The organism is Hwanghaeella sp. LZ110, assembly GCF_048892525.1.
Lineage (GTDB): Bacteria > Pseudomonadota > Alphaproteobacteria > UBA8366 > Aestuariispiraceae > Pacificispira.
Genome location: NZ_JBLZHT010000002.1, coordinates 169,011 through 225,936 on the forward strand (window position 1 = coordinate 169,011; position 56,926 = coordinate 225,936).

Sequence of the window (56,926 nt, forward strand, 5' to 3'; positions counted from 1 at the left end):
ATCGAGGCGGCGTCAGATCTGAAAGAACTGGATGATGTTCGGGTTGAGGCGCTGGGCAAGAAGGGCCGCATCACCGAACAGATGAAAGGGTTGGGTGCCCTGGACCCTGAGGCCCGCAAGGCCGCCGGTCAGGCACTGAATGTGCTGAAGGAAACCATCGCGACCGCCATTGAGGCCCGCAAATTCGGTCTGGAACGCGACGCGCTGAACGCAAAACTGGTCGATGATCAGGTTGATGTTTCCCTGCCCGCGCGGCCTGAAACCATGGGCCGCCTGCACCCGATCAGCCAGACCCTGGACGAGATCATCGCGATCTTTGGTGAAATGGGCTTTGCCGTTGCCGAAGGGCCGGATATCGAAAGCGATTATTATAACTTCACGGCATTGAATATGCCCGCCGAACATCCGGCGCGGCAGATGCACGATACTTTCTATATGGCCGATGATCAGGGTGGCGTGGATATGACCACCGTGCTGCGCACCCATACCTCTCCCGTGCAGGTGCGCACGATGGAAAGCCAGAAACCGCCGATCCGCATCATCGCGCCGGGGCGTACCTATCGCTCTGACAGCGATATGACCCATACACCGATGTTTCATCAGGTCGAAGGTCTGGTGATCGATAAAAAGACCCATTTCGGTCATTTGAAAGGCGTGTTGCAGGATTTCTGCTCTGCCTATTTTGAAATCGACGATATCCCGCTGCAATTCCGCCCCAGCTATTTCCCCTTCACCGAACCCTCAGCAGAGGTGGATATCGGCTGTTCCCGCAAGGGCGGCGAATTGACCATCGGCCCTGGCGACAGCTGGCTTGAAATTCTCGGCTGCGGCATGGTGAACCCCAAGGTTCTGGCGATGTCTGGCATCGACCCCGATGAATATCAGGGCTTCGCCTTCGGCATGGGGATTGAGCGCATCGCGATGCTGAAATACGGCATTCCCGACCTGCGCACCTTCTTCGACGCCGATTTACGCTGGTTAAAACATTACGGCTTCGTGCCATTGGAAGCAGCCTCTTTGGTGCGGGGATTGACGCCATGAAATTCACATTGTCCTGGTTGAAAGACCATCTTGAGACGGATGCGTCGTTGACGGAGATCACCGATGCCCTGACCTCTTTGGGTCTGGAGCTTGAAGGGGTCGATGATCCGGCTGCGAAGCTGGGGCCGTTCACCATTGCCTATGTGCGTGAAGCGAAACAGCATCCCAATGCGGATCGGCTGCGCGTCTGTATGGTAGAGACGGGCACTGGTGAGGTGGTTCAGGTCGTCTGTGGCGCGCCCAATGCGCGAACCGGGATGAAGGGCGTTTTTGCGCCCGCAGGCAGCCATATTCCGGGCACCGGCGTGGATTTGAAACCTGGCGTGATCCGGGGCGAAGAATCCAATGGCATGCTGTGTTCCGAGCGGGAAATGGGTCTGAGTGATGACCATGATGGCATTATCGACCTGCCCGAAGATGCGCCAATCGGCATGTCCTTTGCGGAATATCGTGGCCTGAATGATCCGGTGATTGATATTGCGATCACGCCGGATCGGGGCGATTGTCTGGGCGTGCGTGGTGTTGCGCGCGATCTGGCGGCAAAGGGCCTGGGGACATTGAAGCCCCTGGACCTGTCCCCCGTTGAGGGCACCTATGACTCCCCCATCCAATGGGCGCGGTCGTCGGATATCGGAAGTGATGTTCCCTATGTTGCCGGGCGGCATTTCAGGGGCGTCAAGAATGGCCCCTCCCCGGCCTGGATGCAGCGGCGGTTGATTGCCATCGGTCTGCGCCCGATTTCCGCGCTGGTCGATATCACCAACTATGTCAGCTTCGATCTGGGCCGCCCTTTGCATGTCTTTGATGCGGCTAAGCTTCAGGGTGACACCCTGACCATGCGCCGGGCACAGGCGGGAGAAACCATCCTGGCACTGGACGAGAAGACCTATACCCTGGAAGACGGCATGCCGGTGATTGGCGATGCGGCAGGACCACAGGGGATTGGCGGCGTCATGGGTGGGGAACTGTCCGGCTGTACCGATGACACGACTGAAGTTTTCTTGGAAGTCGCCTTGTTCGACGCAATCCGCGTGGCGGAAACCGGCCGTCGCCTGAACATTGATTCCGATGCGCGCTATCGGTTTGAGCGTGGGCTGGATACGCAAGGTCTCGTCTGGGGGCCCGATGTAGCCGCACGCCTGGTTCAGAAATTATGTGGTGGGGAGGTTTCACGCCCGACCTCCGCTGGCGAAATTCCTGATAATCGCAAGACCTTAACCCTGCGCACCGATAGGCTGGAAAGCTTTGGCGGTCTGGCGGTTCCAGCAGAAGAGTGTCAGGCGATCTTGGATCGTCTGGGCTTTGAGACAACGCGCGATGGCGATGTCATCACGGCGATAACGCCAACCTGGCGCAATGATGTTGAGCATGAGCAATGCCTGATCGAAGAAGTGCTGCGGGTGAAGGGCTTTGATGCCATCCCTGCGGTCTCTCTGGAACGGGAAACCGCCCTGCCCCAGCCGATCCTGACCCTGGGTCAGCGCCGCGTCGCCTTTGCCAAGAAGCAATTGGCCCAGCGTGGCATGTTTGAGGCCGTGACCTGGTCCTTCCTGGCGAAGGCTGATGCCGTGACCTTTGGTGGCGATCCGCAGGTCCTGGCCTTGGCCAACCCGATCAGCGCCGATCTGGACGCAATGCGCCCGTCGATCCTGCCCAATCTGCTGGCCGCGGCACAGCGCAATACCGGGCGCGGCTATCCCGACCTGGCCTTGTTTGAGGTTGGCCCGGTCTTCCGGGGGCGTGGCCCGAAAGATCAGGATATGGTGGCGACCGGCATCCGGGCGGGCAAACAGATCCCGCGTCATTGGATGGAAACCAGCCGCAGCCCCGATGTCTTTGACGCGAAGGCGGATGTCATGGCCGTTTTGGAAGCCTGTGGCGCGCCGATAGACCGCTTGCAGGTCGGCGATGATGTGGCACCCGACTGGTATCATCCAGGTCGTTTCGGCACCCTGCGCTTGGGCCCGATGCTTTTGGCGCGATTTGGGGAGATTCACCCGGCCATCGCCAAACACTATGATCTGCGCGGTCGTGTTGCGGCGTTTGAAATTTTCATGGATGTCATCCCCCAGCCCAAGGCAAAGAAGGGCGGCGGCAAGACCCGACCCTTGCTGAAGGCCTCCCCGCTGCAACCGGTTGGCCGTGACTTCGCCTTCCTGGTCGATGCGGATGTCTCTGCCGAAAAGGTGGTGCGGGCCGTGCTTGGGGCGGATAAGGCGCTGATCACCGATGTATCGGTGTTTGACGTCTATCAGGGGGCCGATATGGCGGGTAAGAAATCCATTGCCCTGGCTGTCACGCTGCAGCCGGTTGATGCGACCCTGACCGACAAGGACCTGGATGCTCTGGCGGAAAAGGTCGTCACCAGCGTCCACAAAGCGACCGGCGGCGTGTTGCGCGGATAGGGATCAGTCTGTAATCGAGGCCGCATCCGGCGCGATGATGGAAAACCGGTCTGACAGGCCGGTTAAGGCCGCGATATGCAGGTCTGCGGCAGACAGGATGCCCCCGCCCGGCTTGGGTAAGTCCCGCGTGGCGCAGGCCTGGTCCACCACAGTGGTGCGATATCCCAGATCCAGGGCGACCCGGGCGGTGGAACTGACGCACATATGGGTCATGAAGCCGACAATGATCAGCGATGTCGCCCCCTGTGCCGTCAGGACGTCGTGTAAACGGGTCTTGGCAAAGCTGTTGGGCAGCCCCTTATCGACAACTGGTTCACCATCCTGCGGCGCGACTTCCATCATGATCTGTCCGCCTGTGCCGGTAATGTCAAAGGCCCCGCCAGGCTTTCCAACATGGCGCACATGCACGATGGGGCGTTGCAGGCCACGGGCGCGGTTTAACAGCGTCTGACATTGCGCCAGAGCCGCATCGACGTCGGGCAGAGGCAGAAATCCGCTGCGGTATTCCTCCTGGCAATCAATCAGAAGCAGGGTTGAGGTAGATAACGTCGCTGGGGTCAGATCAGCGCCGGACATAGCCAGCAGGGTCTTTGGGGCGGACATCTTGTTTCCTCTCACGGGATATTTTTTGAAACAGGCAATTGTGCCCATTCAGTATGACACGCTTTCGCCTCAGCGATAGGTCTGATCCTCCGTTGGGAAGCGCCTGTCTTTCACAGATTGGGCATAGCGTTCCACGGCGGTGTCGATCTGTGATCCGATATCTGCAAAGACCTTCACAAATTTCGGGGGGTTCCGGGTTATGCCCAACATGTCTTCCAGAACCAGAATCTGCCCGTCACAGGCAGGCGACGCCCCGATGCCAATTGTGGGAATGGCAATTTCCTGTGTCAGCTTTGCGGCCAGTTCCTCGACCATTCCCTCCAGCACGACGGCGAAGGCCCCCGCCTGGGCAACGGCCTGGGCATCGGCCTGATGGTCGGGCCATGTGTCGCGGTCCCGCCCCTGTGTTTTGAAACCGCCCATGACATGGGTTGATTGTGGCGTCAGGCCGATATGCCCCATGACCGGAATGCCGCGTTCCACCAGAAAACGGATCGTCTCAGCACAGCGTGCGCCGCCTTCCAGTTTCACCGCGCCACAGCCGGTTTCCTTCAGGATGCGGGCAGCGTTGCGAAAGGCGGCTTCTGGGCTTTCTTCATAGCTGCCAAAAGGCATATCGACGATAATCAGCGCCTTTGATGTTCCCGAAACAACGGCACGGCCATGGGCGATCATCAGGTCCAATGAAACCGGTGTTGTGGAGTCCATCCCATGGGCAACCATGCCCAGACTGTCCCCCACCAGGATGAAATCCACATGGGGATCGACCAGGGACGCCATACAGGCGCTATAGGCGGTCAGGGACACGATGGGCACGCCCCCCTTCATCGCAGCGATCGCCGGTGCGGTGCGGCGCTTTATGCGGGTGTGACGGCTCATCAGTCCCCCTGTCTTGGTGTAATGACGCGTTGATCCAGCAACAGGACCGATCCCAGTTCCGCCGTGACCAGAATAACGGCTGGCTGTGTCAGGCTATGGAGGGGCTCCAGCGTCTTGGCATCAACCATATCAACGGTTCTGATTTGCAAAAGCGGTTGTTCCCGCAAGATGGCATACAGGCCGTCAAGGATGGTCTGTATGTCCGCAGTGTCGCGCGCGATTGTCTGGGCCTTGTCCAGGGCTTTGTTGATGATGGGCGCGATGGCGCGCTCTTTTGCTGTTAAACGCACATTGCGGGACGACATGGCCAGCCCGTCTGCCTCCCGCACGGTCGGGTGGGCGATGATTTCAATGGGCATGTCCAAATCGGCCACCATGCGGCGAATAACGGTCAGTTGCTGATAGTCCTTTTCACCAAAGACAGCGATATCCGCTTGAACGATGTTGAACAATTTCGTCACCACGGTTGCGACGCCGCGAAAATGTCCGGGGCGCTGTAGCCCCTGCAATATGCCAGACAGGCTGGGCACATCAACATGGGTATCTGCCGTTCCCCCATACATTTCTCCCGGGCTTGGGCAGAATACCGCCGAGACGCCTGCGGATCGCAACAGGGCAAAATCCCGCTCTGCATCGCGGGGATAGCTGTCTAAATCCTCATTGCGACCAAACTGCAAGGGATTGACGAAAATCGTCACCACGACATGATCGGACTGCGCCGCCGCCCGCCGCACCAATTGCAGATGTCCCTCATGCAGATAGCCCATTGTCGGCACCAGACCGATCCGTTGGCCTTTCTTGCGCAGCCCTGCGACATGGGTGCGGATTGCGTGCTTTGTTTCACAGATTTGCATCATTGGGCCTTATGAAAGGGACGCTGCCGGGAAGAAACGGGACCCTAAGGTGGGATTTGGGTCACTGCAAGTGATACGCCCGTCTTCTGCCATATGCAGCAGATGCGCCAGAACAGACCGCGCCGCCGCCGCGTGCAGCTTTTCCGGCACATCGCGATACATCGCCGGGACCATGTCGCCAATCGTCTGCAGCCCGGCATTCAGACAGGCCAGGATCTGTGCCTCGCGATCCAGACGATGGGCGATGAAATCTTTCACATGCTGTCTGGCGTTCTGGATCGGATTGCCATGGGTGGGGTAATACAGGTCTTCACCGCGCCCCAACAGTTTTCGCAGGGATTCCATATAGGCCGCCATATCCCCATCAGGCGGGGATATCACACTGGTGGACCAGCCCATGACATGGTCGCCACTGAACAGGGCGGCTTCTTCCTCCAGTGCGAAACACAGATGGTTGGACGTATGGCCGGGCGTGTGTACGGCCTGGACAGTCCAACCCTTGCCAGAAACCCTCTCGCCATCCCTTAGGATGATATCGGGGGTGAAATCGCGATCTGCCCCTTCTTCCACCTGCACCGCCTCGCCCCCGCCATGGGGTCCAAAGCCATAGGTGGGCGAACCCGTCTCCGCCTTCAGCCTCGCCGCCAGGGGGGAATGATCCAAATGGGTATGGGTGATCAGGATCGCCGTGACCGTATCACCCGCCAAGGCGGTCAACAGTGCTGAATAGTGATCATCGCGCAGGGGCCCAGGGTCAATCACGGCCACATCCTGACCCATGCCGATGATATAGGTGCCGGTGCCATAAAAGGTAAACGCGCTGGCATTGGGGGCGACGACCCGCCGAATCAGCGGCGACAGGGCCACTGCCTCGCCATAATGGGGATCAAATGTGCGGTCAAAAATCGGACGGGTCATTGCAGCGGCCTGTTTCGGGAAAAGGGGTGCTCTTGTGTGATCGGGGGTAAGAAACTATATCCACAGCACTAAATCCAACACAGAATTTTAAAAAGGGACATAAGCCATGGCGACAAAGACCAAAGGCGACACCGTTAAATCTGGTGGGGCCAATTCTGGTGGCCCAGAAAAAAATGAGCCTCAAAAAGGTGGCGCAGAAACAATGGGGTTTCAGGCAGAAGTCGGGCGATTGCTCGATATCGTTGCCAATGCCCTGTATTCAGAGCGTGAAATCTTCCTGCGCGAATTGATCTCCAACGCAGCGGATGCGTGTGACAAGCTGCGCTATCTGGCGATTGAAACGCCTGGATTGATGGATGGCGACAGCGGCTTTCGCATCACATTGCAGGCCGATCCAGACGCCAAAACCCTGACCATCACCGATAATGGCATCGGCATGACGCGCGATGATCTGATCGACAATCTGGGCACAATCGCCCGGTCCGGCACGGCCGCCTTCGTTGATAATCTGACCGGGGATAAGAAAAAAGATGTCAGCCTGATCGGTCAATTTGGCGTTGGTTTCTATTCCGGCTATATGGTCTCCACCCAGATTTCCGTTCTGTCGCGTCGCGCCGGATCGGACGAAACCTGGCGCTGGACCTCTGATGGGCGCACCGGCTTTACGATTGAACCTGCCGATGCCGCGCCGCATGGCACGTCGATCACCCTGTCGCTGAAGGACGACGCCCAGGAATATCTGGAAAAATCGACCTTACAGCGGGTGGTGAAGACCTATTCCGATCATATCCCCTTCCCGATTGAATTCATTGATCCGGCCAAGAGCGAAGAAGAGCCGGATCGGCTGAACGAAGCATCCGCCCTGTGGACGCGGCCGAAATCAGAAATCGAAGACCAACAATACACGGAATTCTATCGTCACGTATCACATGGCTTTGACGAGCCCTGGATGACGCTGCATTTCAAGGCGGAAGGCGTGATTGAATATGCCGGCCTGATCTTTATTCCGACGGAACGCCCGTTCGATCTGTTCCATCCGGACCGCATGTCCAAGCTGAAACTGTATGTGAAGCGGGTCTTCATCAGCGAGGAATGCGATGACCTTCTGCCGTCCTGGCTGCGGTTCCTGCGCGGCGTGATCGACAGCGAGGATCTGCCGCTGAACGTGTCGCGCGAAATGCTGCAAAACAATCCGGTCGTCAGTAAGATCCGTGCCGGTGTGGTCAAACGGGTCCTGTCTGAATTGGCAAAAAAAGCTGAATCCGATCCGACCGGCTATGTCAGTTTCTGGGAGAAATTCGGCCTGGTGATGAAGGAAGGCCTGTATGAGGGCACGTCTGATAAGGACTCCCTGCTGAAACTCTGTCGTTTCCACTCAACCAAGCGGGACGGCATGATTTCACTGGCCGACTATGTCGCCGATATGAAGGAAGGTCAGGACTCGATTTACTATATTTCGGGCGAAGACAAGGCGGTCTTGAAGAAAAGCCCGCAATTGGAAGGTTTCGACGCTAAGGGCGTTGAGGTTCTGATGATGTCTGATCCGGTGGATGAATTCTGGATTCCCTCGGTGGGTGAATTTGACGGTAAGACCTTTAAGTCCGTCACCCGGGGCGGGGCTGACCTGTCTAAAATCAAGGCTGAGGAAGCCAAGGATGAGGACGAGGCCGAACAGCTGGACAGCACGGTCGATGGTCTGGTGATCGCCCTGAAACTGGCCTTGGGAAATGCGGTTAAGGATATCCGCAGCACCGATCGCCTGACCAACAGTGCGGTCTGTCTGGTGGCTGATGAAAACGCCATGGATATGCATCTGGAACGGTTGCTGAAACAGCATAACCGCCTGGAAGCGGAAGCGCAGCGCATTTTGGAGATCAACCCGAAACACCCCCTGATCAAGGCACTGGCGGGCAAGGCCGGTACCGATGGCAAGGGCGATCTGGGCGCGGCTCCCTCCATGCTATTGGATCAGGCCCGCCTGCTGGAAGGCGAGGCCCTGCCCGATCCCAGCGCGTTTGCGAAACATCTGGCCGATCTGATGGCCAAGGCCTATAGCTGATCGCTGACTTGAGAATTGAAACTTGAATTCAAAAGGGTCCCAACACACGCCGTGCTGGGACCCTTTTTCTATCGGATGAGGAGAGCACAATGCCCTGGATGATTGTCAGTGAGGACAGCGCGGACGGACCCCGACTGCGCGCAGATGCGGCGCTGATGGCCGCACATTGGGACTATGAATTGTCGATAAAGGACCGGATCCTGGCGGCTGGCAGCCTGCGCAGCGATGATGGAGAAAGCAAGATTGGCAGCCTGTTGATCGTGAAGGCCGACACGCGCGCAGAAGCCCAGGCCATCATTGACGCCGACCCGGCAACACAAGCGGGCCTGCGTGGAAAGATCACCCTTCACCGCTGGAACATGGCCATTCTGGATGGGATCGTTCAAGACTGACGCAGGCGCTTGCCAGGTGCACAATCCGACCGCCAATGCGTATGAAATGTTCGTTTGCCTGCTCATAGAGAATTAGGGCTTTATGCACAGGTATGAAACAGCACCGGTGATGCAGGGAATGTCCGGGGTCGGCCAATGAAAACAATTGCGATATGGACTGTAAGCCTGGTTGTCTTTGGTGTTGTTGCCTTGACCGGGTTCAAGGTTCTGGTCGAAGCCTATGCCAAACAATCCGCATTGGACTTTGTTGGACAGGCTGAAGGCCAGATGAATCTGGACGCGCTGGCAATAGACCTGACCAAGCGCGTTTATGAGATATATTTGACCAGCGACCCTCAGGAAAAACCGCTTCTTCTAAAGCTTAGACCCTTCGTTACCCATACAGGCCTTCCCGCTTTCCTTAGGGTGGAGCCTGGCGCGATCGAGGTGATTGAACTGAGAGGGCATTGTGATGCCAGTGCGCGCACGCTGGCTTATTTAATACAAAAGCTAGGATATCACGCGGTACAGTTAAACTTGATTGGTCGGCGGGGTGGGGCCCATACAATAGTGCGGGTTTATCGCCCCGATGGGACGACTTTCCTGGTGGATCCCCATACTGGCCTTGTGCCGATGGTTAATCAGAAAGTTTTATCTGGGTCAGAGGTTTCCGCCTATCAAACAGCAGGGATGGCACCTGAGGAGATTTGGCGACCTGTTTCCCACAACGCCAAATTTCATCCAGTATTCCGTCAGTTCCCGGACTTTATTCAGGCAGAGCAGGGAAGCATGACGGTTCTGCCAGGCACGATTCCCTGGATCCCGGATACGGGGTTGCGTGTTGGGGCCCTGGATGGTTCCGCCCAGGGAACAGGCGATGCTGCTGGCGAATTGGGCCTGCCGGTTTATTGGGACTATCTGGGGCATCGCTATGATCGTGGCTGGACGCGCGAAATGTCTTTTCAGCAGGATGCGCGTGTTACCTTTGTACTGGTTGAGGACGCCCGGGCTGGCGTCATAACAACAGACACGCAGCCCAAGGTAACAGGCAACACGGTTGTCTATGAGGTTTCAGCCGGGGAAACACTGAAATTCCATGATGGGCGGGCTGATATCAACTGGCGCACGCTGAACAGCTACCAATTGATTGATTCAATATATTTTGAGGCGCGATAGGGGCCCCAATATAGCTGACCCAAAATACGACCTGCGCGGACAATTGCCAGAATACGCTAAAGTCTTCGAAAAAAATGGTGCGCCCGACAGGATTCGAACCTGTGACCTCTGCCTTCGGAGGGCAGCACTCTATCCATCTGAGCTACGGGCGCGCGAGGGGGCTTATAGACGGTTCCATCGGGGATTTCCAGCCACAATGTGCTTAAAAATTCCAATGTGGCCTTTTAAGACGTGGGTAGGGCGGGGGCTGTTCCCTCTGTGGGTTGGGGCGGGTAGGTCGTGACCGGCTGGTCGAAGCTGCGGGGGGCTTCCTGAATCATGCGCACGCCGGATGACTGTACCTCCATGATGGCAAAGCCGCGCTGGGCAATGCCATTTTCCTGAAAGCGGAACAGGCCTTCCGCACCGATAAAGCCCTGGGGATCGGTCAGCGTGGCCACGTCATATTTCGGGCCGGTTGCGCTGGGTCTGGCCAGGGCGGCAGCGACTGCGGTCACGTCATAGGACAGCGCCGACAGATCAGACGCGCCATGGCCGAACAGTTGGGCAAAGCGGGCTTCAAACTGGTCGCGATAAGCGGAACGGGCGGCGGGAAACTGGCTGCCGATCAGGCCGGGTTCCGAAGCCAGGTTCGGGAAACTGTCCCAGCGCTGTAACCCCAACAGGCGGACTGTTGGCTGATCGACGTCATAATAGGCCAATTGGGCCGATAGAATTTGCAATGTTTGCGGGTCCAAGACTGGCAGTAAAAGCGCATCAAAAGGCGGATCGCCCCAGGTATCCAGAACCTCCATCCGTTTCAGCGCTTGTTTCGAGGCCTGATCGCCTTGTGCGGATAATTCTGCGCGTTGTTGCTTCAGCGCCTGAACCCGGCTTTTGTAATCCGACAGACTTTGGATCTGTTCGCTGAAATCCAGGGCGTCTGGATTGTAGAACCCAACACGGCTGAATTCCCCGCCCCGCTTCTCTACGGAGGTCCGCAGCGCATCGACGGAGACATTTCCATATTCATTGGAGGGTGCCAGGATGGCAAACCGACGTCGCCCTTCCGCCATGGCATGGGCAACGATGGCATCCACCTGTTCTTCGGGTGTAAAACCGGCCAGAAATATGGGGCCGCCTGCAACATGGCTGGAGTTGGAGAAGGCGACAACCTTGATATTGGCCGCCTCTGCAATCGGTCTGACGGCGGTGACAGAGTCTGCCAATAGCGGACCGACAATCAGGCGTGCGCCTTTGTTAATCGCCGACCGGGCGGCTTGTTCCGCGCCAAGCGCCGTGCCCATCGTATCAAACGGCATCAACCTGAATTCGGGGTTCCCGACGTCAAACAACGCCATTTGCGCGCCTTCCAGCAGGGCCTTGCCTGGCCCGGCCAATCTGCCGCTTAACGGCACAAGAATGGCGACGGGGATTCCCTCAATTTGTCGAACAGCGTCGGGTGGGGGTGTCAAATAGCCCGAATCCCCCAGCGCCAGCGTGCTGCCGCCCATGCCGGTCAGGGCATCATTCGCGCCCGGCGTGCCTTCCGGGGCGTCGCCTCTGGTTGCAGATTGTGCCGTTGGCGTCTGGGGGGTTCCCAAACCGGGACCGCTGGGTGCATTGCCCCAGACCGAAGACCCGCCGCTGACACCGCACGCGCTGACGATCAATGTTGTCGAAAGCGCAAATATTGCGGGCAGCACGCTGCGACAGGGGCGCAGGACCGACGTGATCAGGCGCGCAGGCTGAAAGGGCAAATGCGGCGTGGCAGTATGGCTGACCATGCGGGACGTCTCCAATGTTGCGCCTGTTATATCCTGTGGCACCAGGGAACCCAAGTATTTGATAGGGTTATTTGATCTTCTAGCATTTTGGTATTTAATCAAACACGACATCAAAAACGAGTCCGATTTCATTGAATGCGTGGATTTGTAAAATTGTCGTACAGCAAACGTCAGATAAGTCTAGGGCGGGAATACGGCATTTTTTCGACAGGCAAGGCGGTGGGTCAAACAGATGAAGCTTTGGCGGCGTCGCGGCGGCGATCAGCAGGCACGGCAGGAAGCGGAAGCAGGCGGGCGACGGGCAGAGGCTTTGGCCGTGCTGTGGTTGCGCCTGAAAGGGTATCGGATCCTGGACCGCCGATTGAAAACACCGGTTGGAGAATTGGACCTGATCGCCCGCCGGGGCAAAGTGATCTGTTTTGTGGAAGTCAAGGCCCGCAGCACGATGGACGCCGCTCTGGAGGCCCTGGGACCGAAGCAGCGCCACCGGATTGAACGGGCCGCCGCCTGGTGGTGCACGCACAGGAAACAGGACCCCACTATATCGCTGCGGTTTGATCTGATCGCGGTCGCCCCGGGTCGCCGCCCCATTCATGTTGTTGATGCTTGGCGGCTTTAGGGGGCTGGTGGCATTTGATGACCCAGCTTGCCCCAGACCCCATTGCGGCGGCGGGCGACGCATCCTACCTTTGGGAACGTGATGCGCCATTGCAGGAACCGGTCGGTCGACGATATTTCCTGCCAAGTATAATGAAACGAGGATTCCATGCGCCAGTTCGCCCGTTCGATTGCCCTGTTGCTCGGTCTTCTGCTGGTTCCGGCCTGCTCTCCCCTGGGTGTTGCCACGACAGCGGGTGCAGTGGTTGGAACGGCCGCCCTTCAGGAACGTGGATTTCAACAAACGCTGGACGACAAGTCGATGGAAGTCTCGCTCCAGAAGGCATTGATCGATATCGATTTCGAAACATTTCAGCGCATTGACGTTTCTGTCGTCGAAGGGCGCATCCTGTTGACCGGGATCGTTCCCAATGCTGATGATCGGGTTAAGGCGGTGGAAACCGCCTGGCAGTCTGATGGCGTTGTTGAGGTGATCAATGAAATCCTGATTGGCAATGATGTCGGTTTCATCAATTCCGGGTTCGACCTGAAGATTGAGAAGGCGATGGATCTGGACCTGACCCTGGACAAGCAGATCAAGGGGTTGAACTATATTTCCGACTCAACAAACGGGACGCTGTTTATCATCGGGATTGCACAGAATCAGGCGGAACTGGATCGCGTTCTGGCGCATGCCCGGAATATTGAGCGGGTCCGGCGGGTTGTATCCTATGTTCAATTGAAGGATTCTCCGGAACGACAGGCCGTATTGGAACAGTTGCAGGAAATGAAAGTACAGAAAGCCGCAGAATGAGGAAAACCCCTTCAAGAGACCCATCACCGCGCGCGGATGTCCCTGTCAGCAGTGAGGCCTGGGCGGAGGAGATATTGCAGGGTCTGGCCCGTCAGGGTGATGCGCCGCTTGATATTGCAGAGGGTGCGCTGGCGCTGGCCGCCTTCGATTCCCCAACGGACCGGCTGGTCTTCTATCGCGATCATCTGTCCACGATGGAACAGGACCTGACGGCCGCAATGTCAAAGGCAGATATTGAATCTCAGGACGCGGCGTTGCGCCTGGTGGCAATCAATCACGTCCTGTTCGGTCTGCATGGCTATAGCGGTGATAGGGACACCTATGATGATTTACAGAACGCCAACATCATCCGGGTGATAGACCGCCGCCGCGGATTGCCGGTGGCCCTGGGTATCTTGATGATGCATCTGGCCCGGTCCCAGGGCTGGAATATGCAAGGGCTTGATTTCCCCGGCCATTTTTTATTGCGCTTTGAGGTTGAGGGGGAGCGGATCATTGTCGATCCTTTCGATGGCGGGGTGCCGTTGGATGCGCCCGCCCTGCGCGCGCTGTTAAAAGCAACGGCGGGCAATGACGCGGAATTACAGGCACGCCATTACGAGCCCGTGTCTGATCGCGATGTCCTGTTGCGGCTACAGAACAACATCAAACTGCGCCTGATTAAAGATCAACGGGTCGAAGAGGCAGCCCATATTGTCGAATCCATGTTGCTGCTGGCCCCGGATCGGCCAACCCTATGGCGGGAATCCGGTTTGATGAATGCCCATATCGGTAAGGTGCGTACGGCAATTGCCGCCCTGGAAACCTATCTTCAGACAGAAACCCGCGACGGCCACAGACGAGAAGTTGCGACCCTGGTGGATGAATTGCGGAGTTCCCTTCATTAGCGGGTCGTCGACCCCTTTGTTTTTAAGGATGAAATCATGAGCCTGCGCGTGGCGATCCAGATGGATCCGATACAGTCGATCAATATCAATGGGGATTCATCTTTCGCCCTGGGGCTTGAGGCACAGGCCCGGGGCCACAGCCTGTTTCATTACCTGCCCCAGGCTTTGACGTATCGTCAGGGACGGATCAGCGCGATGGGCCATCCGATGACGCTGCGCCGGGAACAGGGCAATCACTTCACGCTGGGGGAAATCCGGACTCTGGATCTGCGCGCGGATGTGGATGTGATCCTGATGCGCCAGGACCCGCCCTTTGATATGGGTTATATCACCGCAACCCATATCCTGGAGCAGGTACATCCCGAAACATTGGTGGTCAATGATCCGGCCCATGTTCGAAATGCCCCGGAAAAGCTGTTGGTGACACATTTCCCCGACCTGATGCCAGAAACCCTGATCACCCGCGACCGGGATGAGATCAAGGCCTTTCGCAAAGAGTATGGCGATATCATCATCAAGCCGTTGTTTGGCAATGGCGGGGCTGGGGTTTTCCACCTGAAACCCGATGATTCAAACATGGCCTCCCTGATGGAAATGTTTGAGGCGACCAGCCGCGAGCCGGTGATGGTACAGCGCTATATGCCCGAGGTTCGCCAGGGGGATAAGCGAATCATCCTGGTTGATGGCGTCGCTGTGGGGGCGATCAATCGCGTCCCGGCAGAGGGAGAAGCCCGCTCCAACATGCATGTTGGTGGGCGTCCTGATAAATCCGGTATAACGCCAGAAGAACACAAGATCTGTGAGGCAATCGGCCCGATGCTGAAAGAACGCGGGTTGATATTCGTTGGCATCGACGTGATTGGTAACAAGCTGACCGAAATCAACGTCACGTCGCCCACCGGCATCCAGGAAATCGACCGCTATGACGGCAGCAACCTGTCCGGCCTGATCTGGGACGCGATCGAGGCAAGGTTATAGGTTTTTGGCGCAAGCGTGATTTGAAGCTTACCCAAGATCTTCGGGTCTTTTAACTCTCCACCCGGCCGACATCCAGGACTGGCGTTGCTTCCAGGCCTTCTGCGTCCAGCAGGGAGGCGGTGCGTTCCAGACCGGCGATCAGCAGGGATTGTTCCCAGTCTTCCAGCGCGGCAAAGCGTTCGCCGAATTTTGCCTGCAATCCTTCCGGGGCGTGTGACAGGGTGGCGCGCCCAATGTCTGAAATAGACAGCCAGACCTGGCGGCGGTCGGTGTCACCGCGTTCCCGCAGGATCATCCCTTTGGCTTCCAATTTATGGATAAGGCTGGTCATGGTGGCCTGAGAAATGCCCATGCGCGTGGACACGCTGCCTGCAGAACTGGCCCCGAAATCATCCAATATCTGCAATACCAGCAATTGTGATGTCGTCAGACCGGTCTGCCGGGTCACCGCCCGGGCATAGTTTTCCGTCGCTTGCAGGATCTGGCGCAAGACTGTGACAGCATGATTGGCGCGTTGTGTCAGCATAAGTCCCCTCGGAAGCATTAACCACTGGGGAAAAGTCCACAAAATCGGGACCTTTGGCAAAATCTATTTAGTTCCATGAACGAAAGATATTTCAGAAAAACCTGTCGATAATCCGCTGAATTCTAAGGATCATGCGCCTCAGGAATGTTTTATTATTAAGGTTAAATAGTTGTTAATAATAATTTTTTCATAAATTAGCGCTTGATCGATCCTGAAATATAATTACTTTATAGTCTGAATTAAATTCTACCCATGACAGGAGGATATAATGCCCCGCGACGGAATTTTGGGCGACAGCGTATCAGATTTGGGAAAAGGCTCTGCCGGACCAGATCGCAGCAAGCCTGAGATCACCTTTCGGGCACCCGAGGTTGAAGACGGGTCGGAAGTCTGGCGCCTGATCCAGGATATCAACGCGCTGGATGACAACTCCATGTATTGCAATCTGCTGCAATGCTCGCATTTTTCTGAAACCTGCGGGTTGGCGGAAATGGATGGCGAAATTGTCGGTTGGGTATCAGGATATCGCCCGCCATCGGATCCAGACACATTGTTTGTCTGGCAGGTCGCGGTTCACCCCAAGGCACGCGGTCAGGGCGTTGCAAAACGACTGATCTTGTGGGTCTTGGGCCAGCAGCAGAATCGCGATGTGCGATTCCTGCACAGCACGATCACCGCCTCGAACAAGGCTTCCTGGGCATTGTTCACCTCTATCGCGGCAGCGTATGACGCCGACATGGACCGGGATGCACATTTTGAAGAAGAGCTGCATTTCGATGGCGAGGCAAAGACTGAACATTTGGTACAGATCGGACCGATCCGGCATCGGCGCCTGAAGCAGGTCGCTTAAGCAGCGCTGTCGCGCGCCGATCTCTCGTTGGTGCCGCCCGTGCCAATTCGCAAAAATGAAACAACTTGAATCGGAGAAGAAAATGACTTCCCCGCTTACCGCCTTTGAAACTGTTGAATCCGAAGTCCGCAGCTATTGTCGCGCCTTTCCCGTGGTGTTTGGCGGTGCCCGGAATGCGACGCTGACAACACAGGATGGTGTGGATTACACAGACTTTCTGGCCGGTTGCTCGTCCCTGAATTACGGTCATAACGACCCGGACATGCAGGCCGCCCTGATTGAGTATATCAAATCCAATGGGGTCACCCACGGCCTGGATATGTACACCAATGCCAAGCGTGATTTCCTGGAAGCGTTCCGAGATATCATCCTGAAGCCACGCGATATGGACTATCGCCTGCAATTCACCGGCCCGACCGGCGCGAATGCGGTAGAGGCCGCGATCAAGCTGGCCCGCAAGGTCACCGGTCGCACGAATATCATATCCTTCACCAATGGCTTCCATGGTGTCACGGCAGGCGCGCTGGCCGCGACTGGCAATGGCTATCACCGGGGCGGCAATGGTGCGCCTTTGGATGGTGTTACCCGGATACCCTATGATGGCTATTTGGGCGATGATATGGATACCACCCAGATCCTGGCCAAAATGCTGGAAGACCCGTCCAGTGGCGTTGATGCACCCGCAGCCATTCTGGTGGAGACGGTCCAGGGGGAAGGTGGTTTGAACGCTGCCTCCGCTGACTGGATGCGCTCCATCGCGACATTGGCACAGCAGCATGGCGCATTGTTGATTGTCGATGACATCCAGGCCGGTTGCGGTCGGACAGGCACGTTCTTTTCCTTTGAAGAGATGGGCATCCAGCCTGATATCATCACGATGGCGAAATCCCTGTCGGGGATGGGCCTGCCCTTTGCCATGGTTCTGATGAAGCCGGATCATGATATCTGGGGCCCGGCCGAGCATAACGGGACCTTCCGGGGCAACAATCATGCCTTTGTCACCGCCCGCATTGCGCTGGAAAAATTCTGGAAGGACGATGCCTTCGCGACGGACATTAAGGCGAAGGGCGATGTTCTGCATAAACGCCTGAAGGCCATTGCAGACCAGCATGGCTGGACCCTGCGTGGGCGCGGCATGTTTCGGGGCATCAATGTCGGGAACGGCGATACGGCCGCAGCGATCTGCAAGCATTGCTATCAGGATGGTCTGATCATCGAAACATCTGGTGGCCATGATGAAGTGGTCAAGGTTCTTGCCCCGCTGACCATTCCGATGGAACAGTTTGAGGCGGGCCTGGCGATCCTTGCCAAAGCCGCTGACAGTGTGATGCAACAAGACAGCGTGCAGGCCGCCTGAACGCGCCGCCGCACGCACCGGATTTAATGAATAGGAGACAGATATGATTGTTCGCAAATTACAGGATGCCGAGAAAACAGAACGCCGGGTTGCCGCTGAAGAGTGGCAAAGTGTTCGCCTGTTGCTGGCTGATGACAATATGGGGTTCAGCTTCCACATCACGACGATTGGGGCGAATACCGAGCACACATTTGAATATAAGAACCACTTTGAATCCGTCTATTGCATCTCTGGCAATGGATCGATTGAAGACCTGGCGACGGGTCAGGTGCATGAAATCACACCCGGTGTGATGTATGCGCTGGACAAGCACGACCGCCATGTTCTGCGCGGTGGCACGGAAGCCATGGTTCTGGCCTGCTGTTTCAATCCGCCGGTAACCGGTCAGGAAGTGCACCGCGCCGATGGATCTTATGCGGCCCCGGACGAGGAGGCTGCTTAAAAAATGACGGCCAAGGGCAAGGCCAGCACCAAGTCTGGCACCAAGTCTGTTCAACAGGATACCCAACAACGGCGACATACTGTCGAAAAGCTGGGGGGGACATCGATTCGGCAAACCGATGCGATGTTAAACAATGTCCTGATCGGCAATCGGACGGGCGAAGATCTGTATAACCGGATTTTCGTCGTCTCCGCCTATGCCGGGATTACGGATGCCTTGCTGGAGCATAAAAAGACCGGGGAATCCGGTGTCTATGCCTTGTATGCCGATAGTGGCAGCGACTGGGCCTGGGGGGATTCCCTGGGCGCAGCGCGCACCCTGATGCTGGATATCAACGAGGAAATCTTTGGCAATGGCGCGGCACGCCGCACCGCCGATGCGTTTGTAAAAGAGCGTGTCGATGGCGTGCGCGACAGCCTGATTGATCTACAGCGCCTCTGCGCATCGGGCCATTTTCGTCTGGAAGATCACCTGGACACGGTCCGCGAAATGCTGGCCTCTCTGGGGGAAGCGCATTCGGCCCATAATACCGCCCTGCTGTTGCGGGAAAAAGGGGTTGCAGCGCGATTTGCCGATCTGACCGGGTGGCGTGTACAAGACATGCCCAGTTTTGATGCAGCAATTGATGAAGTCTTCGATACGATCGACCTGTCGCGGGAATTGCCCATCGCGACCGGGTATTGTCGGTGCGATGCGGAACTGGTGAAAAGCTATGACCGGGGCTATACCGAAGTCACGATGTCGCGCATTGCCGTCCGCACGAAGGCGGCGGAAGCGATCATCCATAAGGAATTCCATCTGTCTTCCGCTGATCCGAAACTGGTCGGCGAAGACAAGGTGCGCCCGATCCGCGAAACCAATTACGATGTTGCCGACCAATTGTCGAATATCGGCATGGAGGCGATCCATCCCAGCGCGGCCAAAGGGCTGCGCCAGAACGGTATTCCGCTGCGGGTGAAGAATACCTTTGAGCCGGACCAACCTGGCGCGCTGATTCAGGATTCGCAAGAGCCTGCGGAACCCGGCGTAGAAATCGTTGCGGGTCTAAAGACGGTTTATGCGTTTGAATTTTATGAACCCGATATGGTGGGGGTCAAAGGCTATGATGCCGCGATCCTGAACAGCCTGAAACGGCACCGGGTCTATATTGTGGCGAAATCATCCAACGCCAATACGATCACGCATTTCCTGCAGGGCAGCCCCAAACTGGTGCGCCGGGTGGAACGGGATCTGGCCGCGGAATTTCCAACCGCGCGCATCACGTCGCGTACAGTTTCTGTCATCACCGCCATTGGTCGTGATCTGCGCGTCCCAGGCCTTGCCGCCCGCGCCTTGATGGCGTTGAGCGATGCAGGCGTGGAGCCTTTGGGCTTCAACGATCTGATGCGCAAGGTCGACCTGCAGGTGATCGTCGATCAGGCCGATTATGACGCCACGATCCAAACCCTGCATGCCGCCCTGGTGGAACAGGTCGAAAAGCCCGCAATGTCTTCCGCAGCGTAGCGGTCACACACGTTCTATCGGTTGGAAAATTTTAATTTTCTTTATTATCTGTCACCATTGCGTGTATTCTGAAAAAGGTTAATTATACGCAAAGCATTGGTATGGATATTGAGTTTCCGATAGAGGTTATCGTCCTTGGGACTCCAATTTCGCTCCAAGCCACTGGTGGACGATCAAAAAAGCAATGGAAAGACTCTATCGTTGAGGCGTTGCGCATTGAACTTCCAAAAGACTGTTTCTTGAGTGATGAAAGATTAGATGTAACTATTTACATCTTTCCAGACGGCGAGATGGAAGCCGATCTTGATAATGTGATAAAGCCAATTTTGGACGCAATGGTAAAAGTTGTGTATCTTGATGATAATCAAGTGGACCGAATCGTGGCTCAAAGGTTCAATGCCGGGTTTGAGTTTCAATTGCAGGAACCTTCACCGGTGTTAAGCCATGCAGTTGGCCAGGAAAAGCCTTTGATGTATCTGCGAATTCACAACGAACCGATTAGGACCATCGGATGAGCATAACGTCAAAAAATCGGTTGCTGCTGGAGTCAAAAATTCCTGAATTGCAGCAAAATGGCTATCAGGTGTTTCTGGAACCCTCGTCAGGCATGCTCCCGACTTTCCTGAAAGGGTATCGTCCGGATGCCATTGCAGTGCGCGATGACAAAGGTATCGTAATAGAAATCATTCGGGATGATGATGCAGATAATTCGAAACGAATTGAGCGACTGAATGATCTGTTCAAGGATCAGACCAAATGGAAACTAAATCTGCTTTATGACAGATCCTTTAAATCCGAGCCGTCATTGCCGGCACCAAGCCGTCCAAAGTTGGAAGCACGGTTGCTACAGATAAAAAAGCTGACCCAAAACAGTCATTACGAAGCTGCATTGTTGATGTGTTGGTCCGTCTTTGAAGGACTTAGTCGCGTCTTGGTTCCAGCGCGGTTTGATCGTCCACAATCGCCCCTGCGTATTGTTAATGTTCTGTCGGAAGAAGGCCACTTACTAAGAGAAGAAGCAGAATTCATGCGAAGAATGTCCTTGGCGCGAAATAACGTCATTCACGGCGGATTTGAATTCGCTGTATCAAAGGATGATGTAGATCAATTTGTGTCCATTATTGAATATTTGCTTCACCCTGAACCAAACAGCTCCGTCGCCTAATCCTAAACCGCATCCATGACATGTTCAGCGGCGATCAGGCCGGTCATATAGGCCCCGTGGATGGTGCCCTTATAGTCGAAAATCGTGTGTTCCCCGCAAAAGAACAGCCGGTCTTCTATAGGATCGGCAAGATCATCGCATTGGCTGGCGCGACCGCCCGGGCGGATATAGGCATAGGCCCCTAAACTATGGGGGTCTGTGGCCCAATGGGTGGACAGGACCTGGACCGGTTCTGTGACTGCATCGCCCCAGACAGAGCGCAAGACATCCATGCCATCGGCAATCTGTTCTGCATCGGTCATCCTGTCAGCGACGGGCGCATAGGCTCCGACGCTCAAGCCCAACAGAATATTCTCATTGCTGAAAGTGCGATAGTTCAGCCAGTAATTCCACCGGCCCTTTTCTGATGTCATGATGCCGAAATACTGCGTCTCAATATCCCAGAAGGGTTCTGCGAATTTCAGGGCCAGCTTGGTGACAGTGCCAAAGGCCAAGTTATCAATATTGGACTGATGGTCATCCGGTAAGGGCGGGTCAAAGGCGACGGCCTTGGCCTTCAACACGCCCAGCGGCAGGCTGCTGACCACGTAATCCCCGTCAAAATCCCCCTTATCGGTGCTGACCGTGACACCCTCATCGCCATAGGCGATCTGTGTCACGATGGTTGACAGTTTGATATCCAAGCCGTCGGCCAGTGGGCCCAGCAATTTGTCATAGCCTGTCGTGACCGCCACATCGGGCAGGTCGAAGGCCTTGTCGGAATTGAAATAATAGGCAGACAGGTTTTCAAGCGGCGCACCGGTGGAAAATTCTGTATAGGCGGACATCGCCCAGGCGACGCCGGGCTCATTCATCGCGCCGGGGGCAACATCATTGATGGCCTCCAGCACACTGCGCCGATCCCCGCTTTCCAGCGACTCGTCGATTTTATCCAGGATGTCTGTCCAAGAGTCATTGATGTCTTCTAGTTCTTCTTCGGATATTTCTTCCCCGGCACCATCAAAAACGACAAGGTTGTCATCGTCGGTCACGACATATTGCGACCCCACGGCATCGGCCAATTGTTTTGCAGGGTTGTCGTCTGATGGGCCATGAATCCATCCTGCGCCGACTTCAAACGGTGCGCCCATGGACCAGTCCGTGCGCAAGCGCCCCCCAATATGCGGATTGGCTTCCAGCACGATCACGTCTGCGCCTTGATTTTTAAGGGTTTTGGCGGCAGTAAGACCCGCAACGCCGGCCCCGACGACGATGACCGTCTTGCCTGCCAATGCCTGTGCCCGGGCGCGGCCCATCGGGCTGGCCAGAAAGGCAGCAGAGGTAAACAGCGCGGCTTTCAGAAGTTTACGGCGATTAAATTGGAGGGTCTTCACAATCGGGCACTCCCTGTTTTTTTTGAATATGTTGGAAAACATAAGCCCAGTTTACAAATTTCTCCAAGTTAATCTTCAATTGCTTTGCCGTAGCCAAACCGATACCACCCCCTCTGCAACAGGAGTGTGAGACGGTGGCGAAGAAAAAGCGAGGCCAGCCCATCGATGGATGGGTTATCCTGGATAAACCAGCAGGCATGGGATCGACCGACGCGGTCTCTGCCGTGAAACGCGCGCTGGATGCGCAAAAGGCGGGTCATGGCGGCACGCTGGATCCGTTTGCCACAGGCCTGCTGCCCATCGCCCTGGGGGAGGCCACAAAGACCGTTCACTATGTCATGGATGGCCGCAAAACCTATCGCATGACCTTGCGCTTTGGGGAAGAAACCACAACGCTGGATCCAGAAGGCAGTGCTGTCGCGACCAGCGATCACCGACCCAGCGACGCAGAAATCAAAGCCGCCCTGTCTGATTTTATTGGCGATATATCGCAAACGCCGCCTGCCTATTCCGCCATTAAAATCAATGGGGAACGGGCCTATGACCTGGCCCGTGCCGGGCAGGATGTGGAGATGAAATCGCGCATCGTGCGTATCGACGCGATCCGGTTTCTGTCCCGCCCGGACGCCGATCATGTGATTTTAGAGGTTGATTGCGGCAAGGGCACCTATATCCGATCTCTGGGTCGCGATCTTGCCCAGGCGCTGGGGACGGTGGGCAGTTTGACCGCCCTGCGGCGGCTGTCGGTCGGCCCCTTCACAGAAGCGGATGCAATTTCGCTTGATGCGCTGGCCCAGATGGGTCATAACCCGACCGAATCAGGCAGTAAACCCTATGGTTTGCTGGCGATTGAGGCCGCGCTGGACGGTATCCCGGCAATGGTCTTGAGTGAAGTGGAAACGGCGCGGCTGAGGAATGGCCAGTCCGTATCACTTTTCCGAAAGGTGGATTTGGCCCGCATCGCCGATTTAAAAGACGGGGATGAGGCTGTGGCGTTGTGCGGTGGAATCGCCGTGGCGCTGGTCCGATACGGGAAAGGCGAAATTCGCCCCGTTCGGGTGCTGAACCGCTGAAACGGATCTTTAACGAAACAGATACCGTGAAAAAAGGACTAAGAAATGTCGATTACGCCTGAAAAGAAAGCTGAATTGATCGGGACCTATCAAGCCAAAGAAGGCGATACCGGGTCTCCTGCCGTGCAGTGCGCCGTGTTGACGGAACGGATCAACAATCTGACCGAACATTTGAAGACCCATAAAAAGGACTTCCACTCTCGCCGTGGCCTGTTGGTTATGGTTGGGAAGCGCCGCCGGCTTCTGGACTATGTGAAGAACAAAAATGAAGGCGCGTATAAGGAGCTGATTGGTCAGCTCGGCGTGCGCCGCTAAGGCATTTTGGCTAAGGCGCGGTTCCCGAATGGGGCCGCGCCTTTTCGCTTTTTGGGGGTTTCGCCCGGGCTGGCCAAGCCGGATACGACACGAAACCGCCGCTTGGCAGACTTGTCTGTGAAGAGCGTAGATCACGCGGGACAGCGAAGGGATGTGGCGGTCGAGCCAACACCCCGCTAGACCGATCTGGGCCAAGGCGTCGTGAGCGCCCAGGTTCCGCACGAGGATACGATCTCCGTCTGAGAAGCTGCCAACCGATAACGGGCAAGGGCCCGCTATCGTCGTATGATCGGATAGAAAAGGAAACTTTATCCACATGTTTACAATCCACAAAAAATCAATGGAATGGTGCGGACGCACCCTGACGCTGGAAACCGGGCGCATTGCCCGTCAGGCTGATGGGGCGGTTCTTGCCACTTATGGCGAAACCAGTGTTCTGTGTGCCGTGACCTTCGCGAAATCAGAAAAGCCCGGTCAGGACTTTTTCCCGTTGTCGGTTCACTATCAGGAAAAAACCTATGCGGCTGGCAAGATCCCCGGTGGGTTCTTCAAGCGGGAAGCGCGCCCTTCCGAAAAGGAAACGCTGACATCCCGCCTGATTGACCGCCCGATCCGCCCGCTTTTCGTGCCAGGCTTCAAAAACGAAGTGCAGGTTGTCTGCACCGTGTTGAGCCACGACATGGAAAATGATCCAGACATGGTCGCGATGGTTGGGGCCTCTGCGGCGCTGACGATCTCTGGCGCTCCTTTCATGGGCCCGATTGCGGGTATCCGCATCGGCATGATCGACGGTGAACTGGTTGCCAACCCAACCATGCCGCAGATCAAAGATGACAGCACCCTGGACCTGGTTGTTGCCGGGACCCAGGAAGGTGTGTTGATGGTCGAGTCCGAAGCCCAAGAGCTGGACGAAGACACCATGCTGAACGCGGTTATGCTGGCCCATCGCAGCTTCCAGCCGGTGATCGACCTGATCATTGATCTGGCTGAATCCGCTGCAAAAGAGCCCTTCGATCTGCCGGAAGCCGATCCGAATGTTGCCCCTGTCGATGCCCGTCTGCGGGAATTGGCGATGGAGCCGCTGCGGGCCGCTTATGCCATCACTAAGAAGCAGGATCGCGTCGAAGCCGTTGGCAATGCCAAGAAGGCAGCGATGGCAACCCTGGAAGAAGAAGGCCTGGATGTTGCCCTGGCTGGAAAGCTGTTCAAGGACCTGGAAAAGGATGTCGTTCGCGGCAATATCCTGAAAACCGGCGAACGCATCGATGGCCGCAAAACCGATCAGGTTCGCCCGATCATCTGTGAAGTCGGCGTATTGCCCCAGGCGCATGGCTCTGCCTTGTTCACCCGTGGTGAAACCCAGGCTTTGGTCGTGACCACTTTGGGTACCGGCCAGGACGAACAGATCATTGACGCGCTGGAAGGTGAATACCGCCAGAACTTCATGCTGCACTATAACTTCCCTCCCTATTCAGTTGGGGAAGCCGGTCGCATGGGCCCTCCGGGTCGTCGCGAAATCGGTCATGGTAAGCTCGCCTGGCGCGCGCTGAACCCGCTGATGCCGCCGAAGGAAGATTTCCCCTACACCGTGCGTGTGGTTTCCGAAATCACCGAATCCAATGGTTCGTCTTCCATGGCGACTGTTTGCGGGACGTCCATGTCCCTGATGGATGCCGGTGTGCCCCTGCCCAAGCCTTGCGCGGGTATCGCCATGGGCTTGATCAAGGAAGATGACGGCGTCGCCGTCCTGTCCGATATTCTGGGCGATGAAGATCACCTGGGCGATATGGACTTTAAGGTTGCCGGGACTGCCGATGGCATCACCTCGCTGCAGATGGATATCAAGATCACCTCAATCACTGAGGAAATCATGAAGACCGCTTTGGCTCAGGCCAAACAGGGTCGTATCCATATTCTGGGCGAAATGGCCAAGGCGATCACCAATGGCCGTGACGGTGTGTCGCAAAATGCACCGCGCATCGTGACCTTCCAGATCAACAAGGACAAGATCCGTGAAGTGATCGGGACCGGCGGTAAGGTTATTCGCGAAATTTGCGAAACCACCGGGGCGAAAGTCGATATCGATGACGACGGGACGATCAAGGTTGCCTCCATCGACAACGAAGCCGGTCAGCGCGCGGTTGATTGGATCAAAGGCATCGTGGCGGAACCGGAACCCGGTAAGGTCTATCGCGGCAAGGTCGTGAAGGTCATGGATTTCGGGGCATTCGTGAACTTTATGCCGGGCCGCGATGGTCTGGTGCATATTTCCGAATTGCAGGCCGGCCGCACCGCACAGGTCACCGATGTTGCCAATGAAGGCGACGAAGTCTGGGTCAAATGCCTGGGCATGGACGAGCGCGGCAAGGTCCGCCTGTCAATGCGCAGCGCTGATCAGGAAACCGGTGCCGACATCGAAGACACGCTGGAAAAGCCCGAACGGGCCCCGCGTGACGACAATGGCGGCGGCAACAACCGCCCGCGTCGCCCGCGCCGGGACTAAGGTTGAACCGACCTTAGAATGCGATTGACTGAAATGCGCCCGGACCGGGAAACTGGTCCGGGCGTTTTCTTTGCGCCCCTATCGCTGGCTGTTTGCCAACCGCGCATACAACAATGCAGATCGTTCCATCATATCCGTCACAGCGCGCCACACTGTATAGGTCACGGGCGATGTGCCTGATCGGAAATTTTTGATTTGTGTCCGGCTGTATCCCAGCGCTTGGGCCATCTGATCATTAGTAAGGTTGTATTTTTCCTTAAAGGCATTCAGCAAGGTGACGCCGGACCGATCTGATTGTTCTGATGCGATCAGCGCCAGGTTTTCCGCGCTGAAATCCAGACCATTGGACCAGCCAACGCCATGCCCCCAATTGATTGTGGTGACGGTTTTAAACGCATCGGGGTCCTTGGCGAAGACGTTGAAATGTCTGGAGGCGCGCACCAATCCGGACAGATCTGCAACTTGGGTAGGGCCATCTTCCCAAGTAAGCGCGAGGCAAAAATTCTCTAATGGCTTCACGTTCTGCAATCGCATGGCGGTCATCTCCATCACTCCTGATACAAGCTCCAGCACTTCAAAAGCTCATCCCGATGATCTTGCACATAGGCAATGGCCTCCCGTTCGACCTTTTTGGGCAGATCGCCCGCAATCTTTACCGCATCGTCCAATCGCAGTTTCGCGGCAAAATCTGGACCAATGATATGTACATGCGGGGGGTTCTCATCCTGGAAGTACATGTAAATCCGGAACGATCCAAAATCAGCAATCGTTGGCATGCATCTTCCCCCACATCCCAAATATAGGCCAATAATTGCCCTTTGTCAACTTGGAGGCCAATTATTGCCCTCTACCGCGTGCCCCCCGGGCGTTCGTGGTGGTGGGGCCAGCCGGGGGCGGTGTAGGGGCTGGGGCCACGGACATTTTCTTCGATGTCATAGCGCAGATGAACCGGCGGGAAGGCCCGCTGGGTGCAGTCCATCCGCTCACAAATGCGGCAGGCGACCCCGATTCCGGAGAACCTGTCTGCATGGCTCAAGTCCAGGGCATCTGCATAGACGATATCCTTGGCATAGCGCACATCGCAGCCCATCCCGATGGACAAAACACTGCGCTGCGCGCCAAAGCCGATACCCCCCTTGGTGATCGTTCGCGCGATACAAAAGTAAGATGTGCCATCGGGCAGGCTGGAGACCTGGGCCTGGATCTGGCCCGGATTCAAAAAGGCGGAATAGATATTCCATCGGCTGCAGGCCCCGCCATGCCGGGGAATCGGCAGACCGGATAGGGTGAAGCGTTTGGAGATATTACCCGCCAGATCGACCCGCAGCATATGCAACGGGATACCGCGGTCGGTCGGTTTGTTCAGGGTGGTCAGGCGGTGGCAGATTTGTTCAAACCCGGCCCGCCATCGGTGTTGCAGCAATTCAATGTCATAGCGACAGTCGCGCGCACTGCCCAGGAACGCCTCATAGGGCAGCAACAGGGCGGCGGCCAGATAATTGGCCAGGGCAATCCGCCCCAGGGTTCTGGGCGGGCCTTCTTTTAAACCAGCCTCCATCAACAGCATGTCGATCACCGACCCGGCAGAGAGCAGCGCAATCTGGTGGGACATCTGAAAGGCGCGGCTGGCCCCGCTGAGCCGTTGATTGACTTCCAGCAGTTTCTGTTGTGGATGAAATCGCCGTGTGATGGGTGGGCTGGCCTTGGGATCGGCGGGGGGTTCGATGAAATTAACGCGCACGTCATGGGCCTGGCGCAAATAATCGACCAACGTGTCCAGGGATCTGGCGGACCCGCCAACAATGCCTATTTCCCGCCTGACGCGGTCGGCCTCATCCTCTAAATCCTGGAAGTAATTGCTGTTGGCCTGAATAAAGTCAGACACGATGTCAGACGCCGATAGCGTGCTGGCCCCAATCCCCCCCAACAGGCCGCCCAGGGACATGCGCCCGTCGGGATCATCGCTGGCAGAGGCGGCGAGACTGCGCGCATCGGTCAGGGTCGTCTGATAGGCATCACAGACCCGCAGCAGCGCCCGGGCGGATTCCGGGCTGACCTCCACCAGATCGCGCACATCGGTGTTGCGAATATCATAATCGTCGAAGAGAGGATCGCTGAGGGCCTCCATCACATCGCTGTATAGCCGCCCCTCCTCTTCTTCCGCCAGTTGATCGACGGGAATGTTGAAATAGTCCGATAGTTTCATCAACAGCGGAACGGTCACCTTGCGGCGGTTGTGCTCAATTAAATTGAGGTAGCTGGCACTGACTTCCAGGATATCAGCCAGGGCCGCCTGGCTGAGAGATTGTTCTCGCCGCAGCCGTCGAATTTTCGGGCCAACCTTCATCGCGTCGCGAGAGGCAGGTTTGGTGCCAGACTTTGGTCCAAGTTTTGCGACGGGGTTTGCCATTGCAAATTCCTAATATTTACAAGGTTAACCAATAGTAAAGCATTTACGAGAAATCTTTACAATATGTTATGTTGGTTACCGTTGTGCAGCGCATCATTCGGCTGTATCCAAGGTTTCAGAGGAAACACACGGCGCTTTACAAAGTCTTGTAAAGAACTTTCCAAACAGCGCCTTTACCCAACCTGACCCGCGACCGGGTCTGAACCAACTGAGAAGGATTGAACCGATGGATAGCTTGGGACCGAATGACAATTACAATTGGGGCGACGGCGGCGGTGACCACTGGGACGCCCCGGATTATGCCCCGAACCGCTGGGCAACGACCCGCCGTGATTATTCTAAGCATGATGTGGCAAAGCTGCGCGGCTCCATCCAGATCCGCAACACCCTGGCGGAACTGGGCGCGCAAAAGCTGTGGAAGCTGATCAATGAAGAGCCTTATGTAAACACGCTGGGTGCCTTCACCGGCTGTCAGGCAACACAGCATGTCCGCGCGGGCCTGCAGGCGATCTATCTGTCTGGCTGGCAGGTCGCCGCCGACGCCAATAATGCGGGCCAGATGTATCCGGACCAGTCGCTGTATCCTGTCTCCTCCGTCCCTCAAGTGGTGGAGCGGATCAACAACGCCTTCATGCGTCAGGACCAGATCCAGACCATGGAACGCCTGTCAGGCGAGAACACAACGGATATCGATTGGTTCGCGCCCATCGTTGCCGATGCGGAAGCTGGCTTTGGTGGACCGCTGAATGTGTTCGAACTGATGAAGGCGATGATCAAGGCGGGCGCTGCTGGCGTTCATTTTGAAGATCAGCTGTCATCAGAAAAGAAATGCGGTCATCTGGGTGGCAAGGTTCTGTTGCCGACACAACAGGCCGTGCGCAACCTGTCCTCTGCACGCCTGGCAGCCGACGTCATGGGCGTACCGACCATCATCATGGCTCGCACTGATGCCGAGGCAGCCCGCCTGATAACCACGGATGTGGACGAACGCGATCAACCCTTCCTGACCGGGGAGCGGACGGCAGAAGGCTTCTATCGCATCACCGGTGGCATGGATATGTGCATTGCCCGTGGCCTAGCCTTCGCGCCCTATGCGGACCTGCTGTGGATGGAAACCTCCACCCCCAGCATCGAACAGGCAAAGCAATTCGCCGATGCGATCCATGCGGAATTTCCGAACCAGATGTTGGCCTATAACTGCTCGCCCTCCTTCAACTGGGCGAAGCATCTCAGCAAGGCGGAAATGGAAAGCTTCCAGAAGGAGCTGGGGGCGCTTGGCTATAAATTCCAGTTCATCACCCTGGCTGGCTTCCACAGCGTCAACTATGCCACGTTTGAACTGGCACGGGCCTATAAGGATCGCGGCATGGCGGGCTATTCTGAACTGCAACAGGCAGAATTCGCTGCCGAAGCCCATGGCTTCTCTGCGACCCGCCATCAGCATGAGGTCGGGGTCAGCTATTTCGATGCGGTCAACAGCACCACGGCGGTTGGCGAAAGCTCCACCACTGCCATGGGGGAATCGACCGAGACAGCACAGTTCCACTGAGAACGCCCATTAAGAGGCGGTCCGGTTTAGGGTAGGAAAGCTTTAGTGGGGAGGGCCGTCCGTTGGAGAAATCCGGCGGGCGGTCTTTTTTTGGCAGATAGTCTTTTGCCAGTAGGTTTATCTTTGCAGGGCATGACAATCATCCTAGATTGTATTTTATGAAGTCTTTGAATGATCCCCTTTGGAAACATTGTGCCGTCGCTTTTCTGGGGACGCTTATTTTCTGTTTCATCAGTGTTTCAGGCGCGTTTGCCGATCAGGCGCTTTCCCGCACGGTTGGGGGCATTCATTTCATCTCTTTCATTCCCGAGACGGACAGGATTGACGGAATCCCGACAACGCCTGCGGATGTGGCGATGGAACGGATGGTTCTGGCGGTCGAAACGGTCGTCAAGAAGGTGCCCATGGCGCGCGACCGGATCGCGGCGCTGAAAAAGAAGGGCGATATTCAGATTTTCTATGATGCCCGCCATCCCAGGGACGTTCTGGCCACCGTATCCCTGGCGACCTATTTTGCGGACAACTATGATCCGGCGGCGGGTAAGCGGACGTTTGTCATTCTATTTGGTCGTGCAGGCATTCAGTGGGACGCCAATCACCTGGCCAGCACCATTGCCCATGAACTGGCCGGGCATGCCTATCAGGATATGCAGGGACGGCTGGAGGACATGACAGAACTGGATATCGAATGCGAAGCCTATCTGGTAGAAGAACACGCGAAACAGGCCTTGGGCTATGACAAAACGACCGATGAGGCCATCGCCCTGCGCAGCAACATGGACCATCATTGGTGCGATGATTTCCGCCGCTATACCCTGGACCAGGATCGCACGGTCTCAACGGAATGGGATCAGCTAAATCCCAACATCCCAAAACTGTTAGCCGCGTTTCAGGCCTATCAGAAGGCGCGGTAAGCCTGTATCTGCAATATGGACCACGTTACAGGATAAACTTACTCAAATCCGTATCTTTCGCCAGGTCGCCGACATGCTGGTTGACATAAGCGGCATCAATGGTGACTTCCTCGCCATCGGGCTTGTCGGACGCGGTGAAGCTGATCTCTTCCAACAGTTTTTCCAGCACGGTGTGCAGGCGACGGGCCCCGATATTCTCGACAGAGGCATTGATCTCCGCCGCCAGCTTGGCCAGTGCATCAATCGCATCATCGGTGAAGGTCAGGGTCAGGTTTTCCGTTCCCATCAGCGCGACATATTGCTTGATCAGGCTGTTATCCGGCTCCGTCAGGATACGGCGGAAATCCTTTTCCGTCAGCGCATTCAGGCTGACGCGGATCGGCAGGCGACCCTGTAATTCCGGCAACAGGTCGCTGGGTTTTGCCAGGTGGAAGGCCCCGCTGGCGACAAATAGAATATAATCCGTCTTCACCGCGCCGTGCTTGGTTGCAACCGTCGTCCCCTCAATCAGGGGCAGCAGATCCCGCTGGACCCCCTCGCGGCTGACATCCCCGCCGGAGCGTTCGGACCGCACGGTAATCTTGTCAATCTCGTCGATAAAGGCGATGCCGTTCTGCTCAACATTTTCAATGGCGGCCAGCTTGATCGCTTCGTGATCGACCAGCTTGTCTGCCTCTTCTGCGACCAGGACGTCATAGGATTCACGCACCGACATTTTGCGCGCCTTCGTGCGACCGCCACCCATGGCCTTGCCGAAGATCTCGTTCAAATTCAACATGCCCATCTGGGCACCGGGCATGCCGGGAATATCCATGGTAGGCAGGCCCATCCCGCCGGTATCGGCGACCTGGATTTCAATTTCCTTCTCGTCCAGCGATCCTTCACGCAGCTTTTTACGAAAAGACTGGCGCGTCGAATCGGATGCGTTCTGTCCCACCAGCGCATCAATCACGCGCTCTTCGGCATGGATTTCGGCCTTGGCATTCACTTCGCGGCGCTGGGTTTCGGTTTCCATCTGGATGGCAACCTCGACCAGATCGCGGATGATCTGTTCCACATCGCGGCCAACATAGCCGACTTCTGTAAACTTTGTGGCTTCCACCTTGATAAAGGGGGCGCGGGCCAGCTTTGCCAGGCGCCGGGCGATTTCTGTCTTCCCAACGCCGGTTGGGCCAATCATCAGAATGTTCTTGGGCAGCACTTCTTCGCGCAGCTCTGGCGGCAGTTTCAGGCGACGCCAGCGGTTGCGCAGCGCAATGGCAACGGCGCGTTTCGCATCGCCCTGGCCAATGATGAACCGGTCCAATTCAGAGACGATCTCCCGAGGGCTGAAATCGGTCATAGCTTGCCCCCTTTGCTGGCGCTGTCTGCGGTCAGGCTTTCCAGCGTGATATTTTCATTGGTGTAGATACAGATATCGGCGGCGACTTTCATGGCGCGCCGCGCAATGTCTTCGGCACTCATATCCTCGCGGTCCGCCAGCGCGCGGGCGGCTGCCAGAGCATAGGCCCCGCCGGACCCGATGCCGATCAACCCGTCTTCGGGCTCCAGCACATCGCCGGTGCCGCTTAGAATCAGGGACACATCCTTGTCCACCACGGCCATCATTGCTTCCAGGCGGCGCAGATAGCGATCGGTGCGCCAGTCTTTCGCCAGTTCGACACAGGCGCGGGTCAATTGCTTCGGATATTGCTCCAGCTTCGCCTCCAGCCGCTCGAACAATGTGAAGGCATCCGCCGTTGCGCCTGCAAAGCCCACCAGGACTTCGCCATCGGCCAGGGGGCGCACTTTGCGCGCATTGGATTTGAACACGGTGTTGCCAAGCGTTACCTGACCGTCACCCGCAATCACCACATGCCCGCCCTTGCGGACCGACAGAATGGTGGTGCCATGAAAAACCGGCCCAGCGCCGGCAGAGGGAGAGTTGTTATCTGACATGCCCCCGATATGGGCGGTCCGCCCGCATGCGTCAACTGCGAAAATCTTTCGCCCGTGTATTTGAAATACAGCGATTGATGACCCCGTTGCTTTAACTTGATCCAGGCGTTTGTTTGATATTCAAGAACTTCAAAGCATCGTCGATAGGAATAAAGAAATTCACATCATCAGCATCTAACTGTTCCAAGACAGTAATCCCAATAACATTCCCATCCTTATCAAACATTGGACCGCCGCTGTTGCCCCCTGTAATGGCCACATCAGATTGGATGTACAGCAGAGGGGTCCCCCCGGATGCATAGGAGAATTTTCTGAGGGCACTGATCGAACCCCGCGTGACGGTTGAATACAGTTCTTCATCTGCGGGACTGCCGACAACGACGGCTTCGGTCGCAATACCGGGCAGTTCCAGATTCATCGGTAAGGCGCGAAGACCCCGAAGCGGAATTTTCAACAGCGCGACATCCCGCCCTTCATGTCGACGGATAACCGCAGCATCAATTTCCACCCCATTTTCAAACCGGACCAGAACAGTATCAAAATCCCCAACGACATGCTGGTTCGACAGAATGTAACCATCTTCACTGATGACAAATCCCGAACCATGCCCCCCACCTGCGCGGATAGTCACAACGGATGGGAGAATGCGACGAACATGATCTTCAAAGGGCTGCGTCGAAAGAGAAATTTCCGGGATATATATAGCCTCATCGGTCAAAGGAACCGAGGCAACGACATCGGATCTTACGGTTTCTTTTGACAGCGCCTTTATGAAATCCTTATTGGATCCCAGTGATTCGGTAGCCGCACTGAAAGCGCCGATAATAGCCTCTAACATGCCAGTTCTCGAAGATTTTCTGACCTTGAAATATCCCGTTGTTGTGATTCTGTTTTTTTCCTGGCGCATGGTGGTATTGAATATCGTCCATTCAACTTCCATAAACATTTCACCAGCATATCGATCTTGTGGGTATCCATACCAAAAATCATGATCCTCACAGAAATTGCCGCTCATATCCTTTATGCGGGCACCAATCGCGAATTCAGCACGCCCACGTTCGTCGCTGTAATCGAATAAATTGGTTGGATCGCCAACAACATCAAATCCCTGAGACTTCATCACCTCAAAAAAGGCCATGTGCATCTCATCATTCCAACCGGACAGATGCCTTGATCCATTATTCAATGTAAGCGTAACTTCCCCTGTATAGGAATAATTGCATAAAGACGAACTGATACCTGGCACGCCTTCGGCCGGAAAATGGGCAATAACGGACCCAAACCTCATGCCTGAAACGGCACCCTGAAAGGCAAAAGGAACAATGTCGGAGGTGTTGAATTCAACGGGTTCTGGCTGAACGACGGTTGGAACTTCCATGCGCGCAGTCGTGTTGCAGCCGGAAACCAGTACAATGATCGAAAGTATCGACAAAAGAACACGCATTTCAAACCCTCCACCTTTCCCAATGAGGGAAACATAGAGGGTTCAAATGGGGATCGTCAATTGTGTAATTGAATTTATTTCACGCGCAGATTTTACGCCGTCGTATCGACTTTGTCGGTATCATCTGGTGGGCTGGTGGCATCGGCCTTTGCGACCAGGACCATGGCGGGGCGTAACAGGCGGTCGTGCAGTTTATAGCCGTGCTGCAGCACCTGAACGACGGTGCCGGCGGGTTTACCGGTATCAGGCACTTCCTGGATTGCCTGATGTTCCGCATAGTTGAATTTCTGATCCAGCGGGTCGAGCTTCTGGATGTGATGCTTGGAGAAGGCATCCAGCAGCATCTTTTCGGTCATTTCCACGCCGACCATCAGATTTTTCAACACGTCGTTTTCCGCGCGGGCTTCTTCCGGCACGGAATCCAGCGCGCGGCGCAGATTGTCGACCACCGGCAGTAATTCCTTCGCCAGGCCGGATGAGGCGAATTTCATCGTTTCGCTGCGTTCCTTATCGGCGCGGCGTCGGACATTCTCCGCCTCTGCCACGGCCCGCAGGGCGCGATCCTTCATGGCGGCCAGCTCTGATTTCAGCGCCGTTACTTCGTCGCTGTCTTCAGCGGGTGTCTTGGCCTTTTTTGCCGCCTCGTCACCCTTTGCCGACGTGTCGTGTTTCGGCGCTGGCTCTGCAGGGGTCTGATCCTCTGTCGCGGGGGTCTCTGGAACGGAATTCTCCGAGACGGGTGCTTCGTCATTGGCTGTCTTCTTTGGATCGGTCATTGTCTGCCTGTCACTTTCGTTTCACGTCATATGTCAACGGCCTGCGCCCGCGAATATCGGGGGCGTAGCCTATTCCAGGGTTTGTCTCAAGTCCGGTTTGCACTCACCAAGCGTCCAACCACCTTGGCGGTGTAATCAACCATGGGGATAATGCGGGCATAATTCATGCGCGTCGGGCCCAGAACGCCGATCGCGCCAACAATTTTTTCCTTGCCGCCATTTGCGCCCGCACCATTGCCATAGGGCGCGACAATCATGGAACAGCCCGCCAGGGAAAAGAGTTCGTTTTCGGCCCCGATGAAGATCTGAACACCTTGGGCGCCATCGGCGGCATCCAGCATGCGCCACAGGTTTTCTTTCGCCTCAAGCGCCGTGAACAGGGCGCGTATCCGTTCCAAATCCGCCATCGCGGTCACATCGGTCAACAGGTTCGATTGACCAGACACGATCAGCACCCCATCGCCAGAGGCAACATCGGACCATGTTGCCAGACCGGCTTCGACAACTTTCGCTGTCAGGGTGTCAATCTGGCTTTTGTCACGGCTGATTTCATCGGCAATGGCGCTGCGGGCATCGGCGATTGATTGCCCGACCAAACGGGCCGTCAAATAATTCGCAGCCTCTATCAAGGCAGAGGGCGGCAGGCCCAAGGGCAGTTCAATCAGGCGGTTTTCCACCATGCCGCTGGCGGTCACCATCACAACCAGGGCCCGTCCTGGGCCTAAGGGCACGAATTCGATATGCTTCAATTCCCCTTCAGCCTTGGGGGCCATGACCAATCCTGCACAGCGGCTCAGGCCCGACATCAGGCTGGAGGCTTCCTCCAACACCTGGGTGACCGAACGACCGGCGGTCTGGCACTGCCCTTCGATGGCTTCCCGATCTGTGGGGTTCAGTTGACCGGATTGTAACAGCCCATCGACGAACAGCCGAACCCCCATATCGGTTGGCAGACGCCCAGCAGAGGTATGCGGCGCATATAGCAGCCCGGCATCCTCTAAATCCGCCATGGCGTTGCGGATTGTTGCTGCTGATAGTCCCTGATTGAGACGTTGCGACAGGGTGCGCGAGCCAATGGGTCCGCCCGTCTCGACATAAGCCTCGACGACCAAACGCAAAATGTCTCTGGACCGTTCGTTTAATTCTGTGATCATAGCATTCAGTATGTAGGCAGTTGCCAGCCCAGCGTCAATTGCTCCTGTCATCCCAGCAGATCATTGCCTTTATGCCTTCTAAGCTGGACGGGACCGGTCTGAGCCGGTAAAGCGATTAACCATAATTGTTAAACAAAAGTAAGGAATATGTATGCGCCCCTCCGGTAGAGCCCAGGATCAGTTGCGAGACATCGTGCTGGAAACCGATGTTTCACGCTATGCAGAAGGGTCTTGCTTGGCGAAATTCGGTAACACCCATGTACTGTGCACAGCCTCTGTCGAAGACGGGGTTCCATCCTTTCTGCGCAATTCCGGCAAGGGCTGGGTAACGGCGGAATATGGCATGCTGCCACGGTCCACCCACAGCCGCATGGATCGCAAGCGCACCGCCGATAGTGGACGCAGCCAGGAAATTTCGCGCCTGATCGGGCGGTCTTTGCGGGCGGTGGTTGACATGAAAAAGCTGGGTGAACGTCAGATCCGAATCGATTGTGACGTTATTCAGGCCGATGGTGGCACCCGCACGGCGGCAATTACCGGCGGCTATGTCGCGTTGGCGCTGGCGATCAATCACATGACCAAACTGGGCGCCCTGACGGCCAGCCCGTTGAAAGGGTCAATTGCGGCGATCTCCTGTGGTTTGTATCAGGGAGAGGCCGTTCTGGATTTAGATTATGATGAAGACTCCACCGCCCAGGCAGATGCGAATTTTGTCCTGACAGGCACTGGTGGCGTTGTTGAGGTTCAGGGTACCGCAGAGGGCGAACCCTTTAGTGAGGCGCAATTTTTAGCCCTGATGAAACTGGCGCAGAGTGGTTGTGCGACCTTGACCAAAGCGCAAAATACCGCGCTTGGGGTGGAATAGGAGCAACGGTCGATGGCGCGGCGGTTCGATGGTGATCGGCTGGTAATTGCCAGTCATAATCAAGGCAAGGTCCGCGAAATCGCGGATCTATTGCGCCCATTCCAGGTGCAGGTCTTCTCTGCTGCTGAAATGGATCTGCCTGAGCCAGAGGAAACCGGCTATACTTTTCTGGCCAATGCGGAATTAAAAGCCCGCGCCGCAGCGACAGGCGCGAATATGCCGGCCCTGGCGGATGATTCTGGCCTTGCCGTTAAGGCATTGGACGGCGCGCCTGGAATCTATTCCGCCCGATGGGGGGGTAAGAATAAGAATTTCGATCTGGCGATGAACCGCGTCCATCGCGCCTTAATTGGCAAATCCGATAAATCTGCAGCCTTTATCTGCGCATTGGCTTTAGCCTGGCCCGACGGGCATATCGAAGCGTTTGAAGGTCGTGTCGAAGGGCATATTGTGGAGCCAGGCCGGGGTGATAACGGGTTTGGCTATGATGCAATTTTTCAAGCCGATGGCGAAGATCTGACCTTTGGGGAGATGGACCCAGAGGCAAAACATGCAATCAGCCACCGCGCCGATGCGTTTGATCAACTGGTCGCAGCCTGTTTTACCAAATGACCGAATTGCCGACCCCGCTGGCGCTGTATATCCACTGGCCCTTCTGCAAGGCGAAATGCCCGTATTGCGATTTCAACAGCCATGTGCGTGACGGCATTGATCAACCGCGCTGGCGCGCCGCTTTGTTGCGGGAATTGGAGACCGCGCTGGTCGGCCTGGAGGACCGTCCACTGGGATCGATCTTCTTTGGCGGGGGCACACCATCGCTGATGGACCCGGATACGACCGCTGCCCTGATTTCCCGCGCCACAGAGATCCTGACCCCGACCGAAACTTTGGAAGTGACATTGGAAGCCAATCCGACATCGGTGGAGGCGGATCGGTTCGCCGCCTATCGTCAGGCCGGGGTCAATCGTGTGTCTTTGGGTATTCAGGCCCTGGACGATGCATCGTTGAAATTCCTGGGGCGTGAACATTCCGCCCGCGAAGCGATTGCCGCGATTGATCTGGCGCGCGCGCATTTCCCTCGATTGTCCTTTGACCTGATCTATGCCCGGCAGGGTCAGACGCCAGACGCCTGGGCCAGTGAGTTGAGCCGCGCCATCGACCTGACGGCGGATCATCTGTCGTTGTATCAATTGACCATCGAGCCCGGCACACGCTTTTTCACGCGCGAAAAGCTGGGCGAAGCCCTGACGGTTGAAGAAGAGATGGGGGCGGCCTTGTATGAGGCGACACAGGATCGTCTTGGCGCCCTGGGCCTGCCTGCCTATGAGATTTCCAACCATGCGCGCCCTGGCGCTGAAAGCCGCCATAATCTGGCTTATTGGCGGTATCAGGACTATGTCGGGATCGGGCCTGGTGCCCATGGTCGTGAAACCCGCAAGGGTCAGAAAATCGCTACCGTGCGCCACCGGTTGCCGGAACGCTGGCTGACAGGGGTAGAGACAGAGGGGCACGCCCTGGCGGAAACGGAACGCCTGGATGCAGAGCGACAGTATCGTGAAATCCTGCTGATGGGACTTCGGCTGGCAGAAGGGGTGCCGGAAGACCGGTTAAAGGCCGCCACGGGATCGGGTTTTGAGGCCTTGGAGTCCGCCCGGTTGGATGCCCTGCAAGAGGAAGGATATGCCACCGTGTCTGATAATCGTTTGATCGTGTCCCCGTCGGGCCGCCAACGCTTGAATGCGGTCCTGTCATATCTGCTGTAAGTTGTTGACGCGGTTTCAAGTCTGGTTATTCTCCCTTTACCAAAAAAATTAAAAGACAAAATGTCGGGAGGAAAATATGAAACAGTTCTTGGGGGCCATCGGCCTCGCAACCGCCTTGTCATTATCCGCAGGCCAAAGCTCTGCTGCGGATCTCACTTTGCGCATTTCCCTTCAATTGCCACTGAAGAGCCATCTGGGTGAAAATCTGGTCTTGTTCAAGGACGAGGTGGAGAAAACCTCAAATGGTGAAATCGCCGTTGAAATTTATGACAGTGCGCAGCTCTACACCGATAAAGAAGTGCCCGCCGCCGTTGGTGCCGGGTCCATTGAAATGGGCGTTGCCTCGCTGACCCGTTATTATGGTGATGTCCCGGCGGTGGATATTTTCTATCAACCCTTCCTGTTCGATACAGAGGAGAAGGTTCGCAAGGCCGTTGCAAAGGGATCTCCCATTCGTGGGCCGATTGATGCTGCTATTGCGGAAACCGGATCAACGGTATTGTGGTGGCAGGCCTATGGCGGCGCGATCATGTTGTCCAATGGCGGCCCGCTGAAGACTCCGGCGGATCTGGAAGGTAAGAAAGTCCGTGTCTTCGGTAAAACCCTGGGGGATTTCACGGAAGCAACCGGCGGTGCGCCGACCATGATTTCCGGCTCGGAACAGTATCTGGCCTATCAGCGCGGCACGGTGGATATCGGCATGACCGGTGTTTCCGGCGTGAAATCCCGCAAGTTATGGGAAGTGATGGATACCATCACCGTGACGAACCATGCGGATATCGAATTTATCGTTGTGGTGAATACTGATTTCTGGAATGGCCTGACCGACAAGCAACGGGCTCTTATCGAAGCCGCTGCGACCAAGGCGGAAAATGATGTGCGCGATCGGATGTCGTCCATTGAGGCGGAAGCCTACGGGGCGGCAAAAGAGAACGGCATGCAAATCTATACGCCGACCGCTGAAGAATTGGCAGAATGGCGCAAGGCCAGCCAGCCGGTCTATGATGCTTTTAAAGCGAAGACCGGGGCCCTGGGCGAAGAAATGCTGAAAGCGGCGGAAACGTTCTAGAACCGAAAGGATGCTGCGCTGCCCGATCAGCAGCGCAGCATCATTCATTTATGAAAATTTTCGAATCCTTCACATTTTTTTTGGCATGGATCGCAGCGGTCTTGTTTGCGGCCACGGGCGCAATGCTGACCTATGAAGTGATCATGCGCTATTTCTTCATTTCGCCGACAATATGGGCGGCGGAACTCAGTCAGTTGTGTCTGATCTGGGGCAGCTTGATCGCCATGGCCTGGGCCTTGCGTTGGGGGCGTCATATCGCGGTTGATGCGGTCGCGGTCCTGTTACCGGTTCCCATTCGTCGGCAGACCGACGCCCTGGCGATGATTGTTGTCGCCGTATTCAGCGTCATCCTGGTGTGGAAGGGCGGCCTGATCTTCTGGGATTCATTCGAGCGCGGCCGCACCACCGCGACGATGCTGGATTTACCCTCCTGGATTGGCGAATTATCGGTTCCCTTTGGGTTTGCCATTCTGGCCGTGCAGGCGGTCATCGAAGTCATAGCAACACTGCGGGGCCAGCGGGATGCCAATCGAGAGGCCCATGCGGAATGACGGTTATTCTGATCCTGATCGCATTGTTTTCGCTGTTGCTGATCCGTGTGCCGGTTGCGTTTGCCTTGGGCGGGCTGGGGCTGGCCCTGTTGTTTCTGGGCGGGTTTTCACCGCTGATGGCACCACAGGCGGTTTTGTCGACCCTGGACGGATTTATCCTGCTGGCGGTGCCGCTGTTCCTGCTGATGTCCAATATTCTGCTGAAAGGCGGTGTGGGGAAGGACCTGTTTGGGGCCGTTCATGCCTGGGTTGGTCACTGGCCGGGCGGGTTGGCTGTGGCGACAATCCTGTCCTGCGGTATTTTCGCAGCAATTTCCGGATCATCGGTCGCAACTGCAGCGACAATTGGGACCGTCGCGATACCGGAAATGATCTCGCGCGGGTATGAGCGACGGTTCGTCTATGGCTTGCTGGCCGCGGGCGGTACTTTGGGCATTCTGATCCCCCCATCCATCCCCATGATCGTGTATGGGTTCGTGACGGAAGAATCGGTGATTGCCCTGTTTCTGGCGGGGATTGGTCCTGGTATTGCGTTAATCGTTTTGTTTGTCGTCTTTTCCATGGTGCATGCACGGTTCTGGGGCGGGCAGGCGATGGAACCTGCATCGGGCTGGGAAGAACGAAAACGCGCCACGATGCGGGCACTGCCCAGCCTGGCCTTGGCGCTGTTGATCATTGGCGGCATTTATTCCGGTGCCTTCACGCCGACTGAGGCAGGGGCTATTGGCTTTGCCGCGGCGCTGTTCATCACTGTCTTCGTGTTGCGGTCGTTAAGCTGGAAAGGCTTCAAAGAAGCGCTGTTTCAATCTATGGCGACAACTGTGGCGATCCTGCTGATCATCGCCGGGGCTAAGATTTTCGGGAAGGCGATCACGCTGTACCGCATTCCCCAGGATATTTCGATGTTCATCAGTGGTGCGATCGATACCCGCCTGGTTTTCATTATTGTGATCAGTCTCATCCTGCTGGCGATGGGTCTGGTCTTTGAAACCCTGTCGATGGTGTTGATTATGACACCGGTTCTGCTGCCTGCCGCGATGGCAATGGGTTTTGATCCGATCTGGTTTGGCATTTACATGGTGGTGATGGTCGAATGTGCACTGATAACGCCGCCGGTGGGGCTGAATCTATATGTCATTCAATCGGTTGCCCGGTCCAGTCTGGGCGATGTCTCCCGCGGCGTGGTGCCCTTTTTGGGCCTGATGCTGCTGATCGTGTTGATCATGTATCTGTGGCCTGATCTGGCCCTGTATATCCCTTTTAAACTGTGAGTAGCTGACCATGACTCAATCGGCCCCGGATAAACTGCGCACGCTGCTGCGAGAAGACCGGTTGCATGTAATGCCGTGCTGTTTCGATGCGCTGTCGGCAAAGCTGATTGAACAGGAAGGATTTGGCCTGACCTTCATGTCTGGCTTCGCGACTTCGGCGTCTCGTATCGGCGCTCCCGATCTGGGATTGATGAGCTATGGCGAAGTGCTGGATCAGGCGCGCAATATCACGGATGCGATCACCATTCCGCTGATTGGCGATGGGGATACCGGCTATGGCAATGCGATGAATGTTCGGCGCACGGTGCAGGGTTTTGCCAAGGCGGGCTGTGCGGCCGTGATGATCGAAGACCAGGTGGCCCCGAAACGCTGTGGTCATACACCGGGCAAGGCGGTGGTCGGTCGGGAAGAGGCCTATGACCGCATTCGTGCGGCGGCCGATGCCCGGGCGGCGGGCGCGGATATTCTGATCCTGGCCCGCACCGATGCCCGCCATGAACATGGTCTGGGCGAAGCCATAGAACGTGCCGCCAAGTTTCAGGAACTGGGTGCGGATATTCTATTCGTGGAGGCCCCGAAATCGGTGGAGGAGATGCGCCAGGTCTGCGACTCTCTGCCTGGCCCTAAAATGGCAAATATTGTGGAGGGCGGCGAAACACCGGACCTGTCCCATGCGGAATTGCGCGACATCGGTTATGCCATCGCGGCCTATCCATTGACCCTGATGGCGGCTGCGATGCGCGCGATGGTAACGACCCTGTCGGCGATGAAGCAGGATGGCGACCGCAGCACCCATCTGATGGACTTTAAGGAATTGCGCCAGCGGATCGGTTTTGACGACTATTACGCCGCGTCAGAGATCTATCAATCATCCCAACGCAAGATGGACTGATCAGTTTCCAGCCGGATACATGCGGGTGATTTCGGCCTGCAAGGCGCGGTATTCCTCTGATCCCGGTACCAGATTGGCCAAGGCCTTGTCGAAGTAATCCCGCGCTGTGTCCCGCTGGTCACGTTGATAGGCATCCAGACCCAGGAACCACAGGGCCTCAATATTATCCGCATCCAGTGCCAGGACGTCACGCATCAGGGCCACGGTTTCCGGGGTTTGCTGATCGCCCGCGACGCTGCGCATCAGGCGCGCCCGTTCGATCAGGTAATCGATGTTTTCCGGGGCCAGGGCGGCGGCTTTTTCCAGTGCCGCGATGGCCTCTTCCGGGCGGTTCAGCACGCGATAGGATCGGCCCAGCATCACCCAGCCCTGCAAGTCGTCGGGATTCTGTTCCAATCGGGCCGCCAGCGTACCGACCATTCCTTCAATCATCGCCATCTGATCTTCTGGGGTCATGTCCTGTGCAGCGGCGATGTCTTCCTGGGTTGGGCCGGGCATGTCCGTCGAGGCTTCGGCCAGGCCCAATTCCGCAGCCAGCGCATTCAATTGCTGGGTCGGAACCGGGGCGGACGCGAATTGTGCCCTGGCGGTTTCCAGGGATGCCTGTGCCGCATCCGTATCGCCCAGCACGACCTGAGAGCGGATCAGGCGCATCCATCCGGCAAAATCGCTAGGGTCTTCTGCCAGCCGCGCCGCCAGCCCTTCAACCATTCCCTGGATCATGTCCTGGCGCTGATCGGGTGCCATCTGTTCAGCGGCGGCGATATCGTCGGCGCTAGGGCCAGCTGATTGGCGTTTTGCATCCTCCAGGGTTCCCAGGGCGGGGGGCGATGCTGCGGGCAGCTGTGCAAATTGACGGGAGATATCAACGCCCATTTCATCGGCCAATGCCTGTGCCCTTTCCCGAACGGACGGGATCCAGGGCGCATCTGCTGATGCGGATTTAAGCAGGTTCAGCCAGCCATCCAATGCCTCCTTATAGCGCCCTTCCTGACGGGCGTAATCCGCCAGATAGAAACGCGCGCGAACATCATCGGGCTGCTTGTTCAGGACCTTCTGGAAGACGGTTGCCGCAGTATCGGTGACATCGCCATCGGCCCAGAAGACCAGGGCCTCCCCATAGGCGGAATTAAGGGTTGGATCGTCTGGATTATCCTTCAATGCCTCCATATAGGCGCTGGCGGCGGCTTCGAAGTCGCCCCGCATCATTTCCGTGCGCCCCAACAGCGCCCAGTCTTCCGATCCGCCCTGTCCGGCCTGTAAACGCCCACGCAACTGGCTGGCCGCAGCGTCCAGAGTGCCTGCTTCGGTAGTGCCGGCATTGGGTTGGGTTTGGTTGCCGCCCTGTGCTAATTGCAGTTCCGCCTGACGCAGCGCCAGGGGCATGTCTGGATTGCGGGGATCGCCCATGCGGCCATACAGCAGCACCGAAGCAAAGACCGCAGCGATTATCACAGTGCCGCCAATCGCGTGTGTGGTGCGGCTTGTACCCGAACGTTTTTTCTCTTTCTCAAGCTCTGACTGGCGTTTGTCGGCGATCAACAGACGCCGCCCGATTTCGACGCGGCTGGCTTCCGCCTCTTCCGGGGTGATGCGATTGCGGGCCAGATCTCGCTCTACTTCCCGCAATTGGGATTTGAAAACGGCGACATCATAGGCGGCCGCATTCAGGGGGTCATCCTCCGGCAGCTTGTTCAGAAACGGTCGGGCGATGGCATAGCAGGTGGCTGCTGTTATCGCGATGGCGAAGACCCAGAAAATCATACTCACATCTTCCCGCTTTTTTTAGTACGGCGTTCTTGCGGCGACTCTTCGGCCATTAATTCTGCCAATCTTTGACGCTCTGCCGGGCTCAGACCCGAATTGGTTGCGATTGGCGTTACATCGGCTTCCGGTGTGCGATTGCGATACCACAGGAAGATAATGACCATCCCGATCGCGACCAGCAGAAACGGCCCGGCCCACAGAAAAATCGTTTCCAGATTAACCGGCGGTGTCAGCAGAACATAATCGCCATAACGGGCGACCAGATAGTCTTTCACCTGTTGATTGCTGTCCCCGGCAGTCAGGCGTTCGCGCACAATGATGCGCAAATCCCTGGCCAGATCTGCATTGGAATCGTCAATCGACTGGTTTTGACAGACCAGACAGCGGATATCCTTGGATATCTCCCGCGCGCGGCTTTCCAGTTTCGGGTCACTTAACATCTCGTCCGGCAAGACAGCAAATCCGGGCGTCGCGGTGATCACACTGGCTGGTATCGCCAGGGCGACAAGGATCGTAACAATCAGACAGAGATTTTTCATTGCGCCCTCAAGGCCTCTATACGGGGCATAAATTCTTCGTTCAGGACACGCGGTGAAATCGGTCCGACATATTTGTAAACCACTTGTCCCTTAGCGTTGATCAGGAATGTTTCGGGATAGCCATAAACGCCCCATTCGATGCCTGCCCGTCCTGTCGGGTCATAGCCGATGCGGGTATAGGGGTCGCCCAGTTCGTCCAGCCAGGCCAGGGCCGCGTCGCGCGTATCCTTGCTGTTGAGGCCATAGACGGGGATGTTCTCCTCACGCGCCAGGGCGGAGATTATCGGATGTTCTGCGCGACAGGGGACACACCAACTGGCAAATACATTGACCAGAATGGGCTGGTCATTTCCGGGCGTGGGGCCAAAATCCTGTGGACCAAATCCGGGCTTGTCCTGTTTCAGGGCTTCCAGTTCAACGCCAGGCACGGGCTCGCCGATCAAGGCAGAGGGAATCAGACTGGGATCCTTGCCAAACAGCAACTGATACCCCATCGCACCAACCAATCCGGAAAAGATCAACAGGGGCAGTAAACCCAGTAAATATTTGTTCCTCTTGGCGCGTGGGGCGTCTTGGCTCACAGTTGATCTCGCTGTCTATTCCGCAGGGTGGGCAGAAGGGGAAGGGGCGTCGGGTGTTGAATTGATCACGGCAGCGCTGCGTTTGGGGGCACCAACCCGCAACCGGCGATCACTTAAGGACAATAATCCCCCGATCACCATGAAAATTGCCCCCGCCCACATCCAGGGGACCAGAGGCTTGAAGTACAGCCGCACCGTATAGCGCCCCTGTCCAACCGGTTCGCCCAGCACAGCGTACAGGTCATACCAGGAGGCGGAGCGTATTGCCGCCTCTGTCGTGACCTGACCATTGGACAGGAACTGGCGGTTCTCCGCCTTTAAGGTAAAGCTTTGATCCGTCCCGGAATCGCGGGGGGTGACAGTGAATTCGCCCCGTGTGGCGGTGTAATTCGGGCCGGGCACTTGTGTCACACCGGTCAGCGTGAAATCGAATTGGGCGACCTCAACGGTTTGTCCGATCCTGATCGCCTCAATTTTCTCGGTCGTTAACAGCGAGGCGCCGGTGGCACCTGCTACCACAATCGCGATGCCGAAATGGGCCGCGCTCATCCCCCAGGCCGCGCGCGGCAGGTTCAAAAGCCGCCCAAAGGCCTGGCCAAATCCGATGGACCGGGTGGGGCGTATCCTCCGATAAATCTCCGTCACCACCGATCCGACCAGCCAGGCCGATACGGCGATGCCCAGCAGCGCATAGGCCTGCTGACCCCAGATCACAATCCCGGCCAGAACGGTCACAACGACGGCAAAGACAAAGGCGGTGATCAACAGGCGCAATACGGGCGTCAAATCCCCCCGCTTCCAAGGCAGAAACGGCCCGACCCCTAAGGCGACGAACAGGGGGATCATGATCGGCACAAAGGTCGCGTTGAAAAACGGCGGGCCGACAGAAATCTTGTCATTGGTCAGCAATTCCAGAAACAAGGGATACAGGGTTCCCAGCAGTACTGTCGCCGCTGCGGTGGTCAGTAGCAGATTGTTCAGAACCAGCGCCCCTTCGCGGCTGATCGGGCGGAACAGCCCTCCCCCGGACAGGCTGGGCGCGCGCCAGGCATACAGGGCAAAGGACCCACCGATGGAGACGGCAAGCAGCATCAGGATGAAAACACCGCGCTCGGGATCGCTGGCAAAGGCATGGACGGAGGTCAGGACCCCGGAGCGCACCAGGAAAGTACCGATCAGGCTGAGCGAAAACCCAATAATCGCCAGCAGGATGGTCCAGCTTTTCAGGGTATCGCGCTTTTCCACGACGATTGCGGAATGCAGCATCGCGGTAGCCACCAGCCAGGGCATGAAGCTGGCATTTTCCACCGGGTCCCAGAACCAGAATCCGCCCCAGCCCAATTCGTAATAGGCCCACCAGGACCCAAGGGCGATCCCGCCGGTCAGAAAGGACCAGGCCAATAATGTCCAGGGTCGCACCCAGCGCGCCCAGGCGGCATCCACCTTGCCCTCAATCAGGGCGGCGCAGGCAAAGGAGAAGACGATGGAGAGCCCGACATAGCCGATATAGAGCATGGGCGGATGAAACGCGAGGCCGGGATCCTGCAACAGTGGGTTCAGGTCCTGACCTTCCAGCGGCGCTGGAAACACCCGTTCGAACGGGTTTGACGTCAGGATCATGAACAGCAGGAAGCCAACAGTGATCGTTGCTTGAATAGACAAGGTGCGCGCTTTCAGGCCCGGCGGCAGGTTCCGCCCGAAAATGGCAACCAACGCCCCGAAAAGTGCCATCACCGCGACCCACAGCAGCAAGGACCCTTCGTGATTACCCCAGACGCCTGAAATCTTGTACAGCATCGGCTTTAGCGAATGGGAGTTCGCCACCACATTCAGTACCGAAAAATCCGATGTGACATAGGCATGCATCAGTGCCAGAAAGGCAAACATCAACAGGGCGAATTGCACCAGTGCGGTTGGCACGGCAACGCCCATCCACTGCATATCCCCCCGTGCGGCACCCAGCATCGGCAGAATGGCCTGAACCAGGGCGACGCCCAGGGCCAGGGTCAGGGCGTAATGGCCTAATTCCGCAATCATGGAGTCGCCTTCTCGTTCGGGTTATGCTTTCGCCTTGCACGGATCTGCCGTGCCGGAGGCCTGAATTTCAGCAACGCTTTCATCGCCCTTCCAGGTCCCGGCGCGCTTCATCGCTTCGACAACTTCCGTCGGCATATAGGTTTCGTCATGTTTTGCCAGGACTTCCTTGGCGACAAAGGTGCTGTGACCGGTATCTAACTGACCCAGGGCGACCACGCCCTGTCCATCCCGGAATAAACTGGGCAGCAATCCGGCATAGGTTACCAGGACGGCGTTGCTGCCATCGGTGATCCTGAATTCGCGGGTGACGCCGTCTTCGCGGATGTGGCAACTGCCAACCTCGACCAGGCCGCCAATGCGAAATGTCGCCCCTTCCGGCACCTTGCCTTCTGCGACCTCCGATGGGCCAAAAAAGAAGGTTACATTTTCCTGCAAGGCGGACAGGGTCAATGCTGTGGCCGCCGCCAGGAACAGAGTGCCGCACAGAACCAGTGTCAGGCGGACCTTCTTTCGGCGGGCGGCGGGGGATCTGCGTTTCGCGTCACTCATTGGGTCTCTTTCGATCGTGCCGCTGGCGCTGACTGGCGCGCGCGGCTTGCTTCCAATTGCTCCAATTCCGATCGGCGTTTCTTCCAGGTCAGAATTGATTGTATCAGCAGGATGACCATCCCCCCAAAACATAGGCCATAAGACGCCCAGATGTAGGGGCCGTAGCCGCCCATCGCCAGAAAATCACCGAAACTATCAAACATATGACCGCCCCCTAACCCGCCCTTAGACCGGCGCGTAAGGCGCGCAGGCGGACCGTCGCCAATTCGCCCCGCAGCCTCAGGACGAGCAGAATCAGAAAAAACAGGCTGAATGCCGCCAGCATTAACAGCAGCGGCAACAGCATGGATGGGGGCAGCGCACTGCCCTGTTGCGCGGCGGCGGCGGCGATGTCGGGTTGTTGCAGCCCGGATGTCGCAACCTCTTCCCCACCGGAAAACAGGTCCCCAAACAGGGTCGATTTTTGATGTAATGTGTTGAAGAAATAAACCGAGAATTTGATGATCGGAATATTGACGATTCCAACCACCGCCAGGATGGCTGCTGGTTTGTCACCCCGGGCCGGATCATCAAAGGCATTTGCCAGCGCCAGATATCCCAGGAACAGAAAGAACAGGATCAGCATCGACGTCAGGCGCGCATCCCATACCCAATAGGTGCCCCAGGTCGGTTTGCCCCACAGCGATCCCGTGACCAGACAGATCAGCGCGAAAACACATCCAATCGGGGCGGCCGCGCGCGCGATCAGGTCCCCCAGCGGATGTTTCCAGATCAGGAAACTGGCGCTGCCCAGGGCCATCACGATATAGGCCCCCTGTGCCAGAAAGGCGGTGGGGACGTGGATATACATGATCCGCACAGTGTCAGATTGCTGATAATCGGCGGGAGACGCCCATAACCCGAAATACAGGCCAGCCCCCATCAACGGGATGCACAGGGCGACCATCCAGGGCAGCATCGCCTCTGCCACGCGCATGAACTGACTGGGATTGGCAAACCGATGCATATCATTCCACCCTGATGGATGCCCGTTTGTGGATGCCCGCCGGGTGATTGCCCGCCTTATGGGTGCCCGTCGGGCTGATTTTGCATTCCTGTATCGGAATGTCTTTATCTCTACACATTCTCGTCGCGACGTGCACCTTGATTTCGTTATTCAATTTAGGAAAGTCCGGGCAAAAACGCCATCCCTTCCGTTATCCCTCGACACCATGTCGCACGGCAGCGGCGGCAGCCAGCGGGGCCAGTGGTATCGCCGCGACTAAAATCGCCGCCAGATATAGGAAATGCGCCCGCGCTTCAAAGCCGGTCAGGACGGAATCGACCGCCGTCACGCCAAAGATCAGGATCGGGATATACAGGGGCAGGACCAGCAGGGCGATCAGCAAACCGGCCCGTCTGGCCCCCAGGGTCAAGGCCGCCCCGACCGCCCCGATCAGGCTCAGGCTGGGCGTTCCCAGGGCCAGGCCAATCAACAATGTGCCATAACCGGCAGGGGGAAAATTCAATAAAATCCCAATCACGGGGGTAATTGCGATCAGCGGCAGACCGGTGGTCAACCAATGCGCCAGGGCCTTTGCCAGCACTGTCAGCACCAGGGGACGGGGCGTCAGGACCATCTGTTCCAGGCTGCCATCCGCCAGGTCCTGTTCAAACAGCCGGTCCAGCGACAGCATGACGGATAACAAAGCCAGAACCCAGATCACACCGGGCGCGATGCGGGCCAGGGTCTCCGGCGCGGGGCCAACCCCGAATGGAAACAGCGAGGCGGCAATGGTGAAAAACCCCAGTACCAGCGCCAGGTCCGCGCTTTGACGCAAGGCCAATCGCAGGTCGCGGATCAGAACGGCATAAAAGCCGGCCAGGAAATCTGTCATACCGGCGCCTCCGATCGAAACGCGGCCGGGGTGAAATCTCCTAGATCCAGGGTTTTTGCACCTGGTAGCTGGAATTCGATATGGGTCGACAGGATAACAACGCCGCCCTGGGCCCGATGATCCATCACCATCTGCTCAACGGCGGCAACAGCATTTGTATCCAGCCCGACAGTGGGTTCATCCAGCAACCACAGATCTGCGGGGCTCAGCAACAGGCGCGTTAAGGACAAGCGGCGGCGCTGGCCTGAGGACAGAACACGGCCCGATAGCGCAGCCAGCTCTGTCAGGTTCAAGGTGGCAAGTGCTGTATCAACCCGGTCCGGTGTGCCCAGCAGGGTCGCCCAGAACCGGGCGTTTTCCTGAACACTCAATGTCGATTTGATGGGATCCAGATGCCCCAGATAGGCGGTGGCGGCGCGGTGGCCTTCCATATCGTCTGAAATAGGGCGACCGTTTGCGGTTATCTGACCATCTAATGGGGATAGCAATCCGGCCAGTAAGCGCAACAGGCTGGACTTTCCACTACCATTTGGACCGGTCAGCAGCAGGGCGTCACCTGCGTCCAGCGAAAAATCCAGACCTTCGAACACCAGCCTGGGTCCGCGCAAACAGGTCAGAGAGGTCGCTGTTAATCGTGCCATGCCAAAGCAAATCCCAAGTAAGCGGCCTCGTTTGCGCCGACGTATTTGCTAGTCAAACAACCACAAATCCCAAGTAAACGGCCTCGCTTGCGTCGACGCATTTGCTAGTCAAACAACCACAAACCCCAAGTAAACGGCTATGGTTACGCACATGGGAATGCATGTGACCATAGTGTTGTGGCGACAACACGGGATATCGTCAAGCTGTGGATATTACCGCAAATGCATGGCGTGGATTATTCCAGGACAATCTCAACCCGGCGGTTCTTGGCTTCGCGTACGCCGTCGCCCGTATCAACCAGTGGCTCGGCTTCGCCGCGCGCGAAGGTGACAATCCCGGTCGCCGGCTGCCCCAGTTGCACCAGCATGGCGCGGACCTGATCCGAACGCTTCTGGGACAGGGTCATGTTATAGGCCTTGGGACCGGACGTATCTGCATGCCCGGTCAGTATGATACGGGCAACTTTGCCGTCTTCTGCATATTTTGCCGCCTGGCGCAGGATTGCTTCTGTCGCGGGGGACAGTTCAGCTTTGTCCCAATCGAAATAGACCAGGAAATTGCGGGTGATTTCCGGCTCTTCTACGGCGGGGGGTGGTGGTGGCGGCGGTGGCGGGGCTTCTGCGATAGGAGGCAGCGGCTCTGGTTCTGCGACAGGTTCTGGTGCGACCTCAACAGCTGCTTTTGCGGGCATTGGTTCTGGTTCAGGGTCCGCCGCCGCCATGGATTTCCCGACAGGGAAGCTATAGCGCAGCCCGACGGTGAACATGTGATTGTAAAACTCTGACCGTGTATCGGTGCCATTGGCCGTTGTTGCATGAACTTCCGGAATGGCCAGGAAGTTATACTGACCGGTCAAGGCAAGACTGTCGGTCAGGTCAACTGACACACCGGCCAAGGCCTGAAGGGCCAGTGCAGGTTCAGATTTTTCATTCAGGGATGTGGTGCCACCACCTGCCGTGCCAATCGGGCTGACGCCATCAAAATTGACATAGGCAACCCCGGCCCCAACCCCAACATAGGGGGTAAAGCCATCTGCCTCGAAATCGTACAACCCGTTCACGATCAGGGTCCAGGCGTCAACATCCCCATTCCCGGAGGCGCCGGAAATACTGTCGACAGCGCTGCTGCGATAGCCTGCTTCCAGTTCCGCGCGCCAACCTTCTTCATATTTGAACCCGAATGTTGCCAGCCCGCCCGGTCCGCCGGAATGTTCGATGTTCTGATCCGCATTCGTGACATCAAGGTCCTGCTCGTGCGGAAGATTGTATCCGGCACCCACACCAATATAGAAACCGTCTTCGCGCGCCTGTGTCGCGCCGATACTCAGGCACAAGGCCCCGATCGTTGCTGCAGAGGTCAGAAGGATGCGTTTCATTGGACCCACCAAAGTTTGTCGTCTGTGGATGAGGCCTGTGTTAAAAATAATACTATGCCCCATACTGTATTCACATACTAACTGTAGTGATTTGCGCTTTATGTCGAGGGTAAAATTAGGTGCAGACGCAATTTGTTGTGGTTAATTTCTCATGTTAGACCTGATTTTTCTTTCCTGACGGATGTTTGACCGGTTTAGAGTGAAAAGCGCCAACACCTTGCCGGGCGGCGGTTCCCCTGCTATATGCCCGCCCGACGAAACGGGTGCTATCGGGCACCTTTCTGAAAAACGAAGAAGGGAAGAACCATGGCCGATGACTTTAAAGTCAAGGACATCTCGCTGGCGGCTTGGGGCCGTAAGGAAATCGAACTCGCTGAAATCGAGATGCCTGGCCTGATGGCCCTGCGGGAAGAATTCGGTAAGGAACAGGTCCTGAAAGGGGCCCGCATCGTCGGGTGCCTGCATATGACCATCCAGACCGCCGTTCTGATCGAAACGCTGACGGCCCTTGGCGCGGAAGTGCGCTGGTCGTCCTGCAATATTTTCTCGACTCAGGATCATGCTGCGGCGGCGATTGCGGCCAGCGGCGTTCCGGTCTTTGCCTGGAAGGGCATGAGTGAAGAAGAATTCTGGTGGTGCATCGATCAGACCATCGAAGGCCCGGACGGCTGGAAGCCGAACCTGATCCTGGACGATGGTGGTGATCTGACGATCCGCATGCACGAAAAGCGCCCGGAACTGTTGGATGATGTACGGGGCCTGTCAGAAGAAACCACGACAGGTGTCCACCGTCTGTACGAGATGGAAAAGAAAGGCACGCTGCGCGTTCCGGCCATCAATGTGAATGACAGCGTTACCAAATCGAAATTCGACAACAAATATGGCTGTCGTGAAAGTCTGGTGGATGCCATTCGTCGGGCAACCGATGTGATGATGGCGGGCAAGGTTGCTGTTGTGGCTGGGTATGGTGATGTGGGCAAAGGATCTGCCGATAGCCTGCGCAATGCCGGTTGTCGCGTCATGGTGACCGAAGCCGATCCGATCTGTGCCTTGCAGGCGGCGATGGAAGGCTATGAGGTTGTGACCATGGACAAGGCTGCATCACGGGGCGATATTTTCGTCACCGCGACGGGCAATGTCGATGTCATCACCGTTGACCATATGCGCGCCATGAAGGACCGGGCGATTGTCTGCAATATCGGTCACTTTGACAGCGAAATTCAGGTCGAAGCCCTGCGCAATATGAAATGGGACAATATCAAGCCCCAGGTCGATCAGATTGAATTTTCAGACGGCAAGAAGATCATCCTGCTGGCCGAAGGCCGTCTGGTGAATCTGGGCTGTGCGACGGGTCATCCCAGCTTTGTGATGAGCGCGTCATTCTCCAACCAGGTTCTAGCCCAGATCGAATTGTGGCTGCGCAGCGCGCAATACGAAAAGAAAGTCTATGTGCTGCCCAAGCATCTGGACGAGAAGGTTGCGGCCCTGCATTTGGCCAAGGTCGGCGCGGAATTGACGGTGCTGTCAAAGGAACAGGCCGATTATATCGGTGTTGATGTGGCGGGCCCGCACAAGCCGGAAGCCTATCGTTATTAACACCGCATCACGCGGTCGCGTGAGCGGAAATAAAAGCATCACGCGGTCGCGTGAGCGGAAATAAAAGCATCACGCGGTCGCGTGGGCGCTTAATCTAACAAGGGCGGCTGCCTTCGGGCATGCCGCCCTTGTTGTTTCAACGATTGCGGCTCTTTTCGTTCCGGGCAAAATTAGCATACAGTTTCCATCGGTTTCCGGCAGTCTTGCCATTGCAGGCCGTTCAAAGGGGGATTGTGCATGATATGGCAAATCGCGGCGGTCGCGGGGGGCGTGTTGACAGTGGCGGTGTTGGTTTTGTTAGCCCGCAACCTGCGTCACAGTCAGGCCCTTAGGGAAGAAAAAGCGACACTGCGCGACCATCTGAATGCATCCCCTTTTGCGTGCCTTATTCTTCAATCAGAGGGATGGTGGCTGAACCAGAAAGCCCAGGAACTCTTAAATCACCCAGACCAAAGCCCTATCGATACGCCGACCCTGTTGGCGTGCATCAATGCCGCACAGCAACAGGCCTTATCCGACTGTCTGGACGCCCTGCGTTACGACCAGAAGCCCTTTTCGCAAAGCTTGGAAACGTCGGGTTTGCAGCGCGCTGTTTATGTAACCGGGATGTGGTCGAATTCCTGTGCGGTTCTGTGGATGCAGGATGAGGGGGCGACGCTGATGTTGACGGAGCGCATGGCTGAAATGGAACACCAGGCGCTGTTTCTGGAAAAACTGCTGGATGCCGTCCCGATGCCAATCTGGTGGCGCGATCCTCAGTCGCTGGATCTGTCCGGGTCGAACAATGCCTATAATACCTTGTTGGGGGTTGGTGATGACCCCAGCCGGGCGCGGGACCTGGCGCGCCTGGCCCAGCGCACAGGCATGGCACAAACGGAAAGCCGTCATCTGGTGCTGGATGGCAGTCGGGTTGCCATTGATGTGACGGAAGCTCCGGTCCAGGGATTTCCAGGTGCGGTGGTTGGGATCGGCCGGGATATGACGGCCCTTGAAAACCTGCAAATGTCCCTGGCCGAGCATATCTCTGTGCAGGATCAGGTGTTGGAGCGATTGACCTCCGCAATTGCGATTTACGGGCCGGATCGCCGCTTGAAATTCTACAATATGGCCTATGCTGAAATGTGGTCCCTGACGCCGGAATTTCTGGACAATCAGCCCAGCGTCAGCACGGTGCTGGAAACGCTCAGACAGCGTGGGATTATTCCAGAAACATCAGACTTTCCGGCCTATAAGAAATCACGGGAGGCATTGTTCACCCATTTGATCGATGCGCGCGAAGACATGATCCATCTGCTCAACGGGCGGACGGTGCATGCCATCATTTCCCCGCATCCATTGGGGGGGCTGATCTATCAGTATCAGGATGTGACCGACCAATTGGCCCTGGAAACATCCCATAATGAATTGATCGCGGTCCAGCGGTCGACCCTTAATTCTCTGTTCGAGGGGGTTTGTGTCTTTGGGCGCGATGGCCGCCTGAAGCTGTTCAACAGTGTGTTTGCCAATATGTTTGATCTGGATATCGACTGGTTGGCCCAAAGCCCGCATATCTCTGCTGCGGCGGAAAAGGCCAAGGGAAAATTGCTGATTGAAGGCGATTGGGACGGCCTGAAGCAAAGAATCATAACCCGAATTTCAGAGCCAAAGGCACGCCAGGGCCGCATGCTTTTAAGCGATATGCGGGTGCTGGATTATGCCTATGTTCCGCTGCCCGATGGGCAATGTCTTCTGTTATATCTGGATGTGACCGATACGACCCGCGTTGCCGAGGCACTGCGCGAGCGCAATCGTGCCCTTGAAAATGCAGATCTGCTGAAAAGCCAATTCATTGCCAATATGTCCTATGAACTGCGCACGCCCTTAAACGCGATTATGGGGTTTGCAGAGCTGTTGAAGATGGAAATGTTTGGCCCCTTGTCGGATCGGCAAAGCCTGTATGTTGATGATATCCTCTCAGCCTCAACCGATCTTTCTGAGCTGATTGGGGAAATTCTGGATCTTGCCGCGGTTCAGGCCGGTTTCATGGAATTGGACCTGCAAAAGGTCGATATTGCCGTCGTAATGCAGGATATTGTTCAGGTGCGGATAGGCAGCAATCCTGCGGATCAGAAAGCTGTTGTTTTTGACGCGATCCACCCGGCACCGATCCTGGCGGATATCCGGCGCATCAATCAGGCGCTGAATTGTTTCATGGATGATGCGCTTTACGTGCTGGATCGGCGCGACACCCTGTCCGTTGCCGTTGCGCATATGGAGGATCAGCAGATCTGTCTGACCATGACTGTTCCGATCCGGAATTTTGACGAACCATCCTGGGCTAAGTCCATTTGCGGCCTGACAGAAAAGGGAATGTTAGAACCTTCGCTGGCGACGGGTGCTGACATCGGGATCAGCCTTGCGCGGTCGCTGATTGCGGCACAGGGTGGGTCCCTGTCAATGACAGACGATAGCCAGACACTGATCTGTACGTTCCCCGCCTGCCCAGCGGATGTTTAGCGAACCGTGCACCACACTATAGGGTTAGTTACCCGGAACCCCCTGTGTCGTGGAATATTCGAAATGCAGCGGCTCATCGGGATAGACAATGCCATGAATGGTGTGCGCGGCCGCCGCCGCATCGGCGAATCCTTGGAGGATCAGCTTCAGCTTACCGGGATACAAGGCAACATCCCCAATGGCAAACAGGCCCGGAATGGCGGTTTCACAACTGGTACGGTCCACCAGGATCGTGTTCTTTTCCACCGCAAAGCCCCAGTCGGCAATCGGTCCCAGCTTCGCCGCCAGACCGAAAAAGGGCAGCAGAATATCCGCGTCCAATGTGCGTTCGCCGCCATCGAAATCTTTCACCGTGACGCCTGATAGGACCCCGTTCTCCCCAACCAGACCGCTGAGCTGATAGGGTGTGACCAGTT

General features: G+C 56.6%; 56 protein-coding genes and 1 tRNA gene (2 of these 57 only partly in view). 29 read left to right on the forward strand and 28 right to left on the reverse strand.

Annotation, left to right across the window (positions count from 1 at the left end):
* Together pheS and pheT are read left to right on the forward strand one after the other, a co-directional pair.
* On the forward strand, positions 1–1,041 hold the 3' portion of the coding sequence (gene pheS / locus ACOSDM_RS04505) for a phenylalanine--tRNA ligase subunit alpha (protein ID WP_420723298.1). It extends 45 nt beyond the left edge of the window; the window shows 1,041 of its 1,086 coding nt (coding positions 46–1,086); its start codon lies off the left edge, out of view; it ends in the stop codon at positions 1,039–1,041.
* The gene (gene pheT / locus ACOSDM_RS04510; RefSeq protein WP_420723299.1) at positions 1,038–3,446 is read left to right on the forward strand and encodes a phenylalanine--tRNA ligase subunit beta; all 2,409 of its coding nucleotides are present in this window, start codon (positions 1,038–1,040) and stop codon (positions 3,444–3,446) included. Before pheS ends, pheT begins: the two co-directional genes overlap by 4 nt.
* A gap of 3 nt (positions 3,447–3,449) precedes the next feature.
* Here the strand turns inward: pheT and ACOSDM_RS04515 are convergent, their stop codons facing one another.
* The 4 genes from ACOSDM_RS04515 to ACOSDM_RS04530 form a co-directional block, all read right to left on the reverse strand.
* Entirely contained in the window at positions 3,450–4,049 is a 600-nt protein-coding gene (locus tag ACOSDM_RS04515; protein WP_420723300.1) for a cysteine hydrolase family protein, read from the reverse strand.
* 69 nt (positions 4,050–4,118) lie between these two features.
* A complete protein-coding gene (gene panB, locus ACOSDM_RS04520; protein ID WP_420723301.1) occupies positions 4,119–4,928 on the reverse strand; it encodes a 3-methyl-2-oxobutanoate hydroxymethyltransferase in 810 nt (269 codons plus the stop codon).
* Positions 4,928–5,785 carry a pantoate--beta-alanine ligase gene (gene panC, locus ACOSDM_RS04525; protein WP_420723302.1) on the reverse strand — a complete coding sequence of 286 codons (858 nt, stop codon included), beginning with the start codon at positions 5,783–5,785 and terminating at the stop codon, positions 4,928–4,930. Before panC ends, panB begins: the two co-directional genes overlap by 1 nt.
* A gap of 6 nt (positions 5,786–5,791) precedes the next feature.
* Positions 5,792–6,700: an MBL fold metallo-hydrolase gene (locus ACOSDM_RS04530; RefSeq protein ID WP_420723303.1), complete on the reverse strand. Its 909-nt coding sequence runs from the start codon at positions 6,698–6,700 to the stop codon at positions 5,792–5,794.
* A 202-nt stretch (positions 6,701–6,902) separates the two neighbouring features.
* On the opposite strand from ACOSDM_RS04530, the gene htpG reads away from it, so the two are divergent.
* The 3 genes from htpG to ACOSDM_RS04545 all read left to right on the forward strand — a co-directional run bounded on the left by htpG (position 6,903) and on the right by ACOSDM_RS04545 (position 10,306).
* The gene (gene htpG, locus ACOSDM_RS04535) at positions 6,903–8,759 is read left to right on the forward strand and encodes a molecular chaperone HtpG (protein WP_420723635.1); all 1,857 of its coding nucleotides are present in this window, start codon (positions 6,903–6,905) and stop codon (positions 8,757–8,759) included.
* 89 nt (positions 8,760–8,848) lie between these two features.
* On the forward strand, positions 8,849–9,151 hold the full coding sequence (locus ACOSDM_RS04540; RefSeq protein ID WP_420723304.1) for a YciI family protein: 303 nt from the start codon (positions 8,849–8,851) through the stop codon (positions 9,149–9,151).
* A 135-nt stretch (positions 9,152–9,286) separates the two neighbouring features.
* Positions 9,287–10,306 (forward strand): hypothetical protein, encoded by a 1,020-nt coding sequence (locus ACOSDM_RS04545; protein WP_420723305.1) that lies wholly within the window; start codon positions 9,287–9,289, stop codon positions 10,304–10,306.
* Positions 10,307–10,381: 75 nt separating this feature from the next.
* Here ACOSDM_RS04545 and ACOSDM_RS04550 read toward each other — a convergent pair.
* Positions 10,382–10,458 (reverse strand) — tRNA-Arg (locus ACOSDM_RS04550).
* 72 nt (positions 10,459–10,530) lie between these two features.
* Complete coding sequence (locus tag ACOSDM_RS04555) at positions 10,531–12,114, reverse strand: penicillin-binding protein activator (protein ID WP_420723306.1); 1,584 nt, start codon at positions 12,112–12,114, stop codon at positions 10,531–10,533.
* Positions 12,115–12,304: 190 nt separating this feature from the next.
* Here ACOSDM_RS04555 and ACOSDM_RS04560 point away from each other — a divergent pair, with 190 nt between their 5' ends.
* Positions 12,305–12,691 carry a YraN family protein gene (locus ACOSDM_RS04560; protein ID WP_420723307.1) on the forward strand — a complete coding sequence of 129 codons (387 nt, stop codon included), beginning with the start codon at positions 12,305–12,307 and terminating at the stop codon, positions 12,689–12,691.
* Here the strand turns inward: ACOSDM_RS04560 and ACOSDM_RS04565 are convergent.
* On the reverse strand, positions 12,688–12,840 hold the full coding sequence (locus ACOSDM_RS04565) for a hypothetical protein (protein WP_420723308.1): 153 nt from the start codon (positions 12,838–12,840) through the stop codon (positions 12,688–12,690). The genes ACOSDM_RS04560 and ACOSDM_RS04565 overlap by 4 nt on opposite strands.
* Between ACOSDM_RS04565 and ACOSDM_RS04570 the strand changes: the two genes are divergently transcribed.
* Genes ACOSDM_RS04570 through gshB form a run of 3 tightly spaced genes read left to right on the forward strand, consistent with a single transcriptional unit; the run spans position 12,839 to position 15,348 of the window.
* Positions 12,839–13,483, forward strand: a complete 645-nt coding sequence (locus tag ACOSDM_RS04570; protein WP_420723309.1) for a BON domain-containing protein — start codon at positions 12,839–12,841, stop codon at positions 13,481–13,483. The two genes, ACOSDM_RS04565 and ACOSDM_RS04570, sit on opposite strands and share 2 nt — an antisense overlap.
* Positions 13,480–14,370 (forward strand): SirB1 family protein, encoded by an 891-nt coding sequence (locus ACOSDM_RS04575; RefSeq protein ID WP_420723310.1) that lies wholly within the window; start codon positions 13,480–13,482, stop codon positions 14,368–14,370. Before ACOSDM_RS04570 ends, ACOSDM_RS04575 begins: the two co-directional genes overlap by 4 nt.
* Before the next feature lie 36 nt (positions 14,371–14,406).
* Complete coding sequence (gene gshB, locus ACOSDM_RS04580; protein WP_420723311.1) at positions 14,407–15,348, forward strand: glutathione synthase; 942 nt, start codon at positions 14,407–14,409, stop codon at positions 15,346–15,348.
* Positions 15,349–15,397: 49 nt separating this feature from the next.
* Here gshB and ACOSDM_RS04585 read toward each other — a convergent pair whose 3' ends face one another.
* A complete protein-coding gene (locus ACOSDM_RS04585; protein ID WP_420723312.1) occupies positions 15,398–15,874 on the reverse strand; it encodes a MarR family winged helix-turn-helix transcriptional regulator in 477 nt (158 codons plus the stop codon).
* A 268-nt stretch (positions 15,875–16,142) separates the two neighbouring features.
* On the opposite strand from ACOSDM_RS04585, the gene ectA reads away from it, so the two are divergent.
* From ectA to ACOSDM_RS04615, 6 genes are all read left to right on the forward strand, one after another.
* Positions 16,143–16,724: a diaminobutyrate acetyltransferase gene (ectA, locus tag ACOSDM_RS04590; protein WP_420723313.1), complete on the forward strand. Its 582-nt coding sequence runs from the start codon at positions 16,143–16,145 to the stop codon at positions 16,722–16,724.
* An 82-nt stretch (positions 16,725–16,806) separates the two neighbouring features.
* The gene (ectB, locus tag ACOSDM_RS04595; protein ID WP_420723314.1) at positions 16,807–18,081 is read left to right on the forward strand and encodes a diaminobutyrate--2-oxoglutarate transaminase; all 1,275 of its coding nucleotides are present in this window, start codon (positions 16,807–16,809) and stop codon (positions 18,079–18,081) included.
* Between the two features lie 43 nt (positions 18,082–18,124).
* Positions 18,125–18,523 (forward strand): ectoine synthase, encoded by a 399-nt coding sequence (locus ACOSDM_RS04600; protein ID WP_420723315.1) that lies wholly within the window; start codon positions 18,125–18,127, stop codon positions 18,521–18,523.
* Between the two features lie 3 nt (positions 18,524–18,526).
* Positions 18,527–20,026 carry an aspartate kinase gene (locus ACOSDM_RS04605; protein WP_420723316.1) on the forward strand — a complete coding sequence of 500 codons (1,500 nt, stop codon included), beginning with the start codon at positions 18,527–18,529 and terminating at the stop codon, positions 20,024–20,026.
* A gap of 101 nt (positions 20,027–20,127) precedes the next feature.
* Positions 20,128–20,541 carry a RusA family crossover junction endodeoxyribonuclease gene (locus ACOSDM_RS04610; protein ID WP_420723317.1) on the forward strand — a complete coding sequence of 138 codons (414 nt, stop codon included), beginning with the start codon at positions 20,128–20,130 and terminating at the stop codon, positions 20,539–20,541.
* A complete protein-coding gene (locus ACOSDM_RS04615) occupies positions 20,538–21,191 on the forward strand; it encodes a hypothetical protein (RefSeq protein ID WP_420723318.1) in 654 nt (217 codons plus the stop codon). The genes ACOSDM_RS04610 and ACOSDM_RS04615 overlap by 4 nt, the downstream gene beginning before the upstream one ends.
* Before the next feature lie 2 nt (positions 21,192–21,193).
* On the opposite strand, the gene ACOSDM_RS04620 is transcribed toward ACOSDM_RS04615, so the two are convergent.
* Complete coding sequence (locus tag ACOSDM_RS04620; protein WP_420723319.1) at positions 21,194–22,564, reverse strand: flavin monoamine oxidase family protein; 1,371 nt, start codon at positions 22,562–22,564, stop codon at positions 21,194–21,196.
* 134 nt (positions 22,565–22,698) lie between these two features.
* On the opposite strand from ACOSDM_RS04620, the gene truB reads away from it, so the two are divergent.
* The 3 genes from truB (at position 22,699) to pnp (ending at position 26,455) form a co-directional block, all read left to right on the forward strand.
* Positions 22,699–23,637 (forward strand): tRNA pseudouridine(55) synthase TruB, encoded by a 939-nt coding sequence (truB, locus tag ACOSDM_RS04625; protein ID WP_420723320.1) that lies wholly within the window; start codon positions 22,699–22,701, stop codon positions 23,635–23,637.
* A gap of 45 nt (positions 23,638–23,682) precedes the next feature.
* The gene (gene rpsO, locus ACOSDM_RS04630; protein WP_420723321.1) at positions 23,683–23,952 is read left to right on the forward strand and encodes a 30S ribosomal protein S15; all 270 of its coding nucleotides are present in this window, start codon (positions 23,683–23,685) and stop codon (positions 23,950–23,952) included.
* 316 nt (positions 23,953–24,268) lie between these two features.
* Positions 24,269–26,455 (forward strand): polyribonucleotide nucleotidyltransferase, encoded by a 2,187-nt coding sequence (gene pnp / locus ACOSDM_RS04635; RefSeq protein ID WP_420723322.1) that lies wholly within the window; start codon positions 24,269–24,271, stop codon positions 26,453–26,455.
* 78 nt (positions 26,456–26,533) lie between these two features.
* Here pnp and ACOSDM_RS04640 read toward each other — a convergent pair whose 3' ends face one another.
* The 3 genes from ACOSDM_RS04640 to ACOSDM_RS04650 form a co-directional block, all read right to left on the reverse strand.
* Positions 26,534–26,998 (reverse strand): DUF2442 domain-containing protein, encoded by a 465-nt coding sequence (locus tag ACOSDM_RS04640; protein ID WP_420723323.1) that lies wholly within the window; start codon positions 26,996–26,998, stop codon positions 26,534–26,536.
* Positions 26,999–27,003: 5 nt separating this feature from the next.
* Positions 27,004–27,231, reverse strand: a complete 228-nt coding sequence (locus ACOSDM_RS04645; RefSeq protein ID WP_420723324.1) for a DUF4160 domain-containing protein — start codon at positions 27,229–27,231, stop codon at positions 27,004–27,006.
* Between the two features lie 71 nt (positions 27,232–27,302).
* Positions 27,303–28,865, reverse strand: a complete 1,563-nt coding sequence (locus ACOSDM_RS04650) for a helix-turn-helix domain-containing protein (RefSeq protein WP_420723325.1) — start codon at positions 28,863–28,865, stop codon at positions 27,303–27,305.
* Between the two features lie 235 nt (positions 28,866–29,100).
* Here ACOSDM_RS04650 and aceA point away from each other — a divergent pair, with 235 nt between their 5' ends.
* Positions 29,101–30,414: an isocitrate lyase gene (aceA, locus tag ACOSDM_RS04655; protein WP_420723636.1), complete on the forward strand. Its 1,314-nt coding sequence runs from the start codon at positions 29,101–29,103 to the stop codon at positions 30,412–30,414.
* A gap of 158 nt (positions 30,415–30,572) precedes the next feature.
* Positions 30,573–31,328 carry a hypothetical protein gene (locus ACOSDM_RS04660; protein WP_420723326.1) on the forward strand — a complete coding sequence of 252 codons (756 nt, stop codon included), beginning with the start codon at positions 30,573–30,575 and terminating at the stop codon, positions 31,326–31,328.
* Positions 31,329–31,353: 25 nt separating this feature from the next.
* On the opposite strand, the gene hslU is transcribed toward ACOSDM_RS04660, so the two are convergent.
* From hslU to hrcA, 5 genes are all read right to left on the reverse strand, one after another.
* Positions 31,354–32,670, reverse strand: coding sequence for an ATP-dependent protease ATPase subunit HslU (hslU, locus tag ACOSDM_RS04665; RefSeq protein WP_420723327.1), 1,317 nt, complete (start codon positions 32,668–32,670; stop codon positions 31,354–31,356).
* Positions 32,667–33,266: an ATP-dependent protease subunit HslV gene (gene hslV / locus ACOSDM_RS04670; protein ID WP_420723328.1), complete on the reverse strand. Its 600-nt coding sequence runs from the start codon at positions 33,264–33,266 to the stop codon at positions 32,667–32,669. Before hslV ends, hslU begins: the two co-directional genes overlap by 4 nt.
* A 91-nt stretch (positions 33,267–33,357) precedes the next feature.
* Positions 33,358–34,710 carry a S1C family serine protease gene (locus ACOSDM_RS04675; RefSeq protein ID WP_420723329.1) on the reverse strand — a complete coding sequence of 451 codons (1,353 nt, stop codon included), beginning with the start codon at positions 34,708–34,710 and terminating at the stop codon, positions 33,358–33,360.
* A 92-nt stretch (positions 34,711–34,802) separates the two neighbouring features.
* A complete protein-coding gene (gene grpE / locus ACOSDM_RS04680; protein WP_420723330.1) occupies positions 34,803–35,486 on the reverse strand; it encodes a nucleotide exchange factor GrpE in 684 nt (227 codons plus the stop codon).
* A gap of 86 nt (positions 35,487–35,572) precedes the next feature.
* A complete protein-coding gene (gene hrcA, locus ACOSDM_RS04685; RefSeq protein WP_420723331.1) occupies positions 35,573–36,691 on the reverse strand; it encodes a heat-inducible transcriptional repressor HrcA in 1,119 nt (372 codons plus the stop codon).
* Positions 36,692–36,791: 100 nt separating this feature from the next.
* On the opposite strand from hrcA, the gene rph reads away from it, so the two are divergent.
* From rph to ACOSDM_RS04720, 7 genes are all read left to right on the forward strand, one after another.
* On the forward strand, positions 36,792–37,505 hold the full coding sequence (gene rph, locus ACOSDM_RS04690) for a ribonuclease PH (RefSeq protein WP_420723332.1): 714 nt from the start codon (positions 36,792–36,794) through the stop codon (positions 37,503–37,505).
* A gap of 12 nt (positions 37,506–37,517) precedes the next feature.
* A complete protein-coding gene (rdgB, locus tag ACOSDM_RS04695) occupies positions 37,518–38,117 on the forward strand; it encodes an RdgB/HAM1 family non-canonical purine NTP pyrophosphatase (RefSeq protein WP_420723333.1) in 600 nt (199 codons plus the stop codon).
* Positions 38,114–39,268 carry a radical SAM family heme chaperone HemW gene (hemW, locus tag ACOSDM_RS04700; RefSeq protein WP_420723334.1) on the forward strand — a complete coding sequence of 385 codons (1,155 nt, stop codon included), beginning with the start codon at positions 38,114–38,116 and terminating at the stop codon, positions 39,266–39,268. Before rdgB ends, hemW begins: the two co-directional genes overlap by 4 nt.
* A 76-nt stretch (positions 39,269–39,344) precedes the next feature.
* Positions 39,345–40,337 (forward strand): TRAP transporter substrate-binding protein DctP, encoded by a 993-nt coding sequence (dctP, locus tag ACOSDM_RS04705; protein WP_420723335.1) that lies wholly within the window; start codon positions 39,345–39,347, stop codon positions 40,335–40,337.
* A 50-nt stretch (positions 40,338–40,387) separates the two neighbouring features.
* Positions 40,388–40,888, forward strand: a complete 501-nt coding sequence (locus ACOSDM_RS04710; protein ID WP_420723336.1) for a TRAP transporter small permease — start codon at positions 40,388–40,390, stop codon at positions 40,886–40,888.
* Positions 40,885–42,159 carry a TRAP transporter large permease gene (locus ACOSDM_RS04715; RefSeq protein WP_420723337.1) on the forward strand — a complete coding sequence of 425 codons (1,275 nt, stop codon included), beginning with the start codon at positions 40,885–40,887 and terminating at the stop codon, positions 42,157–42,159. The genes ACOSDM_RS04710 and ACOSDM_RS04715 overlap by 4 nt, the downstream gene beginning before the upstream one ends.
* Before the next feature lie 10 nt (positions 42,160–42,169).
* A complete protein-coding gene (locus ACOSDM_RS04720; RefSeq protein WP_420723338.1) occupies positions 42,170–43,051 on the forward strand; it encodes an isocitrate lyase/PEP mutase family protein in 882 nt (293 codons plus the stop codon).
* Here ACOSDM_RS04720 and ccmI read toward each other — a convergent pair whose 3' ends face one another.
* The 10 genes from ccmI to ACOSDM_RS04770 form a co-directional block, all read right to left on the reverse strand.
* On the reverse strand, positions 43,052–44,815 hold the full coding sequence (gene ccmI, locus ACOSDM_RS04725; RefSeq protein ID WP_420723339.1) for a c-type cytochrome biogenesis protein CcmI: 1,764 nt from the start codon (positions 44,813–44,815) through the stop codon (positions 43,052–43,054).
* Between the two features lie 2 nt (positions 44,816–44,817).
* A complete protein-coding gene (locus ACOSDM_RS04730) occupies positions 44,818–45,357 on the reverse strand; it encodes a cytochrome c-type biogenesis protein (RefSeq protein ID WP_420723340.1) in 540 nt (179 codons plus the stop codon).
* Positions 45,354–45,938: a DsbE family thiol:disulfide interchange protein gene (locus ACOSDM_RS04735; protein ID WP_420723341.1), complete on the reverse strand. Its 585-nt coding sequence runs from the start codon at positions 45,936–45,938 to the stop codon at positions 45,354–45,356. Before ACOSDM_RS04735 ends, ACOSDM_RS04730 begins: the two co-directional genes overlap by 4 nt.
* Before the next feature lie 15 nt (positions 45,939–45,953).
* Entirely contained in the window at positions 45,954–47,975 is a 2,022-nt protein-coding gene (locus ACOSDM_RS04740; RefSeq protein WP_420723342.1) for a heme lyase CcmF/NrfE family subunit, read from the reverse strand.
* A 21-nt stretch (positions 47,976–47,996) separates the two neighbouring features.
* Positions 47,997–48,524: a cytochrome c maturation protein CcmE gene (ccmE, locus tag ACOSDM_RS04745; protein ID WP_420723343.1), complete on the reverse strand. Its 528-nt coding sequence runs from the start codon at positions 48,522–48,524 to the stop codon at positions 47,997–47,999.
* Positions 48,521–48,727 (reverse strand): heme exporter protein CcmD, encoded by a 207-nt coding sequence (gene ccmD, locus ACOSDM_RS04750; RefSeq protein WP_420723344.1) that lies wholly within the window; start codon positions 48,725–48,727, stop codon positions 48,521–48,523. Before ccmD ends, ccmE begins: the two co-directional genes overlap by 4 nt.
* Before the next feature lie 11 nt (positions 48,728–48,738).
* Positions 48,739–49,530: a heme ABC transporter permease CcmC gene (ccmC, locus tag ACOSDM_RS04755; RefSeq protein ID WP_420723345.1), complete on the reverse strand. Its 792-nt coding sequence runs from the start codon at positions 49,528–49,530 to the stop codon at positions 48,739–48,741.
* Positions 49,531–49,720: 190 nt separating this feature from the next.
* Complete coding sequence (ccmB, locus tag ACOSDM_RS04760; protein ID WP_420723346.1) at positions 49,721–50,401, reverse strand: heme exporter protein CcmB; 681 nt, start codon at positions 50,399–50,401, stop codon at positions 49,721–49,723.
* A complete protein-coding gene (ccmA, locus tag ACOSDM_RS04765) occupies positions 50,398–51,042 on the reverse strand; it encodes a heme ABC exporter ATP-binding protein CcmA (protein WP_420723347.1) in 645 nt (214 codons plus the stop codon). The genes ccmB and ccmA overlap by 4 nt, the downstream gene beginning before the upstream one ends.
* 236 nt (positions 51,043–51,278) lie before the next feature.
* A complete protein-coding gene (locus ACOSDM_RS04770; RefSeq protein WP_420723348.1) occupies positions 51,279–52,418 on the reverse strand; it encodes an OmpA family protein in 1,140 nt (379 codons plus the stop codon).
* Positions 52,419–52,724: 306 nt separating this feature from the next.
* Here ACOSDM_RS04770 and ahcY point away from each other — a divergent pair, with 306 nt between their 5' ends.
* Together ahcY and ACOSDM_RS04780 are read left to right on the forward strand one after the other, a co-directional pair.
* Positions 52,725–54,014 carry an adenosylhomocysteinase gene (gene ahcY, locus ACOSDM_RS04775; protein ID WP_420723349.1) on the forward strand — a complete coding sequence of 430 codons (1,290 nt, stop codon included), beginning with the start codon at positions 52,725–52,727 and terminating at the stop codon, positions 54,012–54,014.
* Positions 54,015–54,251: 237 nt separating this feature from the next.
* Positions 54,252–56,510, forward strand: coding sequence for a PAS-domain containing protein (locus tag ACOSDM_RS04780; RefSeq protein WP_420723350.1), 2,259 nt, complete (start codon positions 54,252–54,254; stop codon positions 56,508–56,510).
* A 24-nt stretch (positions 56,511–56,534) separates the two neighbouring features.
* Here ACOSDM_RS04780 and ACOSDM_RS04785 read toward each other — a convergent pair whose 3' ends face one another.
* On the reverse strand, positions 56,535–56,926 hold the end of the coding sequence (locus ACOSDM_RS04785) for an NAD(P)/FAD-dependent oxidoreductase (RefSeq protein ID WP_420723351.1). It continues 646 nt past the right edge of the window; the window shows 392 of its 1,038 coding nt (coding positions 647–1,038); its start codon lies beyond the right edge, outside the window — the gene reads right to left on this strand; the stop codon is at positions 56,535–56,537.

Bases quoted from the DNA above. Each gene is read 5' to 3' on its own strand.
- pheT (WP_420723299.1), top strand. From the start codon at position 1,038: ATGAAATTCACATTGTCCTGGTTGAAAGACCATCTTGAGACGGATGCG.
- ACOSDM_RS04515 (WP_420723300.1), bottom strand. From the start codon at position 4,049: ATGTCCGCCCCAAAGACCCTGCTGGCTATGTCCGGCGCTGATCTGACC.
- panB (WP_420723301.1), bottom strand. From the start codon at position 4,928: ATGAGCCGTCACACCCGCATAAAGCGCCGCACCGCACCGGCGATCGCT.
- panC (WP_420723302.1), bottom strand. From the start codon at position 5,785: ATGATGCAAATCTGTGAAACAAAGCACGCAATCCGCACCCATGTCGCA.
- ACOSDM_RS04530 (WP_420723303.1), bottom strand. From the start codon at position 6,700: ATGACCCGTCCGATTTTTGACCGCACATTTGATCCCCATTATGGCGAG.
- htpG (WP_420723635.1), top strand. From the start codon at position 6,903: ATGGGGTTTCAGGCAGAAGTCGGGCGATTGCTCGATATCGTTGCCAAT.
- ACOSDM_RS04540 (WP_420723304.1), top strand. From the start codon at position 8,849: ATGCCCTGGATGATTGTCAGTGAGGACAGCGCGGACGGACCCCGACTG.
- ACOSDM_RS04545 (WP_420723305.1), top strand. From the start codon at position 9,287: ATGAAAACAATTGCGATATGGACTGTAAGCCTGGTTGTCTTTGGTGTT.
- ACOSDM_RS04560 (WP_420723307.1), top strand. From the start codon at position 12,305: ATGAAGCTTTGGCGGCGTCGCGGCGGCGATCAGCAGGCACGGCAGGAA.
- ACOSDM_RS04570 (WP_420723309.1), top strand. From the start codon at position 12,839: ATGCGCCAGTTCGCCCGTTCGATTGCCCTGTTGCTCGGTCTTCTGCTG.
- ACOSDM_RS04565 (WP_420723308.1), bottom strand. From the start codon at position 12,840: ATGGAATCCTCGTTTCATTATACTTGGCAGGAAATATCGTCGACCGAC.
- ACOSDM_RS04575 (WP_420723310.1), top strand. From the start codon at position 13,480: ATGAGGAAAACCCCTTCAAGAGACCCATCACCGCGCGCGGATGTCCCT.
- gshB (WP_420723311.1), top strand. From the start codon at position 14,407: ATGAGCCTGCGCGTGGCGATCCAGATGGATCCGATACAGTCGATCAAT.
- ACOSDM_RS04585 (WP_420723312.1), bottom strand. From the start codon at position 15,874: ATGCTGACACAACGCGCCAATCATGCTGTCACAGTCTTGCGCCAGATC.
- ectA (WP_420723313.1), top strand. From the start codon at position 16,143: ATGCCCCGCGACGGAATTTTGGGCGACAGCGTATCAGATTTGGGAAAA.
- ectB (WP_420723314.1), top strand. From the start codon at position 16,807: ATGACTTCCCCGCTTACCGCCTTTGAAACTGTTGAATCCGAAGTCCGC.
- ACOSDM_RS04600 (WP_420723315.1), top strand. From the start codon at position 18,125: ATGATTGTTCGCAAATTACAGGATGCCGAGAAAACAGAACGCCGGGTT.
- ACOSDM_RS04605 (WP_420723316.1), top strand. From the start codon at position 18,527: ATGACGGCCAAGGGCAAGGCCAGCACCAAGTCTGGCACCAAGTCTGTT.
- ACOSDM_RS04610 (WP_420723317.1), top strand. From the start codon at position 20,128: ATGGATATTGAGTTTCCGATAGAGGTTATCGTCCTTGGGACTCCAATT.
- ACOSDM_RS04615 (WP_420723318.1), top strand. From the start codon at position 20,538: ATGAGCATAACGTCAAAAAATCGGTTGCTGCTGGAGTCAAAAATTCCT.
- rpsO (WP_420723321.1), top strand. From the start codon at position 23,683: ATGTCGATTACGCCTGAAAAGAAAGCTGAATTGATCGGGACCTATCAA.
- pnp (WP_420723322.1), top strand. From the start codon at position 24,269: ATGTTTACAATCCACAAAAAATCAATGGAATGGTGCGGACGCACCCTG.
- ACOSDM_RS04640 (WP_420723323.1), bottom strand. From the start codon at position 26,998: ATGACCGCCATGCGATTGCAGAACGTGAAGCCATTAGAGAATTTTTGC.
- ACOSDM_RS04645 (WP_420723324.1), bottom strand. From the start codon at position 27,231: ATGCCAACGATTGCTGATTTTGGATCGTTCCGGATTTACATGTACTTC.
- ACOSDM_RS04650 (WP_420723325.1), bottom strand. From the start codon at position 28,865: ATGGCAAACCCCGTCGCAAAACTTGGACCAAAGTCTGGCACCAAACCT.
- ACOSDM_RS04660 (WP_420723326.1), top strand. From the start codon at position 30,573: ATGAAGTCTTTGAATGATCCCCTTTGGAAACATTGTGCCGTCGCTTTT.
- hslU (WP_420723327.1), bottom strand. From the start codon at position 32,670: ATGACCGATTTCAGCCCTCGGGAGATCGTCTCTGAATTGGACCGGTTC.
- hslV (WP_420723328.1), bottom strand. From the start codon at position 33,266: ATGTCAGATAACAACTCTCCCTCTGCCGGCGCTGGGCCGGTTTTTCAT.
- ACOSDM_RS04675 (WP_420723329.1), bottom strand. From the start codon at position 34,710: ATGCGTGTTCTTTTGTCGATACTTTCGATCATTGTACTGGTTTCCGGC.
- grpE (WP_420723330.1), bottom strand. From the start codon at position 35,486: ATGACCGATCCAAAGAAGACAGCCAATGACGAAGCACCCGTCTCGGAG.
- hrcA (WP_420723331.1), bottom strand. From the start codon at position 36,691: ATGACAGGAGCAATTGACGCTGGGCTGGCAACTGCCTACATACTGAAT.
- rph (WP_420723332.1), top strand. From the start codon at position 36,792: ATGCGCCCCTCCGGTAGAGCCCAGGATCAGTTGCGAGACATCGTGCTG.
- rdgB (WP_420723333.1), top strand. From the start codon at position 37,518: ATGGCGCGGCGGTTCGATGGTGATCGGCTGGTAATTGCCAGTCATAAT.
- hemW (WP_420723334.1), top strand. From the start codon at position 38,114: ATGACCGAATTGCCGACCCCGCTGGCGCTGTATATCCACTGGCCCTTC.
- dctP (WP_420723335.1), top strand. From the start codon at position 39,345: ATGAAACAGTTCTTGGGGGCCATCGGCCTCGCAACCGCCTTGTCATTA.
- ACOSDM_RS04710 (WP_420723336.1), top strand. From the start codon at position 40,388: ATGAAAATTTTCGAATCCTTCACATTTTTTTTGGCATGGATCGCAGCG.
- ACOSDM_RS04715 (WP_420723337.1), top strand. From the start codon at position 40,885: ATGACGGTTATTCTGATCCTGATCGCATTGTTTTCGCTGTTGCTGATC.
- ACOSDM_RS04720 (WP_420723338.1), top strand. From the start codon at position 42,170: ATGACTCAATCGGCCCCGGATAAACTGCGCACGCTGCTGCGAGAAGAC.
- ccmI (WP_420723339.1), bottom strand. From the start codon at position 44,815: ATGATTTTCTGGGTCTTCGCCATCGCGATAACAGCAGCCACCTGCTAT.
- ACOSDM_RS04730 (WP_420723340.1), bottom strand. From the start codon at position 45,357: ATGAAAAATCTCTGTCTGATTGTTACGATCCTTGTCGCCCTGGCGATA.
- ACOSDM_RS04740 (WP_420723342.1), bottom strand. From the start codon at position 47,975: ATGATTGCGGAATTAGGCCATTACGCCCTGACCCTGGCCCTGGGCGTC.
- ccmE (WP_420723343.1), bottom strand. From the start codon at position 48,524: ATGAGTGACGCGAAACGCAGATCCCCCGCCGCCCGCCGAAAGAAGGTC.
- ccmD (WP_420723344.1), bottom strand. From the start codon at position 48,727: ATGTTTGATAGTTTCGGTGATTTTCTGGCGATGGGCGGCTACGGCCCC.
- ccmC (WP_420723345.1), bottom strand. From the start codon at position 49,530: ATGCATCGGTTTGCCAATCCCAGTCAGTTCATGCGCGTGGCAGAGGCG.
- ccmB (WP_420723346.1), bottom strand. From the start codon at position 50,401: ATGACAGATTTCCTGGCCGGCTTTTATGCCGTTCTGATCCGCGACCTG.
- ccmA (WP_420723347.1), bottom strand. From the start codon at position 51,042: ATGGCACGATTAACAGCGACCTCTCTGACCTGTTTGCGCGGACCCAGG.
- ACOSDM_RS04770 (WP_420723348.1), bottom strand. From the start codon at position 52,418: ATGAAACGCATCCTTCTGACCTCTGCAGCAACGATCGGGGCCTTGTGC.
- ahcY (WP_420723349.1), top strand. From the start codon at position 52,725: ATGGCCGATGACTTTAAAGTCAAGGACATCTCGCTGGCGGCTTGGGGC.
- ACOSDM_RS04780 (WP_420723350.1), top strand. From the start codon at position 54,252: ATGATATGGCAAATCGCGGCGGTCGCGGGGGGCGTGTTGACAGTGGCG.